At 68.6% G+C, this 48,848-nt stretch carries 43 protein-coding genes; 23 read left to right on the top strand and 20 right to left on the bottom strand.

The annotated features are described in order from the left end of the window. Window positions 1–246: 246 nt before the first annotated feature. Genes ACWDNU_RS28330 through nhaA form a run of 3 tightly spaced genes read right to left on the bottom strand, consistent with a single transcriptional unit; the run spans window position 247 to window position 2,926 of the window. Entirely contained in the window at window positions 247–1,167 is a 921-nt protein-coding gene (locus ACWDNU_RS28330) for an alpha/beta fold hydrolase (protein WP_449671128.1), read from the bottom strand. A 17-nt stretch (window positions 1,168–1,184) separates the two neighbouring features. Then, a complete protein-coding gene (locus ACWDNU_RS28325; protein WP_116204929.1) occupies window positions 1,185–1,682 on the bottom strand; it encodes a phage holin family protein in 498 nt (165 codons plus the stop codon). 59 nt (window positions 1,683–1,741) lie between these two features. Continuing rightward, a complete protein-coding gene (nhaA, locus tag ACWDNU_RS28320) occupies window positions 1,742–2,926 on the bottom strand; it encodes a Na+/H+ antiporter NhaA (RefSeq protein WP_449671127.1) in 1,185 nt (394 codons plus the stop codon). A gap of 287 nt (window positions 2,927–3,213) precedes the next feature. Between nhaA and ACWDNU_RS28315 the strand changes: the two genes are divergently transcribed. Beyond that, the gene (locus ACWDNU_RS28315) at window positions 3,214–4,671 is read left to right on the top strand and encodes a peptide MFS transporter (RefSeq protein ID WP_449671126.1); all 1,458 of its coding nucleotides are present in this window, start codon (window positions 3,214–3,216) and stop codon (window positions 4,669–4,671) included. Here the strand turns inward: ACWDNU_RS28315 and ACWDNU_RS28310 are convergent. Continuing rightward, window positions 4,668–5,390, bottom strand: a complete 723-nt coding sequence (locus ACWDNU_RS28310) for a VIT1/CCC1 transporter family protein (protein WP_449671125.1) — start codon at window positions 5,388–5,390, stop codon at window positions 4,668–4,670. The two genes, ACWDNU_RS28315 and ACWDNU_RS28310, sit on opposite strands and share 4 nt — an antisense overlap. A 121-nt stretch (window positions 5,391–5,511) precedes the next feature. On the opposite strand from ACWDNU_RS28310, the gene ACWDNU_RS28305 reads away from it, so the two are divergent. Further along, window positions 5,512–5,850, top strand: a complete 339-nt coding sequence (locus tag ACWDNU_RS28305) for a cupin domain-containing protein (protein ID WP_449671123.1) — start codon at window positions 5,512–5,514, stop codon at window positions 5,848–5,850. 62 nt (window positions 5,851–5,912) lie between these two features. Here the strand turns inward: ACWDNU_RS28305 and ACWDNU_RS28300 are convergent, their stop codons facing one another. From ACWDNU_RS28300 to ACWDNU_RS28290, 3 genes are all read right to left on the bottom strand, one after another. Further along, complete coding sequence (locus tag ACWDNU_RS28300) at window positions 5,913–6,425, bottom strand: DUF6319 family protein (protein ID WP_370933496.1); 513 nt, start codon at window positions 6,423–6,425, stop codon at window positions 5,913–5,915. A 137-nt stretch (window positions 6,426–6,562) separates the two neighbouring features. Beyond that, a complete protein-coding gene (gene acs / locus ACWDNU_RS28295) occupies window positions 6,563–8,542 on the bottom strand; it encodes an acetate--CoA ligase (protein ID WP_449671122.1) in 1,980 nt (659 codons plus the stop codon). Window positions 8,543–8,661: 119 nt separating this feature from the next. Beyond that, window positions 8,662–9,240: a GNAT family N-acetyltransferase gene (locus ACWDNU_RS28290; protein WP_370933500.1), complete on the bottom strand. Its 579-nt coding sequence runs from the start codon at window positions 9,238–9,240 to the stop codon at window positions 8,662–8,664. A gap of 114 nt (window positions 9,241–9,354) precedes the next feature. Between ACWDNU_RS28290 and ACWDNU_RS28285 the strand changes: the two genes are divergently transcribed. The 5 genes from ACWDNU_RS28285 (at window position 9,355) to ACWDNU_RS28265 (ending at window position 14,569) form a co-directional block, all read left to right on the top strand. Further along, window positions 9,355–9,852, top strand: coding sequence for a phosphoribosyltransferase (locus ACWDNU_RS28285; RefSeq protein WP_116204936.1), 498 nt, complete (start codon window positions 9,355–9,357; stop codon window positions 9,850–9,852). Then, window positions 9,849–10,571, top strand: coding sequence for a Fic family protein (locus ACWDNU_RS28280; protein WP_370933502.1), 723 nt, complete (start codon window positions 9,849–9,851; stop codon window positions 10,569–10,571). The genes ACWDNU_RS28285 and ACWDNU_RS28280 overlap by 4 nt, the downstream gene beginning before the upstream one ends. Before the next feature lie 89 nt (window positions 10,572–10,660). Next, complete coding sequence (locus ACWDNU_RS28275) at window positions 10,661–11,410, top strand: 3-hydroxybutyrate dehydrogenase (protein ID WP_370933504.1); 750 nt, start codon at window positions 10,661–10,663, stop codon at window positions 11,408–11,410. 34 nt (window positions 11,411–11,444) lie between these two features. Further along, entirely contained in the window at window positions 11,445–12,752 is a 1,308-nt protein-coding gene (locus ACWDNU_RS28270; RefSeq protein WP_449671121.1) for an MFS transporter, read from the top strand. Beyond that, window positions 12,749–14,569, top strand: coding sequence for a helix-turn-helix domain-containing protein (locus ACWDNU_RS28265; RefSeq protein ID WP_449671120.1), 1,821 nt, complete (start codon window positions 12,749–12,751; stop codon window positions 14,567–14,569). Before ACWDNU_RS28270 ends, ACWDNU_RS28265 begins: the two co-directional genes overlap by 4 nt. Here the strand turns inward: ACWDNU_RS28265 and ACWDNU_RS28260 are convergent. Further along, window positions 14,554–15,123, bottom strand: a complete 570-nt coding sequence (locus ACWDNU_RS28260; protein ID WP_449671119.1) for a TetR/AcrR family transcriptional regulator — start codon at window positions 15,121–15,123, stop codon at window positions 14,554–14,556. The genes ACWDNU_RS28265 and ACWDNU_RS28260 overlap by 16 nt on opposite strands. Window positions 15,124–15,211: 88 nt before the next feature. Here ACWDNU_RS28260 and ACWDNU_RS28255 point away from each other — a divergent pair, with 88 nt between their 5' ends. Then, window positions 15,212–16,087 carry an aldo/keto reductase gene (locus ACWDNU_RS28255; RefSeq protein WP_449671118.1) on the top strand — a complete coding sequence of 292 codons (876 nt, stop codon included), beginning with the start codon at window positions 15,212–15,214 and terminating at the stop codon, window positions 16,085–16,087. 2 nt (window positions 16,088–16,089) lie between these two features. On the opposite strand, the gene ACWDNU_RS28250 is transcribed toward ACWDNU_RS28255, so the two are convergent. Continuing rightward, entirely contained in the window at window positions 16,090–16,968 is an 879-nt protein-coding gene (locus ACWDNU_RS28250) for a sigma-70 family RNA polymerase sigma factor (protein ID WP_370933512.1), read from the bottom strand. 71 nt (window positions 16,969–17,039) lie between these two features. Here ACWDNU_RS28250 and ACWDNU_RS28245 point away from each other — a divergent pair, with 71 nt between their 5' ends. Continuing rightward, the gene (locus tag ACWDNU_RS28245; RefSeq protein WP_344265677.1) at window positions 17,040–17,492 is read left to right on the top strand and encodes a carboxymuconolactone decarboxylase family protein; all 453 of its coding nucleotides are present in this window, start codon (window positions 17,040–17,042) and stop codon (window positions 17,490–17,492) included. 61 nt (window positions 17,493–17,553) lie between these two features. Here the strand turns inward: ACWDNU_RS28245 and ACWDNU_RS28240 are convergent, their stop codons facing one another. The 8 genes from ACWDNU_RS28240 to ACWDNU_RS28205 form a co-directional block, all read right to left on the bottom strand. After that, window positions 17,554–18,132 (bottom strand): hypothetical protein, encoded by a 579-nt coding sequence (locus ACWDNU_RS28240; RefSeq protein ID WP_449671117.1) that lies wholly within the window; start codon window positions 18,130–18,132, stop codon window positions 17,554–17,556. Between the two features lie 16 nt (window positions 18,133–18,148). Beyond that, window positions 18,149–19,225: a HoxN/HupN/NixA family nickel/cobalt transporter gene (locus tag ACWDNU_RS28235; protein WP_449671116.1), complete on the bottom strand. Its 1,077-nt coding sequence runs from the start codon at window positions 19,223–19,225 to the stop codon at window positions 18,149–18,151. A 91-nt stretch (window positions 19,226–19,316) separates the two neighbouring features. After that, window positions 19,317–20,246 (bottom strand): N-acetylmuramic acid 6-phosphate etherase, encoded by a 930-nt coding sequence (locus ACWDNU_RS28230; protein ID WP_449671130.1) that lies wholly within the window; start codon window positions 20,244–20,246, stop codon window positions 19,317–19,319. A gap of 16 nt (window positions 20,247–20,262) precedes the next feature. After that, window positions 20,263–21,174, bottom strand: a complete 912-nt coding sequence (locus ACWDNU_RS28225) for a MurR/RpiR family transcriptional regulator (RefSeq protein WP_101437116.1) — start codon at window positions 21,172–21,174, stop codon at window positions 20,263–20,265. A gap of 301 nt (window positions 21,175–21,475) precedes the next feature. Further along, window positions 21,476–23,230, bottom strand: coding sequence for a serine hydrolase (locus ACWDNU_RS28220; RefSeq protein ID WP_370933520.1), 1,755 nt, complete (start codon window positions 23,228–23,230; stop codon window positions 21,476–21,478). Window positions 23,231–23,241: 11 nt separating this feature from the next. Beyond that, a complete protein-coding gene (locus ACWDNU_RS28215; RefSeq protein WP_449671115.1) occupies window positions 23,242–24,504 on the bottom strand; it encodes an exo-beta-N-acetylmuramidase NamZ family protein in 1,263 nt (420 codons plus the stop codon). After that, on the bottom strand, window positions 24,501–26,303 hold the full coding sequence (locus ACWDNU_RS28210) for a glycoside hydrolase family 3 protein (RefSeq protein WP_449671129.1): 1,803 nt from the start codon (window positions 26,301–26,303) through the stop codon (window positions 24,501–24,503). The genes ACWDNU_RS28215 and ACWDNU_RS28210 overlap by 4 nt, the downstream gene beginning before the upstream one ends. Window positions 26,304–26,968: 665 nt before the next feature. After that, entirely contained in the window at window positions 26,969–27,790 is an 822-nt protein-coding gene (locus ACWDNU_RS28205; RefSeq protein WP_370933524.1) for an HAD family hydrolase, read from the bottom strand. Between the two features lie 690 nt (window positions 27,791–28,480). Here ACWDNU_RS28205 and ssd point away from each other — a divergent pair. From ssd to ACWDNU_RS28165, 8 genes are all read left to right on the top strand, one after another. Continuing rightward, complete coding sequence (gene ssd / locus ACWDNU_RS28200; protein ID WP_370933526.1) at window positions 28,481–29,539, top strand: septum site-determining protein Ssd; 1,059 nt, start codon at window positions 28,481–28,483, stop codon at window positions 29,537–29,539. Continuing rightward, window positions 29,540–30,691, top strand: a complete 1,152-nt coding sequence (locus ACWDNU_RS28195) for a TadA family conjugal transfer-associated ATPase (protein ID WP_449671114.1) — start codon at window positions 29,540–29,542, stop codon at window positions 30,689–30,691. It begins immediately after the preceding gene. A 41-nt stretch (window positions 30,692–30,732) separates the two neighbouring features. Next, window positions 30,733–31,494, top strand: a complete 762-nt coding sequence (locus tag ACWDNU_RS28190) for a type II secretion system F family protein (protein ID WP_449671113.1) — start codon at window positions 30,733–30,735, stop codon at window positions 31,492–31,494. Then, a complete protein-coding gene (locus ACWDNU_RS28185) occupies window positions 31,482–32,177 on the top strand; it encodes a type II secretion system F family protein (RefSeq protein WP_449671112.1) in 696 nt (231 codons plus the stop codon). The genes ACWDNU_RS28190 and ACWDNU_RS28185 overlap by 13 nt, the downstream gene beginning before the upstream one ends. Window positions 32,178–32,206: 29 nt before the next feature. Next, window positions 32,207–32,371, top strand: a complete 165-nt coding sequence (locus ACWDNU_RS28180) for a DUF4244 domain-containing protein (RefSeq protein WP_449671111.1) — start codon at window positions 32,207–32,209, stop codon at window positions 32,369–32,371. After that, entirely contained in the window at window positions 32,371–32,709 is a 339-nt protein-coding gene (locus ACWDNU_RS28175; protein ID WP_370933560.1) for a TadE family type IV pilus minor pilin, read from the top strand. Before ACWDNU_RS28180 ends, ACWDNU_RS28175 begins: the two co-directional genes overlap by 1 nt. Further along, window positions 32,706–33,068 carry an Rv3654c family TadE-like protein gene (locus ACWDNU_RS28170; protein ID WP_449671110.1) on the top strand — a complete coding sequence of 121 codons (363 nt, stop codon included), beginning with the start codon at window positions 32,706–32,708 and terminating at the stop codon, window positions 33,066–33,068. The genes ACWDNU_RS28175 and ACWDNU_RS28170 overlap by 4 nt, the downstream gene beginning before the upstream one ends. Window positions 33,069–34,012: 944 nt before the next feature. Then, window positions 34,013–34,633 carry a bifunctional DNA primase/polymerase gene (locus ACWDNU_RS28165; RefSeq protein WP_449671109.1) on the top strand — a complete coding sequence of 207 codons (621 nt, stop codon included), beginning with the start codon at window positions 34,013–34,015 and terminating at the stop codon, window positions 34,631–34,633. A gap of 46 nt (window positions 34,634–34,679) precedes the next feature. Here ACWDNU_RS28165 and ACWDNU_RS28160 read toward each other — a convergent pair whose 3' ends face one another. Continuing rightward, window positions 34,680–37,508, bottom strand: coding sequence for a DEAD/DEAH box helicase (locus ACWDNU_RS28160; protein ID WP_449671108.1), 2,829 nt, complete (start codon window positions 37,506–37,508; stop codon window positions 34,680–34,682). A 276-nt stretch (window positions 37,509–37,784) separates the two neighbouring features. On the opposite strand from ACWDNU_RS28160, the gene ACWDNU_RS28155 reads away from it, so the two are divergent. Together ACWDNU_RS28155 and ACWDNU_RS28150 are read left to right on the top strand one after the other, a co-directional pair. Beyond that, window positions 37,785–40,046, top strand: a complete 2,262-nt coding sequence (locus ACWDNU_RS28155) for a sodium-translocating pyrophosphatase (protein WP_370933568.1) — start codon at window positions 37,785–37,787, stop codon at window positions 40,044–40,046. Window positions 40,047–40,183: 137 nt separating this feature from the next. Further along, window positions 40,184–40,768: a hypothetical protein gene (locus ACWDNU_RS28150; RefSeq protein ID WP_449671107.1), complete on the top strand. Its 585-nt coding sequence runs from the start codon at window positions 40,184–40,186 to the stop codon at window positions 40,766–40,768. Here ACWDNU_RS28150 and ACWDNU_RS28145 read toward each other — a convergent pair. Next, window positions 40,735–41,502 (bottom strand): nucleotidyltransferase domain-containing protein, encoded by a 768-nt coding sequence (locus ACWDNU_RS28145; RefSeq protein WP_449671106.1) that lies wholly within the window; start codon window positions 41,500–41,502, stop codon window positions 40,735–40,737. The genes ACWDNU_RS28150 and ACWDNU_RS28145 overlap by 34 nt on opposite strands. 117 nt (window positions 41,503–41,619) lie before the next feature. Between ACWDNU_RS28145 and ACWDNU_RS28140 the strand changes: the two genes are divergently transcribed. Then, window positions 41,620–42,321 carry a hypothetical protein gene (locus ACWDNU_RS28140; protein ID WP_449671105.1) on the top strand — a complete coding sequence of 234 codons (702 nt, stop codon included), beginning with the start codon at window positions 41,620–41,622 and terminating at the stop codon, window positions 42,319–42,321. A 67-nt stretch (window positions 42,322–42,388) separates the two neighbouring features. On the opposite strand, the gene ACWDNU_RS28135 is transcribed toward ACWDNU_RS28140, so the two are convergent. Beyond that, the gene (locus ACWDNU_RS28135; RefSeq protein ID WP_449671104.1) at window positions 42,389–43,204 is read right to left on the bottom strand and encodes a S1 family peptidase; all 816 of its coding nucleotides are present in this window, start codon (window positions 43,202–43,204) and stop codon (window positions 42,389–42,391) included. A gap of 306 nt (window positions 43,205–43,510) precedes the next feature. Between ACWDNU_RS28135 and topA the strand changes: the two genes are divergently transcribed. From topA to ACWDNU_RS28120, 3 genes are all read left to right on the top strand, one after another. Next, window positions 43,511–46,390: a type I DNA topoisomerase gene (topA, locus tag ACWDNU_RS28130; protein WP_449671103.1), complete on the top strand. Its 2,880-nt coding sequence runs from the start codon at window positions 43,511–43,513 to the stop codon at window positions 46,388–46,390. Between the two features lie 61 nt (window positions 46,391–46,451). Next, complete coding sequence (locus ACWDNU_RS28125; RefSeq protein WP_449671102.1) at window positions 46,452–47,600, top strand: MFS transporter; 1,149 nt, start codon at window positions 46,452–46,454, stop codon at window positions 47,598–47,600. A gap of 63 nt (window positions 47,601–47,663) precedes the next feature. Beyond that, window positions 47,664–48,512, top strand: coding sequence for an ESX secretion-associated protein EspG (locus ACWDNU_RS28120; RefSeq protein ID WP_354748312.1), 849 nt, complete (start codon window positions 47,664–47,666; stop codon window positions 48,510–48,512). Window positions 48,513–48,848: the final 336 nt, after the last annotated feature.

The raw sequence follows: 48,848 nt of genomic DNA, 5'->3' as shown, positions 1-48,848 counted from the left end.
GTTGCGGCAGCGCCGCGCCCGCTCCGGCGCCGACGAATCCCCCAACGACACCGAGATGCGTTCCCCGCGTGAGGTCGAGGGCTGTCAAGGCGGGAAAGATGCCTTGACAAGCCACCCCAGACCGCAGGAGAGCTTCATATCGGGGTGCGGGGGAGGGGCTGGGTGCACCGATTGTTGGGTGCATCGGCTGCGGTTTTAGGGACGTGAGGGGAACCCTGAGGGAATCTGGTTCCCTCAGGGTTCCCCTCATGTACTGATGAAGTCCACTACGGATTTCGTTACCCGGGTTGGGTCTTCCAGGTGGGGGAAGTGGCCGATGCCTGGCCAGATTTTGGGTTCGCTGTGCGGGCCTGCCCAGCGGACCGACGCCAGTGCGGTTTCCGGGAGGATGCAGGTGTCGTCCGCGCCGTGCAGTTGCAGTACGGGCGCTGCGATGCGTCCCTCGACGGCGTCGGTGAAGCGCCTGCCTTCGCCGCGGAACTGGGCGCGGAAGGCCCAGCGGTAGTACTCCAGGGCGGAGTGGGCGACGCCTGGGACCAGCATCGCTTGGCGGAAGGCGGGCATCGTCTCGGTGAAGTCCGAAGAGGACCGCCAAGGCTCGCCGGACCATTTGGCGAAGAGTTCTTCCACGGCCGCCGCGTTGTCGCGGACCAGCCATTTCTCTGGGGCCATCGGGACCTGGAAGCGGAAAAGGTGGCCGACTGCGCGGATTTGGCTGCTGGTGCGCTTCACCGCTGACTTGAACGCCAGGGGATGCGCAGCGCCGATGGCGGTTACTGAGGACACGAGACGCGGGTGCAGGGCGGCGACAGTCCAGGCGAGCATGCCGCCCCAGGCGTGGCCGACCAGGTGTGCCCGGCGGGCGCCTAGGGCCTTGATCAGGCCGCCGACATCACCCGCCAGGGTCCAGGCGTCGTAGCCGCGGGGAGGCTTATCTGAGTCGCCGTAGCCGCGCAGATCTACCGCTACCGCGCGGAAACCGGCGTCGGCCAGTGCGGGCAGTTGGTGCTGCCAGGTCCACCAGAAGCCGGCGAAGCCGTGCAGGAGCAGCACTAACGGGCCCTCGCCGCATTCGGCTACGTGCAGGCGGATGCCGTTGGCCGAGACGTCGCGATGCGTCCATGGGCCGTCGACCCGCACGCTCGACGGGTCCGGCGTCAGCTCCACCACCGCGAGGGCTGGCGTCAGCCCTGCGTCGAGGGCAGGTCGTCGTCTTCGGCGGGCTTGCGCTTGAACGCCTCAGCCGTCTCCTTGACGCTGCTGATGGTGCGCTCCGGCGCGCGCAGCTTCTTCACCTTGCGCCAGCCGAGGAACGCGGTCGCGCCCACGGTGACCAGCATCAGGCCGAACACCGTCGCGAACGCGGGCCAGCGGATGCCCCACCAGTCCGACAGACCCTCGGCGATCAGCAGGAACAGGAAGAAGGTGCTGTACAGAAAGACGGTGAGGGCGATCAGGAAGAAGACCGTCCCCTTGAGCGCCTTCTTCGCTTCCTGCGCCAGCTCGGCTTTCGCCAGCTCGATTTCGGCGCGGACCAGCGTCGACAGGTGCTGGGTGGCGTCGCCGACGAGCTTGCCGATGGACTGCTCGCTCGCCGCGGCTTCCTCGTCGCTGGACAGGGGCAGGTACGGCACGGCCCCCACGCCGTCGGGGCTGGTGCGCTCGTGTTTGGGGCTGCTCACTGGGTCATCGTGCCACGTGACCGTATGCGAGGCGCGACGGACCGGCGGGAGTGTCGGGATCAAGCCGCCTTCGCGTGTACTCGGCTGCGCCGCAAGAGCAGTACGGCGGCCGTCAGCGAGGCGATCGCCGAGGCGATCAAGACCGCAGCCTTGGCCACTTCGGCCGCTTCCGCGGGCAGCGCGAGTTCGGCGATCAGCAGGCTGACGGTGAACCCGACGCCGCCGAGAACGGACAGCGCCGCGACGTCTCGCCAGCTCATTCCGCTGGGCTTTTCCGCCACGTGCAGCTTCACCGCCAGCAGGCTCGCCCCGAAGATGCCGACGAACTTGCCGACGACCAGTCCGATGAGGACAGCCAGCGGCAACGCGGTGGTGAAGACCGTCGACAGCGCCTCGCCGTTCACCGAGATTCCCGCGGCGAACAAGGCGAACACCGGCACCGCGACGGCCGCTGACCACGGCTGCAGGCGGTGTTCGAGCCGGACCGCGGGCGCTTCCTCCTCGCCCTCGTCCTCGCGGACGCGAGTGAGCAGCCCGAGCGCGACGCCGGCGATCGTCGCGTGGATGCCCGCCGAGTGCACCGCGACCCACGTGATCAGCGCGAGCGGCACGTACAGCCACGGCGAGCGGACGCGTTTGTGCTGCAGGAAGGCGTAAAGCCCGAGCGCGGCCACCGCGACCGCCGCCGCGAGCAGGTTGAAACTGCTGGTGAAGAGGATCGCGATGACGAGAATCGCGCCGAGGTCGTCCACCACGGCAAGGGAAAGCAGGAACACCCGCGCGCTGCTGGGCAGGTTCGACGCGGTCAGCGCGAGCACGCCGAGCGCGAACGCGATGTCCGTGGCCACCGGAATCGCCCACGCCCGGTCGGCCTCCGGCGTGTTCCAGGCGATCGAGAGCGCGAGCACCGCGGGCACGACCATCCCGCCGACCGCGGCGATCACCGGCAGCACGGCTTGCCGCCACCGGGACAGCTCGCCGACCACGAGTTCTCGTTTGAGCTCAAGCCCGGCGACGAAGAAGAACAGCGCGAGCAGGCCGTCCTTCGCCCAGTCTCCGACGGTGAGATTCAGGTGCAGGAATTCCGGGCCGATCCGGAAGTCGCGCAGCGCCTCGTACGCCGGGGCGAGCGGGGAGTTGGCCCAGACCAGCGCGACCGCGGTGGCGGCGAGCAGGATGAGCCCGCCAGTGGTTTCCGTACGGAGGAAACGGGCGAATTCGGCGACGGCGCGGGCTGGGGTCACGAAAAACTCCTTGTGGGGACGGCGGATCTCCCGCCGACCAGACTTCCCGGCACACCGATGTCCAGTTTACCGTCCGCAGTCGCCGATTACCGGCCGTTGTGACGAACGGCAACCCATGGCTGCCCGATGACGCTCGCATCGCGCCGCCCTGAGCGCAAACGCAGGTCAGCCGGTCGCGTCGGCCAAGTTGTCTAGTCCATACTGACGCCGGTTTTTCGTTCACCTGTTCGCCTTCTAGCATGCGAGGAGAGAACGACAATGATGTTGAATACAGGGACGAGGCAGTAGTGAGCACCCCGATCGACGCCCAGGCCGATACCAGATTTTTCGGGCACCCGCGGGGGTTGGCGAACCTCTTCGGCGTGGAGATGTGGGAGCGCTTCTCCTTCTACGGGATGCAGGGCATCCTCGCCATTTACCTCTATTACCAGGCTGACAAGGGCGGCCTGGGGATCGACCAGAGCGCCGCGCTCGGCATCGTCGGCGCGTACGGCGGCACGGTCTACCTCGCCACGGTCGTCGGCGCGTGGATCGCCGACCGGCTGCTCGGCTCCGAACGCACGCTGTTCTACAGCGCCATCGTGGTGATGCTCGGGCACATCGCACTGGCCGTGCTGCCCGGGCTGACCGGCGTCGGCGTGGGTCTCGCGTGCGTCGCGCTCGGGTCCGGCGGGCTCAAGGGCAACGCGACCTCCGTGGTCGGCACGCTGTACGCCGAGGGCGACGAGCGGCGCGACGCCGGGTTCACGATCTTCTACATGGGCGTCAACATCGGCGGGTTCATCGGCCCGCTGCTGACCGGGCTCGCCCAGCAGAACGGCGGCTTCCACCTCGGCTTCGGGCTCGCCGCGGTCGGCATGGCGCTCGGCCTGATCCAGTACACGATCGGGCGGAAGAACCTCGGCGCGAAGGCGTCCGAGGTGCCGAACCCGCTGCCGTCGACCCAGCGCGCGCTCGTGATCGGCGTCGCCGTGGTGATCATCGCCGCGGTCGTCGCGCTGATCATGTCCGGCGTCGTCACCCCGGACAACCTCGCCGACGTCGTGGTCTACGTGGTCGTCGCGATCTCGGTGGTGTACTTCGTCGCGATTCTGACCAGTAAGAAGATCACCTCGGACGAGCGCAGCCGGGTGTTTTCGTTCATCCCGATGTACATCGCGAGCGCCGCGTTCTTCTCGCTGTACCAGCAGCAGGCGACGGTCGTCTCGGTCTACAGCGACCAGCGGCTCGACCGCGACCTGTTCGGCTGGACGATGCCGGTGTCGTGGGTGAACTCGATCAACCCGGTCTTCATCATCGTGTTCGCCCCGGTGATCGCGGCGATTTGGACGAAGCTCGGGCCGAAGCAGCCGTCGACGCCGATGAAGTTCGTGCTCGGCACCGTCCTGATGGGCGCGGCGTTCCTGTTGTTCCTGCCGATGGCGCACACCGGCCAGAACGGCAGCCCGCTGATCGCGCTGGCCGGCATCCTGCTGGTGTTCACCATCGCCGAGCTGATGCTGTCGCCGGTCGGGCTGTCGTTGTCGACGAAGCTCGCGCCGAAGGCGTTCCGCACGCAGATGGTGGCGCTGAACTTCCTTTCGGTGTCGCTGGGCACGGCGATGTCGGGCAAGCTCGCGCAGTCCTACGACCCGAAGGACGAGGTGCCGTACTTCAGCATCATCGGCGGCACCGCGATCGTGGTCGGCGTGGTGCTGCTCGCGCTGATTCCGCTGATTCGCAAGTTGATGCGCGGCGTGCACTAACCCACGGTGGTGCCGAATAGCACCCCGACGAAGTAAGTGACGAGCATGGTGAGGGCGCCGACGCCGACGTTGCGCGCGATCGCGCGCCCCACCTGCGCGTTGCCGAGCCTCGCGCTCACGAAACCGGTGAGCGTGAGGCCGACGACCACCGCCAGCGCGCACGCCCAGACGCGGACGCTGACCGACGTCCAGGCGATCGCCAGCAACGGCAGCAGCGCGCCGACGGAGAACGCCAGCAGCGACGCCCACGCGGCCTGCCACGGGCTGGTCAGGTTGTCCGGGTCGATGCCTAGCTCGGCCTCCGCGTGCGCCTGCAGCGGATCGTTTTCGGTCAGCTCGCGCGCGACCTGTTTCGCCAGCTCCGGCGAGAGGCCCTTGTCCTCGTAGATCTGTGCGAGTTCGCGTTCCTCGGCCTCCGGCATCGTTTTCAGTTCGTGCTTCTCGAGCCGCAGCAGCGCGCGTTCGGTGTCGCGCTGGGTGCTCACGCTCACGTATTCCCCGCCCGCCATGGAAAACGCGCCGGCGACGAGCCCGGCAATTCCGGCGGTGAGGATCGTGGTGCTGTCCGCGGTGGCTCCGGCCACGCCCACGACGATGCCCGCGACGGACACGATCCCGTCGTTCGCGCCGAGAACCCCGGCGCGCAGCCAGTTCAGCTTGCCGCCGACGTCCTCGTGCGGTTCGTGCGCGTGCACCGCGTCGCCCATCGTTTCGGTCACCGCTTCAGTGAATCACGGAAATTGTTTCCGCGCGACATTTTCCCATACTGCTGGAATGCGGTTAAGAAAGGCAATCCTCAATGAATTGTGCCTTGCCTGACCCGGCGAATAGGCTGCCGGGATGGAGCGGGAGTGGCGCACGCTGTCGGTGGTGGAGGGGCAGCCGTTGCGCGGCGGTGCCGGGCAGATCCGGGAGCGGGCGCGCGCCGAGCACGGCCTGGCGTACGAAATCCGTTATCCGGCAGGCGTCGCGTCGGCCGAGCACAGCCACGACCACGACAGCATCGTGCATGTCCTGGAAGGACAGCTGCGGGGGACGGTCGACGGAGTTTGGGCCGAACTCGGGCCGGGCGACGTCATCGTGCATCCGCGCGGCGTGCGGCATCACGTCGAAGCGCTGACGGACAGCCGGTGGATCGAGTTCAAAGCCCCGTTGCCGGGACGGCCGCCCGTGGGCTGAAACGACGAACGCCCGGGCCCGGCGCCACAGTGGACGCCGGACCCGGGCGAACCGGGTCTAGCTCAGTTGTCGAGTTCGGCCAGCGCCGCCTTCGCGGCTTCGAGCTCGGCCTCCAGCTGCGCGACCTTCGCGGCCTGCGCCTCGCGGGCGGCGTTGATGACCTCGTCGATCGGACCGGACAGCTCTTCGTGCAGCTCCTTGGCCGCACGCGAAACCGCCGCGGCCGGGACGGCCAGGCCCTTCGCGACCCACTTGGCGCCGTTCTTCAGCTCGGCCTGCCACTCGCCGTCCGCCGTGCCGGTGACGGTCAGCGTCAGCTCCACGGTGCGGGTCTTCTTCGCCGTCGACGCCGCGGCCTTCGGGCGGCCGCGCTTCGGCTTCGGCGAGTCGACGGCCGCGGTCTCCTCAGTGGACTCCGGCTTCGCGGCGTCCGCCGGGGCGGAGTCCGAAGCCGCCGGGGCGGCAGCGGGCTCGGCGACTTCCGGGGCCTCCGGGGTGCCGGCGGCCTGCGGCGATGACGCCGCTGCCGTCTCGGCCGCAGTGTCCTCGTCGTGCGTCAAGGCTTCCACGGACATTCGTGTCGTCTCCTTGCCCGGATCTGGGTTGGGTACGCGGGCATCTTAGAACATGCGTTCGATGCCCGCACTTTCAGGGGATCAATGCAGGAAGGGACCCTCCCAGCCGGGAGGGTCCCTTCCTGACGGTGAAGAACTTACTCCTCCTTGCCGGAGTTCAGTCCGGAGGAGATGAGGTCCATGACCGACGAGTCGGCGAGCGTGGTGACGTCGCCGATCTGCCGGTTCTCCGCGACGTCGCGCAGCAGCCGGCGCATGATCTTGCCGGAGCGGGTCTTCGGCAGCTCGGCCACGACCATGATCTGCCGCGGCTTCGCGATCGGCCCGATCTCCTTCGCGACGTGGTTGCGCAGCTCCTGCACCGCGTCATCGCCACCGTCGACCGCGTTGCCGCGCAGGATCACGAACGCGACGATGCCCTGTCCGGTGGTCGGGTCGGTCGCGCCGACGACCGCGGCCTCGGCGACCGTCGGGTGCGACACGAGCGCGGACTCGACCTCGGTGGTCGAGATCCGGTGCCCGGACACGTTCATCACGTCGTCCACGCGGCCGAGCAGCCAGATGTCGCCGTCGCCGTCGTACTTCGCGCCGTCGCCCGCGAAGTAGTAGCCCTGCTCGGAGAAGCGGGACCAGTAGGTGTCGCGGAAGCGCTCGTCGTCGCCCCACACGCCGCGCAGCATCGACGGCCAGGGCTTGTCCAGCACCAGGTATCCACCGCCGCCGTGCGGGACCTCGGCGCCGGTGTCGTCCACGACCTTCGCCGAGATGCCCGGCAGCGCGCGCTGCGCCGAACCCGGCTTGGCGGCGGTGACGCCGGGCAGCGGCGAGATCATGATCGCGCCGGTTTCGGTCTGCCACCAGGTGTCCACGACCGGCGTCTTGTTCGCGCCGATCTTTTCGCGGTACCAGATCCAGGCCTCGGGGTTGATCGGCTCGCCGACGCTTCCCAGCACCCGCAGCGAAGACAGGTCGTACTTCGCCGGGATGTCCTCGCCCCACTTCATGAAGGTGCGGATCAGCGTCGGCGCGGTGTAGTAGATCGAGACCTTGTACTTCTGGATGATTTCCCAGTGTCGGCCCTCGTGCGGCGTGTTCGGCGTGCCCTCGTAGACGACCTGGGTCACGCGGTTCGCCAGCGGCCCGTACACGATGTAGGAGTGCCCGGTGATCCAGCCGATGTCGGCGGTGCACCAATAGACGTCTTCGCCCGGCTTGTGGTCGAACACGACGTTGTGCGTGTACGCGGTCTGGGTCAGGTAGCCGCCGGAGGTGTGCAGAATGCCCTTCGGCTTACCCGTGGTTCCCGAGGTGTACAGGATGAACAGCGGGTGCTCGGAATCGAACGCTTCCGGCTTGTGCTCGGCGGACTGCCCGTCGACCAGTTCGTGCCACCACAGGTCGCGGCCCTCGGTCCACGGCGTCTCGCCCTCGAGGTCGCTGCCGGTGCGCTTGACGACGATGACCTTCTGCACGGTTTCCGCGCCCTGCAAGGCTTCGTCGACGTTCGCCTTCATCGGCGCGGCCTTGCCCCGGCGGTACTGGCCGTCCGAAGTGATCACGATCTTCGCCGCCGCGTCGTCCACCCGCGCGCGCAGCGCCGTCGGCGAGAAGCCGCCGAACACCACGCTGTGCAGGGCGCCGATCCGCGCGCACGCCAGCATCGCGAAAATCGCCTCGGGCACCATCTGCAGCTGGATCGCCACGACGTCCCCGGCCACGACACCCAGCGACGCCAGCGCGTTCGCGGCCTTCGAGACCTCGTCCTTCAGTTGCGCGTAGGTGATGTCGCGCGTGTCGCCCGGCTCGCCGACCCAGTGGATCGCGACCTGGTCCCCGTGGCCGGACTCGACGTGCCGGTCCACGCAGTTGTACGCGACGTTCAGTTTCCCGCCCACGAACCACTTCGCGAACGGCGCATTGGTCCAGTCCAATACCTGGGACCACTTGGTGTCCCACGACAACCGCTCCGCCTGCCCGGCCCAGAACTGCTCCCGGTCAGCGTCCGCCGTCGCATACAAATCGGCCTTCGCGTTCGCCTGACCAGCGAACTCGTCGCTGGGGGGAAACGTGCGGCTCTCCGTGAGCAGGTTGTCCAACGCTGGGGACTGCTCGGTCATGGTGCAAAGCCTCCTGTAGTGCGGACCCGCGGCTCAGGGAACGCTAGCGACGTTAGTCCGCCTACGACAAGGTTGCAGCCACGTTGCGCGCACAGCGCCAAGCGGAGTGCGGCGACGGCTCAGCCGAGGCGGGCGAGCAGCCGGGCACGGGCGCCCGGCCACTCGGCGTCCGTCATCGAGTAGAGCACCGTGTCGCGGGTCGTGCCGTCCGGACGGATCCGGTGCGCCCGCAGCACCCCTTCGCGCAACGCGCCGAGCCGTTCGATGGCGCGTTGCGAACGGAGGTTGCGGTTGTCGGTTTCCCACGCGACGCGCTGGGCTCCCCAGTCCTCGAAGGCGTTGCGCAGCAGGAGGAATTTGGCCTCGGTGTTGAGCGCGGTGCGCTGGAAATCCGCGCCGATCCAGGTGTGCCCGATCGACAGGATCCGGTGTTTCGCTACTACCTGGTAATAAGAAGTGGTGCCCGCGACGCGGCCGGACGCGACGTCGATCTGCGCCCACGGACGGCGGTCAGGGTCGGCGAGCGCGTCCTTCACCATCGTCTCGGCTTCGCCGAGGTCGGCGGGCTGGCGGACGCTCAGCCAGGCCCAGATGCCCGGGTCGCCTCCGGCCTCGAGCAGGCCGGGCGCGTGGTCGGGCGTGAGGGGTTCGAGCCGTACGTGGCGGCCGGACAGAATGGGGTGCTCGCTCCAGGTCACGCGATCACGCTACGGCGGCAAGTGGCAGTGTCGAAGTGCCATTTACCGGTCATTTCAGCAGTCCACTATTCGGCCGCTTATGCTCCCTGGACCACCCGGAGAAAGAGAGCGCGCATGGCCGAGGAGCGAGAAAACCTCACCTGGGAGTTGTTCGGTTCGGCGAGCCGGGAGCTGGCCCAGGAGGTGGCCGCGGACGGCTTCGTCCCCGACCTCATCCTGTCCATCGCGCGCGGCGGGCTGTTCGTCGCCGGCGCGCTCGGGTACGCGCTCGACGTGAAGAACCTGCACGTGATGAACGTCGAGTTCTACACCGGCGTCGACCAGCGGCTGGACCTGCCGGTCATGCTGCCGCCGGTGCCCAACGTGGTGGATCTCACACACAAGAAGGTGCTGGTGGCCGACGACGTCGCGGACACCGGCGCGACGCTCAAGCTGGTCCGCGACTTCTGCGCCGACCACGTCGCGGACGTGCGGTGCGCGGTGGTTTACGAGAAGCCCGCTTCGACGGTGAAGTGCGAGTACGTGTGGAAGCGGACTGACCGGTGGATCAACTTCCCGTGGTCGGTGCTGCCTCCGGTGGTCGAGCGCGCTGGGCAGGTGCTGGACGCATGAGCGACCCGCTGAAGCCGCTGCTGGAGCTGGACGGCGTTGCCGCGGCGGCCAAGGCAGCGCAGGACGCGATCTTCGCCGTGCACCGCTTGCCCGCGAACCTGCGCGGCGGGGCGGAGACCGCGGCTGAGGCTTCGGTTCGTGCCGCCCGGGCTTCGGCGGGGATCGACGGGGCTAATCCCGAGCTGCCAGAAGACGGTTCGGTGACCGATCCGCTGCTCGCCGGATCGTTGCGGGTGGCGGAAAAACTGGAGTCGTTGCTGCCGACGTGGCGACGGGCTCCGTTGCAGACGCTGGCTCGGCTGCATCTGCTGGCCGCGTCCGATGTGGTCTCCGATCCGGATCAGCTCGGCCGTCCGCAGCGCGGCGGCGAGCGGCTGGAGCTGCTGGCTCAGCTCGTCACCGGCGCGACTTCCGTGCCGGGGCCGGTGCTGACCGCGGTCGTGCACGGTGAACTTCTCGCGTTGGCCCCGTTCGGCTCGGCGGACGGAGTGGTCGCCCGGGCGGCGGCGCGGCTGTCGATGGTCGCGACCGGCCTTGACCCGAAGGCGTTGACGGTGCCGGAGGTCGCGTACTTCCGGCGCGTTCCGCGGTATGTCGAACTGGCGCAGGGGTTCGCCAGCGGGACGTCGGACGGCGTGCGCGAGTGGCTGCTCTTCTGCTGCGAGGCCTTCGAAACTGGGGCAAGCGAGGCGCGGAGCATCTCCTCGGCCGCTGGCTGACCAGTGTGGCCTGACCACATCGCCGAACGACATTCTATGGTGGTTTGACCCATGGTCGCCCTGGTCGGAGCGACTTACTGTTTCCGGCCATGACCAGTGACAGTTCCCTCGCCGGCCGCACCGTGCTGGTGACTGGCGGCGGCAGCGGCATCGGGCTGGCCTGCGTGCGGGCGTTCGGCGCGGCCGGGGCGAAGGTGCACGTGGTGGACGTCGCCGGGGCGGAGGCGGCGGCTGCCGAGGTCGGCGGGCAGGCGCACGCGGTGGACCTGACCGATTCGGCGGCGCTGGCGACCCTGCCCGCGGATGTCGATGTGCTTGTCAACAACGCGGGCGTGCAGCACGTCGCGCCGTTGCCGGAATTCCCGCCGGAGCGGTTCGCCTTCATTCAGTCGTTGATGGTGACTGCGCCGTTTCTGCTGATCCGCCAGTGCTTGCCCGCGATGTACGCGCGTGGCTGGGGACGGATCGTGAACATGTCCAGCGTTCATGGCGTGCGGGCGAGTCCGTACAAAGCCGCTTACGTCACGGCGAAACACGCGCTCGAGGGACTGTCCAAAGTGGCCGCTCTCGAAGGCGCTGAGCACGGCGTGACCAGCAATTGCGTGAATCCGGGCTACGTCCGTACGCCGCTTGTCACCGGGCAGATCGAAGCGCAGGCGGCCGAGCACGGGGTGCCGCCGGAAGAAGTCCTCGAACAGGTTTTGCTGCGCCGAGCCGCGATCAAGCGGTTGATCGAACCCTCCGACGTCGCCGATCTCGTGGTGTGGCTGTGCGGCGAGTCCGCCGGGCACGTGACCGGCGCGTCGCTTCCCGTTGACGGCGGCTGGACCGCTGGCTGAAATCCCCTTTCCCCACAACGGAGTGGAGTCCACTATGGACAAAAAGCTGCTGCGCGTCGTCGGAGCCGGGCTGATCGGAACCACCATCGAGTGGTACGACTTCTTCCTGTACACCTCCGCCGCCGCGCTGGTCTTCAACAAACTGTTCTTCCCGACCGCCGACCCGCTCACCGGCACCTTGCTGGCGTTGCTCACCTACGCCGTCGGATTCCTCGCGCGGCCGATCGGCGGGCTCGTGTTCGGTCACTTCGGCGACCGGATCGGCCGCAAGAAACTGCTGGTCGTGAGCCTGCTGATGATGGGCGGCTCGACGTTCGCGATGGGGCTGCTGCCCACGTACAGCGCGGTCGGCGTGCTCGCGCCGGTCCTGCTGACGCTGCTGCGGCTGATCCAGGGCTTCGCCCTCGGCGGCGAGTGGGGCGGCGCGGTGCTGCTGGTGTCCGAGCACGGCGACGACCGGCGGCGCGGGTTCTGGGCGTCCTGGCCGCAGACCGGCGTTCCGGCGGGAAACTTGCTGGCCACCGCGGTGCTCGCGATCCTGGCGTCCGCGCAGTCGGACGCGACTTTCCAGGCTTGGGGCTGGCGGGTTCCGTTCCTGCTGTCCGGGGTGCTGGTCGTGCTCGGCCTGTGGATCCGGCTGGCGGTTTCGGAATCGCCGGTGTTCATCGCGGCGAAGGCGGCTGCGGACGAGCGTGAGCAGGCACCGATTGTCGACGTCTTCCGCGGGCATTTCCGTGCGCTGGCAGTGACGTTTGGTGCGCGTATCGCGGAAAATGTGTCCTACTACGTGATCACCGCGTTCATTCTCGTCTACGTGACCACCGGGCTCGGGCTGCCGAAAGCGACTGGCCTGACCGCGGTGCTCGTCGCCTCGGCGGTGCATTTCGTGACGATTCCCTTGTGGGGCTTGCTGTCCGACAAGATCGGCCGGAAGCCGGTGTACCTGTTCGGCGTCGTCGGAATGGCTGCGTGGTCGTTCGGCTTCTTCTGGCTGCTCGACCTGCGCACGACCTGGTCGGTGATCGGTGCGGCCGTGGTCGGGCTAGTCGTGCACGGTGCGATGTACGGGCCGCAGGCGGCGTTCTTCGCCGAACAATTCCCGACGCGGGTGCGCTACACCGGGCTTTCCGTCGGCGGCCAGCTGTCGTCCATCGCTGCCGGGGCGGTCGCGCCGTTGATCGCGGTGGCGTTGTTCGAGGCGTACCACTCCACGGTGCCGGTTTCGGTCTACGTGGTCGCGATGTGCCTGTTGTCGCTGGTCGCGCTGCTCGCCGCCCGCGAGACGCGCGGCGCGTCGTTGCACGAGACGGCCGCCGAACGGCAGGCTTCAATGACAGCATGACGGGTGTGGATCCCACCGCCGAGGCGTATCGCCGGCTGCTCGAACTGCTCGCCGCCGGAGCGAGCAGCGAGCAGCTGGCGCACGTCGCCGCCCGGGGGTTGTCCGCGGAGCAGTCCGCCGCGATCGGTTCGGCGACCGAACTGGCGTTGCGGATCCGCGAGACGCTCAGCGAGCACCGGCGGCGGGAAGCCGAGCTGACCGCGTTGTTCGACACCGCGAGCGACCTCGCCCGGCTGCGCGACCCGGACGCGGTGCTGCGGTCGATCGTCCGCCGCGCGCGGACGCTGCTGGGCGTCGACGTCTCGTACCTCAGCCTGAACGACGAGGCGAACGGCGAGACGTACATCCGGGTCACGGATGGGTCAGTTTCCGCGCTGTTTCAACAAATTGTCCTCGGAATGGGCGAAGGCCTTGGCGGTCTCGTTGCACAGACCGCGCGTCCCTACGCGACTGCGGACTATTTCGAGGATGAGCGGTTCCGACACACGAACCCGATCGACGCGGGCGTCCGCGAGGAGGGCTTGAAGGCGATCCTCGGTGTGCCGCTGGCGATCGGCGGCAAGGTGCTGGGCGTGCTGTACGCGTCCGACCGCTCGTCACGGGCGTTCTCGACGGCGGAGGTCGCGCTGTTGTCTTCGTTGGCCGCGCACGCCGCGATCGCGTTGGACACCGCGCATCTGCTGGACGAAACTCGTTCGGCGGCCGCGGAACTGAACGCAGCCAACGCGACGATGCGCCGCGCCGACGACGCGCACGACCGGCTGATGGACCTCGTGCTCGGCGGTGCGGATCTGCCTGCGGTCGCAGCGGAAGTGGCCGGAGTGTTGCGTGGTTCGATCGCCGTGCACGACGAGGAAGGCGGGCTGCTGGCCGGTACCTCGGTCGCTTTTGACGCTGCTGCGGTGGCTTCGTCGCATGCCAATGGCCGCGCGGTGTCTACAAAGGATTTTTGGGTCTGTGCTGTGCGGGCGGGCCGGGAATTGCTCGGCAGTCTGACGTTATCTGGACGTCCGGAGCTGGCCGGAGACGATCGCCGACTCTTTGAGCGGGCCGCTGTCGTCACGGCGTTGTTGTTGCTGCTCCGTCGCTCTGTAGCGCAGGCCGAGGACCAGGTTCGCGGCGAGTTGCTGACCGATCTGCTCACCGCGCCAACCCGCAACCCGGGTTCTTTGATGGCTCGCGCCCGCCGGTTGGGCGTCGATTTGTCTTCGCCGCACACGGTTTTGGTCGCGCACGCTTCCGGCATTTCTCGACGCGGACTCGCTGCCGCCTGTGCACGGTACGGCGATTTGGTCGGTGTCCACGCGGAACAAGTCGTCGCGCTCGCACCGGATCAGCCTGCTGCCGCACGGATCGCGACTGAGCTGAAGTCTGTTGTGGACTGTCCGGTGACCGTCGGCGCAGCCGGTCCGGCGAATGGCCCGGAAGCGTTGGCGCAGGCGTACACTGAAGCTGTTCGATGCGTTAATGCACTGCTGGCTCTCGGCCGCGAAGGCGACGGCGCGGCGATGGCTGACCTCGGGTTCCTCGGCGTCCTGCTCGGCCGCCATTCCGACCTGTCCGGCTACGTCCAGGCAACGCTCGGCCCGGTCCTCGACTACGACGCCCGCCGCGGCACCGACCTCGTCGGCACGCTGCGCGCGTACTACGCGGCAGGCGGGAATTTGGCGCGAGCAAAGGAAACACTGCACGTCCATGTCAACACGGTCGCGCAGCGGATGGAACGCCTGGCCGCACTGCTGGGCGAGGACTGGCGTGAACCGGAGCGTTCGCTGGAGATCCAGCTAGCGTTGCGGGTGCATCAGCTCGGCGGTTGACGGACTCCGGCGAGAATCAGGTCGAGCATCCGGCCCAGTTGCTCCGGCCCGCCCGGCAGCGTCCGCATGCTGCACGCGCCGACCACAGTCACGACGACGTCTTGCGCGCGAACGTCAGCCCGAAGCGTTCCGTCTTCAACGCCCGCGTCCAGGATCAGTTGCACAGCCTCGGTCAACTCCGCGCGGACCTGCGTCATGTCGACAGTGCCCGCCTCGATGATCGCGCGCAGCGTGTCGGCCATGTCGTGCTTCGTGCTCGCGTACTCGGCGAAGCGGTCCATCCACCGACGCAGCGCGCGAAGCGGCTTCTCGGTCTCAAGCAACTTCGGCGCGCTCGCGACGACCTGCGCCAGCTCGTCCCGGTACAGCGCTTCGACGAGCGCTTCGCGGGTAGGGAAGTGGCGGTAGAGCGTGCCAATGCCGACACCCGCTTCGCGTGCGACGCTCTCCAGCGTGACGGGCTCGTCGCCTTCGCCGAACGCCTTGCGGGCAGCAGCGAGCAGGCGCAGACGGTTGCGTTCAGCGTCCGCGCGCGGTTTCTTCGGGCTCGACAAAGCGGAGGATCCTCCGGTTCTGCTACGGTGGTGATACGGAGGCGCCTCCGCATCAACTTCCACTATGCCACGGCAGGAGTCTTTCCTCATGACGGCAACCACCTCTCCAGGCGGCACCGCGAAGCTCGCCGGCCGCGAGGTCGCGCGAATCGGCTACGGCGTGATGCAACTCGGCCGCCCCGGCACCGACCGCGCTGACCAGGTAAAACTGCTCCGCGACGCGATTCAAGCAGGGGTGAACCACCTCGACACCGCCCAGTTCTACAGCGACGGCCGCTGCAACGACCTGATCCGCGAAGCGTTCTCGCCCTACCCGGACGACCTGGTCGTGGTGACCAAGGTCGGCGCCGAGGAATCCCCGCAAGGGCTCCGGCTCGCGCAACAACCGGAGCAGTTGCGGGCGCAGGTCGAGGCCAACCTGGCGTCGCTCGGGGTCGAACAACTCGACGTGGTCAACCTGCGCCGCGCCGACGCCGGACCCGGCCTGATCGCGGAAGGCGACCAGGTCGTCGACATCGACGACCAGCTGGCCGAGCTGATTTCCCTGCGCGACGCGGGAAAGATCGGCTCGCTCGGGCTCAGCAACGTGTCCGCGGACCAGCTCCGGCACGCGCTGCCGGTTGGGATCGTCTGCGTGCAGAACTCCTACAACGTGCTCGCCCGCGCCACCGAACCCGTGCTGGAGCTGTGCCGGGAACACGAGATCGCCTGGGTTCCGTACTTCCCGCTGGGCTCCGCGTTCGAACTGGGCCAGGACGTCGCCGGAAACCCGGTCGTCACCGGCATCGCGGCCGAACTCGGCGCTACCCCCGCGCAGGTCGCATTGGCCTGGCTCCTGCAGCGCTACGCGGGCACCTTGCTGATCGCGGGCACGGCGACTCCGGCGCACCTCGCCGAGAACCTCGCCGCCGGCCAGGTGCAGCTGCCCGCCGAAGCGGTAGCTGCCCTGGACCGGCTCGGCTGACCTCAGAAGTTCAGCGCCGCGATCCGCTCGACGTCGGCAAGGATGTTGATCTCGGTGATCAACCCGTCGGCCACGGTGAACGACAGCACCGAAACCGCCTTGCCGTCGCGCCGGGCGACGATGCCGGGGCCGCCGTTGACGGTCGCGTACTGCGACACCAACCCGACCGGACGGAACTGCGACGCGCTGCCCGCGACCTCGGCCGCGCCGCGCACGACCTTCGAGCCGAGCCCGCCAGTGTCGACGCGCAGCAGGGCGTCCGGGTGCAGGAGCGCGACCAACCCCTCGAAGTTGCCACCACGAGCGGCGGTGAGCCAGGCGTCCGCGATCTTGCGCTGCTGGGCACGATCCGCCGGACCGGCCGGCGTCACGCCCTGCACCCGGCGGCGCGCCCGACTCGCCAGCTGCCGGACCGCGGCGGTGTTCTTGTCGAGCATCGTCGCGATCTCGTCGAACGGCACGGCGAACATGTCGTGCAGGACGAAGGCGAGCCGCTCCGCCGGGTCGAGCGCCTCCAGCACCACCAGCAGCGCGAGCCCCACCGAGTCCGCGAGGACCTCCTGCTCCGCCGGATCGACGCCGTCCCCGGTCTCCACGACCGGGTCCGGCACCCGGATGTCCAGCGGGTCCTCGCGGCGGGTCGCGCGCGAGCGCAGCATGTTGAGGCATTGGCGCGACACGATCGTCGTCAGCCAGCTGCCGGTGTTGCGGATGTCCTCTCCCGATGACCGCGTGACCCGCAGCCAGGTCTCCTGGATGGCGTCGTCGGCCTCGGCGAACGAACCGAGCATCCGGTACGCCACCGCCCGCAACCTGGGCCGATGCTCCTCGAACTGAGCCGCCCAAAAATTCTCGTCCTGTTTTTCGTCCCGCACTGTCACATCTTCTCCTCGGGCCGGGTCATACCAGCAAGACCCGCCGAACACGGCGGACGTGACAGGAGGAGATCACCATGCAGGCTCGGATGACCCACCCGATCCAGGTGCAGCCGGACGCGATGAAGGCGCTGATGGCGCTGAGCAAGGCCACGAACGACAGCACCGTGCCCGCGACCACGCACCACCTGATCCACCTGCGGGTAAGCCAGATCAACGGCTGCAGCATGTGCGTCGACATGCACGCACGGGAGATGAAGCAGGCGGGCGAGAAGGACGAGCGGATCTGGGGCGTCGGCGCGTGGCGCGAATCGACCTACTTCACCGACGCCGAGCGCGCCGCGCTGGACCTGGCCGAACACGTGACCCGGCTGGCCGACCGGACGGACCCGGTCCCGGACGAGGTCTGGGACGCCGCCGCGGACATCTACGACGAGAAAGAGCTTTCCTCGCTGCTGCTGTCCATCGCCGGGATCAACGTGTGGAACCGGCTCAACGCCGCGATCCGCCAGCCGGTCGGCTCGTTCTGAACCGCACTGGGGGTGTTGCCGGGCGCGGCGGCGAGGGGATCCGTCGCCGCTTCCGGCAGCTTCACACGTTCGCGGGCAACTGGTCCCGGATCGCCGCGACGGCGGCTCGTGGATCATCGGCCCAGAGGTCGAGCTGAGTGATTTCGACGGTGCCCTTGCGGCCGAGATCGACCAGTCGCGGTTCGCGAAGGGTGACCGAGAGGTTGGTCGCCTGGTTGATTCCTACTGCCAGCACCCCGTCTTCGGGCACGCTGACGCCGCCTCGCGCCTTCAGCGATCGGCTCGCCTGCCGGACGGAATCAATGCTGGCCAACGGGATCCGATGGTCGAAGAAGGACAGATACCGCACCCGCAGCCCGTCCCGGCTGACCGAGTGCGGGTATTTGTAGAGGGTCGCGACGATCGCCAAGAACGCGAGCGCGCCCAGGATTTCCAGCACCAGCAACGCGATCCGCACCGGCACCGACTTCACCACGACCTCGACCATCACGATGTCGACCGGGTTCACCGCCAGCATCACCCAGAACATCGGGCGGATGGTGCGGCTGTAGTGGATCGCGACGCCGTCCGGCGGCACGTCGCTCTGGCGGCGGAGCACGAGCGCCAACGCCCGCGCCAGTATCAGCACTTGTCTCTTCACGGTGCCCCCTCCAGCGTCAGTCGGCGGTACCCAGCCGCGCGGCCCACTTCTCCTCTATTCTCCCGAATTTCCAGATCGCGAACGCGGCCAACCAGGTGACGATGAACAGCCCGACGATCGCGAAGCCCACGTAGTCCAGGTCAACCGAGGCGATCGCGGCGAGCGGACCGGACGTGATGCCGAGCTTCTCGGCGAGCAGCGTCACCAGCTCGATGGTCCCGATGCCGAGCGCGACCGCCACGGAAAGCGCGGTGACCGTGAGGTTGTAATAAATCTTCCGGATCGGCCGGGAAAACGCCCAGCCGTATGCGTAATTCATGAACACACCGTCGGCGGCGTCGAACAGGCTCATCCCGGCCGCGAACAGGATCGGCAGCACGAGAATCGCGTACCAGGGCAAGGCAAACGCGGCCGCGCCCGCCGCGAGCACGAGCAATCCGATTTCCGTCGCGGTGTCGAAACCGAGTCCGAAAAGGACTCCCACCGGATAGATGTGCCACGGCTTCCGCACCGCTTTGGTGGCCCCGCGCAACAACCGGTTCATCAGGCCGCGATTGTCGAGATGGCGTTCCAGCTCGGCTTCGTCCAGCTCGCCGCGGCGCATCCGGGCGAACACGCGCGCGATCCCGACGAGTACGACGAGGTTCATGATCGCGATCAGGTACAGGAAAATCCCGGACACCGAAGTGCCGATCAGGCCGGTCGTCTCGTGCAGCGCGGAACCGCCGTCCTCCAGTTGCCCGGCGATCGCGCGGACGCCCGTCGACAGCAGCAGGCACAGCGCGAAGACGATCGTCGAATGCCCGAGGGAGAACCAGAATCCGACCGACAGCGGACGCTGCCCGTCGGACATCAGCTTGCGCGTGGTGTTGTCGATGGCGGCGATGTGGTCGGCGTCGAAGGCGTGCCGCATGCCGAGCGTGAACGCGGTGACCCCGAGGCCGATCCCGAACGTGCCGCCCGCGCCGAGCGCGTAGTGCTGCGGCGCGACGACCAGCACAAGCAGTCCCCAGCCGACGAGGTTGAGCAGCAGGATCACGGCCGCCATGCCGCCGATCGACCATCGGTCGCCGCGAGTGAGCCGCTGCGTCATCGCCGTCCTCTCGCGTGCCGGAAAGCCGTGAAGGGCTCCTTGCGGGAATTAGATTCCCTCAAGGAGCCCTTCACGGACAATCGGGTAAAGCTCAGCCGGCGCGCAGGTGCAACGTGTCGAGCGCCTTGCGCACGTGCCCGCCTGCCGCGGTCAGCGCCTCGGCGGAACGGGTGACGTCGCTGCCGGACAGCAGGTGCACGAGCGCGACCTTGAGGTCGCCGCTGGCTTCGGTGAGCGCGTCCGAGCAGTCGGCCATCGTCATGCCGGTGGCTTCCTGCAGGATCCGGATGTTGCGGCCGCGCAGCTTCGCGTTCGTCGCGCGCATGCTCACCATCAGGTTCGAGTACGTCTTGCCCAGCTTGATCATCGTCGCGCTGGAGAACGCGGTGAGGATCAGCTTCTGCGCCGTGCCCGCCTTCATCCGGGTCGAGCCCGCGATGGCCTCGGGTCCGGTCGCGACGGCGATCAGCACGTCCACGCCCGGCGGTTGCGCGGCGCGCGGGTTGGCCGAGACGAGCCCGGTGCGCGCGCCGATCCGGCTGGCCTCGGCGAGCGCGCCGAGCACGTACGGCGTGCGCCCGGAGGCGGCGAGACCGAGCACGAAGTCGCCAGGCCGCACCGAGTGCGCGATTTCCGCCGCGCCGGCGTCCGCGTCGTCCTCGGCGTTCTCGACGGCCTGCCGCAGCGCCTTCTCACCGCCCGCGTGGTGCGCGATGAACAAGTCGCCGGGCACATTGAACGTCGGCACGAGTTCCGCCGCGTCCAGCGTCGCCAGGCGGCCCGAGGTGCCCGCGCCGACGTAATGCACGCGCCCCCCGCCGCGCAGCGCCTCGACGGCGTAGTCGACCGCACGGGCCAGCTGCGGCAGCACCGCGGCCACCGCGTCCGGCACCCGGCGGTCCTCGGCGTTGATCGCGCCGAGGATCCCCATGGTGGACATCAGATCGATGTCCACCGTGCGCGGGTTTCGTTGTTCGGTGGGCGAATCGACGTGCACCGTCTGGCAAGGGACGGACATCAGATCCTCGCTTCTTGGTTCATTTGCCGGTTTCCCGCGGACGACGACGACCGTCGGGTCTGACCCCGAGCCGGTGCGAGCCGACCGCGTCCCTCGTGGCGTCCAACGCGCTGACCGACGCCTCCATGTGGCGCTGTGCGACGCCGATGAAGAGGCAATCGATCACGGTCAGCTGGGCGATCCGGCTCGCGGTGGCTCCGGACCGGAAGGTGGTTTCGCGGGCCGCCGTGGTGAGCACGTGGTCGGCGACCTCGGTGATCGGCGAGCGCGGGAAGTTCGTGACCGCGACGGTCACCGCTCCGTGCTCGCGCGCGACCCGCAGCGCCTCGACGGTGTCCGTGGTCGCGCCGGTGTGCGAGACGCCGATCGCGACGTCGCCCGGCTTCAGCACGGCGGCCGAGGTCAGCATGATGTGCGTGTCCGACCAGGAGAAGCTCACGCGGCCGATCCGGTGCAGCTTCTGCTGCAGGTCAGCGGCGACGAAAGCGCTTGCGCCCACGCCGTACACGTCGACCCGGCCGGCTTCGGCGACGAGGTCGATGACGCTCTGCAGCGAGGCGACGTCGAGCTGGTCGGCGGTCTCTTCGACCGCGCGCGCGTCGGCGAAGCTGACCTTGCCGATGACGGACGCCAGGTCGTCGCCGGGGCCGATCTCGCCGCCGAGGTTGCGCGAGGTGCGCGCTTCGGTACGGGCGGTGTCCGCGGCCAACGCGATGCGCAGCTGCGGGTAGCCGCCGACGCCGACGGCCTTGCAGAACCGCGTAACGGTGGTCTCGGAGGTGTTCGCGGCCAGCGCGACCTCGGTGATGCTGCGGCGCGCGACGGCGGCCGGGTCCTCGAGGACAACCTTCGCGACGCGCTGCTCGGCGCGGGCGAGTCCGGGCAGCAGGGAGCGGATGCGAACCAACGGGCTCGCATCCGCGTCGCGCACCGCGGTCTGACCTGCGAAGTGCTCAGAGGGTGCGCTGCTGACTACGGAATCGGTATCATCCGCCGTCGGAAAGTTACTAACCGTTGGCATTTGCGACAAGGCTACCCACATCCTTCGGCAGAACCACAACCCGTCCGTGTCTGCGGACTTCGGTTTGCGATTAATCGTTGTCAAGAAAGTCGCCAACCGAGTCCACGGTGTTAACGACCTCAAGCTAACGACTTGGCAACTAAGTGTGTCTAGCGAAGGAGTCTTGTTCCACTGAGTGGGGACACGAAGGTGGCAATGCGCGGCGGAGTGCCTACCGAGTGCTCAATTTCCACCCCGAAGAGGCCAGCTCCGAGGGGTTTCGCTCACCATCGAGAACGACCTGGCCGCGTTGGGTGACTTTCACACTATCGAGGGAAACTCCCCGACCCGTGTAATTCGGATCGGTGCTGTAACGCCACCGAAGCGAGGTAGCGGCGGACGCGGGCACCTCCGCGGACACCTGCCACCAGGAGCGGTGCCCGTGCCCGCCGAGCGCGAGCGTCTCCTCGCCGGGCGCTCCCGGGCCACAGGCCCGCAGCGGAACAGGTTGCCAATTAACCCCGTCGGTGCTCGATTCCAGCTGTAACGGGTCGCTCGGGCCCTCTGTGTCGACGAAAGCGGCGAAGGACACGCTAAGTGGCGCACCCGCTGGAAGCGGTTGTGTGCTGAGCGTAGCGACGCCGTTGTTTCCCAGGCTCGCGTACCAAGCGTCGGGACCTTCGACCGGCCGTACGGCCATCGCTTTCGCGAGCGAGGTCGCCCAGACCTGGCGGGCGGGGTTGATGGAACCCCAGGTGCGCGTGGGGTGCACGCGGTTGGTGAGCAGCAACGCGAACGACCGCGATTCCGGGTCGATGACCAGCGTGGTGCCGGTGAAGCCGGTGTGGCCCGCGCTGATCGGCGACGCCAGCGCGCCCATGTACCAGGGCTGGTCCAGCTCGAAGCCGAGCCCGTGCTCGTCGCCGGGGAAGCGCTGGTTGTAGTTCGTGAGCATCTTCATGACGGTGTCCGGGCGCAGGATCCGGTGCCCGCGGTAACTGCCGCCGTTGAGGATGGTCTGGGCGAGCACGGCCATGTCGCCTGCCGTCGAGAACACGCCCGCGTGCCCGGCGACGCCGCCGAGCGACCAGGCGTTCTCGTCGTGCACCTGTCCGCGCACGAGGCCGCGCGGCGGGGTCGTCTCGTACTCGGTCGCGGCGACCCGGTTCAGCTTTGACGCGGGCGGGTTGTAGCCGGTGTCGACCATTCCGAGCGGCGCGGTGATCCGGTCGTGCACGACCTGGTCCAGCGGCTTGCCGGACAGCTTCTCGATCAGCAGGCCGAGGGTGAGCATGTTCAGGTCGGAGTACAGGTACGTGCTTCCCGGCGCGTTCTTGAGCGGGCTGTCGAGGATCGCCTTGCGCCGCGACGGGATGTCCGGATAGCCCTGCCAGAGCGACGGTGACGGGTCGGCGTCGAAGCCGGAGGTGTGCGTGAGCAGCTGCAGCACGGTGACGTCCTGCTTGCCGTTGACGCCGAACTCCGGCAGATAGCGCACGACCGGCGCGTTGACGTCCAGCTTGCGCTGCTCGATCAGCTGCAGCGCGGCGATCGACGTGAAGAGCTTCGAGATCGACGCCATGTCGAAAATGGTGTCGTTGCGCATCGGAACCTGCTGCTCCGGCGGCAGTTCGGTGCCCTTGGCGTCCGCGTACCGGAGCGCGCCGCCGACGGCGTAGCGGTCCACGACCACGCCGTCGTGCGCGAGCAGGCCGACCGCGCCGGAGAAGTGCGGATGCCCGCTGGCGTCCGGCTGCGTCCAGCTCTTCAGGAACTGTTCGGCGTCGCGGATCGGCTGCGGGTCGAGGTTGACCTCGCCCGGGCTGCCGTCGCGCAGCTTCGTGCTCGCCGGAGCGAACCCGTGCTGCGGACGGTCGAAGCGCCCGGCGAAGCCGCCGTGTCGGTTGTCGATCGTCGCTGCTCCCGCGGTCGTCGTGGCCGCGACCAATACGGCCAACGTCGCGACGAGCACTTTCCTAGCACGCATGGCCGCTCTCCTCAGCGATAGATCAGGTGGGGACGGCGTCTGCGGGCGAAGTCGGCGAGCTCGGCGCGCCACGCGCCGGTGATCTCGTCGACCCCGGCGCCGGCGTCGACCATGGTGCGCAGCCGCGCGGATCCGGACAGCTTGTCGATCATGAGGTCCGGCCGCCAGCCGAATTTGTCGGGCGCGACGCGTTTGGCCGTCACGAACATCGAGACGGTGGTGCTGATCGCGTCGAAGGCCCGCGGATCGGTGACGGTGACTTGTACGCCGCCGCAAGGCTGGTTCACGAACTTGCCGAAGGTGGGTACGAAGTAGATCTCGCGGAACGCAGCGCCCGGCAGACGGAGCTTTTCGAGTTCCTCGCGCCAATGCCAGTCGAGGCCAGGCGCGCCAATGATTTCGAACGGCCTTGTCGTGCCGCGTCCTTCGGAGAACACAGTGCCCTCGAACATGCCTGTGCCCGGGTACACGAGCGCTGTGTCCGGTGTCGGCATGTTCGGGCTTGGCAGGATCCAACGGAGACCGGTGTCGGCGAAGAAGCTGTCGCGCCGCCAGCCGCGTACCTGGACGACTTCGAGCTTCGCCAGCTTCACGCCTTCGCCGGGCAGGAACTCCGCAGCGAAGAAGCGGGCCAGCTCGCCGACGGTCATGCCGTGTTGCTGTGCGATCGGCTTCAGCCCGACGCCGGACGAGAACTTCGGGTCGAGCACTGGGCCGGACAGTCGTCCGCCGATGGGGTTTGGCCGGTCTAGGACGACGAAGGCCGCGTTGACCTTCGCTGCCGCGACCATCGCCGTGTACAGCGACCAGATGTAGGTGTAGAAGCGCGCGCCGACGTCAGCGATGTCGAAGACGACAGTGTCGAGTCCGGCCTTCTGGAACAGCGAAGCGAGCTTCGTCGCGTTGGCGCCGTACGCGTCGTACACGGGGATGCCGGTGCGCGGATCGGTGTAGTCGCCTTCGGAACCGCCGGCTTGCGCGCTGCCGCGAAAGCCGTGTTCGGGCCCGAAGGCCGCGACGGGCCGTACACCCGCCGCGACCATCGAGTCGACGATGTGGTCCCCGTTGGCGAGCACGCCCGTCGGGTTGGACAGCACGCCGAGCTTGCGTCCGGCGAGCGGACGCCAGCCCTGCGCGGCGAGCTGTTCGGCACCGGTGCGGACCCGGCCGGTTTGCGTTGCTTCGGGTGCCGCCTGTGCCGCCGCCGAGCCGCTCGCCAGTAGTGGGACGGCGAGCGCCGGAACGGCCAGGAAATTCCTGCGGTTGAGAGTCACCAGGTCAGCCCGTGTCCGAAGGGGTACTTGACGGTGTGCACGTCCGCCCCGGCCGGGACGTCGACCGGCAGCTTTCCGCTGGGCTTCGTCTCGCCGAGCACGACCTTCGCCAGCGCTTCGAGCGACGGCGTGATGTAGCCGTAGGTGGCGAGCCAGGTCGGCACCGGGTTCGCGTACCCGGCGTCGTACGGGATCTGCGCGGCGACCGCGACCACCGGCTTGCCGGTGTCCATCAACGACTGAAGAAGCTTGCCCTGCAAGGGGAATCCGCCGAGGTTGTTGGTCAGCACCACGACGACGCCGTTCTGCTTCGCGGCATTGGCGGCTTCGGCGATCTGCGCGTCGGTCGGCGTCTGTCCGGTCGCCAGCGCGGTCGCCTTCGTGCCGTGCGCGGTGAAGCGGGCGGCAAGCGTTTGCGTCGTGGTCGCGCCCCAGCCGGTGACCAGCACGGTCGACGGCTTCTGCTTGAGCGGCAGCACTCCGGCGTCGTTGGCGATCGCGGTGACCGACCGGTCGGCGATACCCTGCGCGGTCGCCAGGTGCTCCGGCGTGCCGACCTTCTTCATGACCTGCGAAGGGTTGTTGAACGGCGAGTACAGGATGCCGCGCTTGAGCTTGAGCTTCAGCACCCGCAGCACGCTCTGGTCGATCCGCTGCATCGGCAGGTCGCCGGACTTCACGGCGGCGAGCACGGCGTTGATCGCGACGTCCAGGTGCACCGGCATGAGCAGCTGGTCCACGCCCGCTTTCAGGGCGAGGACGGGGATTTCGGCGTCGCTGTGCATCTCCCGCACGCCCTGCATCTCGAGCGAATCGGTGATCACGACGCCGTTGTAGCCGAGTTCGCCGCGCAGCTTGCCGGTGATGATCGGCTTCGACAGCGTCGCCGGCTCGCCGGACGGGTCGAGGCTCGGGAACTGGATGTGCGCGCTCATGATCGAGTCGATGCCCGCGGCGATCGCGGCCTTGAACGGCGGCACGTCGATCGCCCGCCACTGTTCTTCGGTGCGGTTGATCTTCGGCAACCCGGTGTGACTGTCGGTCGCCGCGTCGCCGTGGCCGGGGAAGTGCTTCGCGGTGGACGAGACGGTCTGGCTCGCCGGCCCGGAGTTCTGGTAGCCCTTGACCTCCGCGGTCACGAAACTGCTGGCCAGGTCCGGTCGTCCGGAGAACGACCGGACGCCGATCACCGGGTTGGCCGGGTTGGAGTTGACGTCCGCGTCCGGCGCGTAGTCCTGGTTGATGCCGACCGCGCGCAGCTCGTGGCCGAGGATCGTGGCGGCCTTGGTCGCGCTGCCGGTGTCGCGGCCGGCGGCGATGGCCATCGAGTTGGGGAATTCGGTGGCCGGCGCGCCCATCCGCGTGACCGTGCCGCCTTCCTGGTCGGTGCCGATCTGCAGCGGGATGTGCGCGCCGCTGGAGATCGCGGCGCGCTGCAGGCCGTTGGACAGCTTCGCGACCTGCGTGGGGCTCTCGAAGTTGTCGCGGCTGGTGTTGTGGAAGTAGATGACGCCGCCGAGGTGGTACTTCTGCACGGCCTGCGCGGCGGTGTCGACGCCGAAGTCGGTCTGGTTCTTCGGGTTGACCTCGTCCGCGGACTTGCCGTTCACCCACGTGACGAACAGCTGCCCCACTTTTTCTTCCAGGCTCATGCCGCGCAACGCCTGTGCCGCGGCGGCGTCGAGCTGCGCCGCCTGCTGCTGGGGTGTCTGCTGCTGCTGTTTCGGCGCCGCGAACGCCGAGGAACTCAACCCCCCGACGGCGAGCACCCCCGCAAGGGGAACGGCGAACACCTGCATCCTCCGCGTGCGCGCGAGTCGGTTCGTCACGAATTGCCTCCCAGTGTCGCGTGCCGCCGCGGGTGCGGACGCGAGTCGTGAAGCGTCCACCGGGCAGCACCGGTATCGGGAAGCTACTCACCGCGATACGGGGTTGTCCATCGGCCGAGCGCAGGAACGGGAGGGTTCACCTGGGAGGACGGCGCCTGGCGCGGGTCCCGGGTGCGCGCGGATTTCTTCGAGCGTGGCTCGGTCCGCTGCGCTTGCTCCGGAAGTACCTGCGCCTGCCGTGGACATAACACTGGCGGCGCCCGTCAGCCGAGGCCAACGGGCGCCGCCAGTCAGCGCGAACATCTCGGGCGACCAAGCGTGCAACTCTGGTCGTACCTTCATGGACTCGGCGTCCGGCGTCCCGGTACGCAGTCCCTAGACGACGAGCCTCCCGCGGCGTGCTGCGCGTGGGTACCCGGAGTCCGCGCACGGAGGTTGCCCGGGGTGACAGAGGCTTCTCTTCTACCTCTGTCCTGGCCGAATCAACGTCCGCACCTACTTTCTACGCCGTGAGCGCGGTCACTTCAAGTGCGCGTACGGGTGCACCGGTACAGAGGCTCGATCCGGTGACAACACCACCCTCAGCAACGGACCTAGCTGCGGAAACCGGAGTTTTGGTACCGCCACGCGGGTACTCAGCCGTCCGCGCCGCGAGACCGGCGGCGCCGGCTCAGGCTGTACCAGGTCGCGCCCGCCGCGACCGCGCCCACGCCGAGCGCGACCATCCCCGCGGACTTGGCCGGGATGCGCGTGCGCAGCGACATCGGCCGTTCGAACGCGAGGACCGGCCACTCGTGCTCGTCCGCGGTGCGGCGCAGCAGCTTGTCCGGGTTCACCGCGTGCGGGTGACCCACCACCTCCAGCAGGGGGATGTCGGTGCTGGAATCGGTGTAGGCGAAGCAGTCGGCGAGGTCGTAGCCGTAGGCGGCGGCTTGCTGTTTCGCGGCGACGGCTTTGTTCTCGCCGTAGCAATAGAAATCGACCTCGCCGGAGTAGCGGCCGCCGACGATCTCCATGCGAGTGGCGACGCACCGGGTCGCGCCGAGCATCTCGGCGACGGGCGCGGCGACCTCCTCGCCGGTCGCGGAAAGCACGATCACGTCGTGGCCGTCGGCGAGGTGCTGCGCGATGAGGTCGGTCGCCTCTACGTAGACGAGCGGATCGACTACGTCGTGCAATGTTTCGCGCACGATGGCGGAAACCTGCGCGACATCCCAGCCCGCGCACAGCGCGGAAACCTCGGCGCGCATCCGCTCGGTCTTGTCCGCGTCCGCGCCGGCGAGCGAGAAAACCAGTTGCGCGTAAGCACTTCGCAGCGCCGCGCGACGGTTGATCAGTCCCTCGCGCAGCAGCGGCTTGCTGAACGCGAGCGCGCTGGACGACGCGATGATCGTCTTGTCGAGATCGAAGAAGGCGGCTACGCGCCGGGGTGCTTCGTCGCTGCGGGGTTCGGCCACGTGATCAGGATAGGCGTACCGCGCCGTGTTGTTGGCAGCACACCGGTCGTGGCGGCGGCCGGAAAATCGATGACATCGGCTCGCTTACGGCCTCGGGTGCCGTTATCGAATCGTATGTGTCACTCACACAGCCAACTCATAGCTAACGGAGTTACAGTGAACGGACCCGGTCGTGAACCGGGCTGGTTCAGTCCGACCCCCCGGGGCTGAACCCCTGGCGGCCCTCGTCCCTCCCCCCTGGCGAGGGCCGCCTTCTATTCTCCCCCTTTCCGCATCGGCGAACAATTTTCAGGTCTGTCCCGAAACCATTGCGCGGCCTGCGCTTCTGGCCCTGACCTGGGCTGTCACGGTCGTTCACTGCGCGCCTCGCGAGCAAGATCAATTAACCGCGCGCTTACCTATTCCGCGTTTCCTCCTGTCGTTGTGCCTGTTACTCGTCTCAGTACGGCAAATTTCTTCTTTTCACTTGATTTTCCGGAGGTTCTCCGCGGCAATCGTTTTCTCGTCCGAATGCGCGGGCTCGCGCATTGTCCAGAGCGGGCCGACACTCCGGCGGTTCTGGATCGATTTCGCCCGTCCGGTTGTCCACAACCCCCCGGTTATCCACAGGACGGAAAAACGGGCATTGCCGGCCGCTCCGGTGGCGAGCGACGGTGGAAGTCCGGCCCGCGAAACCCAGGGGAGGGGCACATGGCCACCGCACAACCGCTCGTCGTCTCCGGCGAGGGAACCGTCTTCGAAGAGATCCGCCGCGTCGCCGCCGTAGTCGGCTGCGAGTTCGACCACGCACCAGACCTAGCCACCGCACGCGGACGATGGACGCGCGCCCCGCTTGTAGTGCTGGACGAGGACATCGCCGCTGACAGCCCGCCAATGCCACCACGCGACAGCGTCGTCCTCGTCTGCAAAGGCACACCCAGCCTGGAAACCTGGCGCCGCGCCGCCGCACTAGGCGCACGCCGCGTCTTCAGCCTGCCCGACGACGAAGCGGGCCTGACCGGCGCGTTCGCCGATGTCACCGATGCCCCAGCCGAATCCCCAGGCCCAGTAGTAGCTTTCGTCGGCGGCCGAGGCGGTTCCGGCACCTCCGTACTGGCCGCCGCAGTCGCCGTCGAAGCCGCCCGCACCGGCCCCGCGCTGCTAGTCGACTGCGATCCTTTGGGCGGCGGACTAGATCTCCCGCTGGGCCTAGAACACACGAAAGGCCTGCGCTGGCCGGAAGTTCGCCTGTCCGGCCGAGTCTCCGTCCCGTCCCTGCTCGCTTCACTCCCAAGCCGCGGCAAGCTGCCCGTGCTCTCCTGCGGCCGCTCCGGCGATGGCCCGACCCCAAGAGCCTTGTCCGCCGTGGTCGCCGCAGGAAGCCGCGCCGGCCGCACCGTCGTCTGCGATCTACCCCGCCATTTCGACGACGGCACAATCACTGTCGCTTCCACGGCCGACCTAGTCGTGCTGGTGGTCCCCGTCGAATTCCGCGCTTGCATGGCAGCGAAACAGGTCCTGAACCACCTCCGCCCGCACACTGAACGTTTCGCGATAGTCGCAAGTGGACACCCCATCGACGGCGTCACGGCTTCACAAACCGCAGGCATGCTAGGCCCGCCCGTGCTCGCTGCCGTACCCCCAGAACGCCGAGTAGCCACCACCTTGGAATCCGGCGAGTTCGACCTGCCCCCGAAGGGCGCACTGGCCACCGCCGCCCGCGCGGTACTGGCCGACCTGCGTCCCCTTCCCCTTGCACAGGCGGCATAAATGACAACCGACCTAGTAGAACGCGTCCGCCACCGCCTGGCAGGCGAAAGCCGAGGCACCGACCCCATCGCCCTAGCCGAAGCCGTCCGCGCAGAAGCCGGCGGCGCCTTGAGTCACGACGCAGTGCTAGCCGCCGTCCGCCAAGCCAGAGACGAGTTCGTAGGCGCAGGCCCCCTGGCCCCTTTGCTGGAAGACGACACCATCACCGACGTCCTAGTAACCGCCCCCGACGAGGTATGGACCGACGGACCCCATGGCCTTACTCACACAACAATCCGCTTCCCCAACGAGGACGCCGTCCGCCGCCTAGCGCAACGCCTGGCCCTAGCCGCAGGCCGCCGCCTAGACGACGCCCAGCCATACGTAGACGGCTGGCTCCCCGCCCGCCAAGGTCGAATCCGCGTCCACGCCGTACTGCCGCCCATCGCCGCCAACGGCACCTGCCTGTCGCTGCGCGTCCTGCGCCCGGTGACCCACGACCTGGCCGCACTCCAAGCACACGGTTCCATCGACACAACCGCCCTGAGCATCCTCCGCGCAATCCTGAAGCACCGCCTAGCCTTCCTCATCACCGGAGGCACCGGTGCCGGAAAAACGACCCTCCTGAGCGCCCTGCTAAGCGCGGTAGCCCCGACCGAACGAATCGTCTGCGTAGAAGACGCCGGCGAACTACGCCCGACCCATCCCCAGTTCGTAAGCCTCGTCGCCCGCCCCGCCAACGTCGAAGGTGCGGGCGCGGTGGAACTCCCAGAGCTGGTCCGCCAAGCCCTGCGAATGCGCCCAGACCGCCTGATCGTCGGAGAAGTCCGAGGCGCAGAAGTGTGCTCCCTGCTGAACGCCATGAACACCGGCCACGACGGCGGTGCCTGCACCCTGCACGCGAACTCCCCCGCAGAAGCCCCCGCCCGCCTGGAAGCACTGGCCGCCCTAGGCGGTCTCCCACGCGACGCCCTGCACAGTCAACTAGCCGCAGCAGTCCGCGTAATCCTCCACATGCGCCGAACACCCACGGGTCGCCGCCTGACGGAAGTCGCAGTACTCCAGCGCTACCACGGAGAAGTAAAAACCCGTCCCGTCTGGCGCGACGGCCACTGGACGAGCCGACGTTCCCTCTTCACCGCCCTGACCACTCCCGAATCCGCCAGCGACTAACCCTTTCGCTATCTGACCGCCCCAGCATCGAGGTGCCCCCGTTGATCTCCGCATGGCCGTTCCTCTGCGCAGGCACCGGAATCCTGTGCTGGCCAACCACCCCCAACCGCCTCCTCGCGGCACCCCGCATCCACCTACGCCTCCCCATCCCGCCCCGCCAATCCCTCTGGCTCGCCCCAGCCGTCATCGCCCTGCCACTGGGCGGAATCGGCGCAGCGATAGCCACCGCCCTGCTCACGCTCGCCGTCCGCCAGGAATGGCGCAGCAGAAAGGAAACCGCCGAGACCCTGACCCGCGCCGAACGCACCTCGACCGTCCTCCGCACGATGGTCTCCGAACTCCGCGCCGGTGCTCACCCCGTAACCGCCGCCGAAGCGGCCGCCGACGCCGTCCCCGAACTAGCCGCGGAACTGCACAACCTCTCCACCGCCGCCCGCCTGGACGGAACCGTCGACTCGCCCGCGCTCCCCGCGCTCGCCCAATCCTGGAACCTCGCCCGCCGCCACGGCTTGCCCATCGCCGACGCCCTAGACGCCACCCGCCGAGACGTCGACGCCGAAGCCGCCTTCGCCCGCCGCCTGCACGCGAAAATGGCCGGACCGCGGATGAGCGCGGTAGTCCTGACCGTGTTACCCGTCGGCTGCCTGGCCATGGGCCAGCTAATCGGAGCCAACCCACTGGCCGTCCTCACCGAAACCCTTATCGGACAAGCATTCCTGGTCGCCGGAGCAGCATTGCTATGGGCAGGCACCGCCTGGTCTAGAGCCCTAACGAACCGCAAGGCCGCCCCATGGCCGCCCTGAGCCTCGCCCTCACCGCCACCGCACTACTGCTATGGCCCAGTTCCGCCCCACCCCGACACCTAGCCCAGCCCAACCGCCCCCACCGCGCCCCACGACCAGAGCTGTGGCACCCCGCCGCCGCAATCGTCATAGGCCTGTCCGTAACCGTCGTGGCCGGAATCCCCATAGGACTAGCCGCCGGTGCAGGCGCCTGGTGGCTCCTGCACCGATCCCGCCACCCCAAAAAACCAGACGGCACCACGGAACGACTCCGCTCAGCATCCGTCCTAGACATGCTCGCCGCCTGCCTACGCGCCGGAATGCCAGTCCCCACCGCCCTGGAAGCCGTAGCGCCCGGCGCACCACCGCGCACCGAAAATGCCCTGCACGCAACAGCAAACCTGCTAGCCCTAGGCGCGGACCCAATCCCCTCATGGGCACCGACCCGAACCAGGCCAGGCTTCGCCGAGTTGGCCGTCGCAGCCAGCCGTACCGCACGGTCTGGGGCAGCACTCGCCCAGACCGCAGCCGACCTAGCCCGCCGCATCCGCGACGGACTGGGCGTCGAAGCCGAAGAACGCGCCGAACGAGCCGGAGTCGCCCTGGCCCTGCCAGTCGGTCTGTGCTTCCTGCCAGCGTTCTTCGCCCTCGGCGTGCTGCCGGTCGTACTCGGCCTCGCCGGACGAATCGGCGGCCTGCTGTGACCCATCCCCGACAGAAAGGAAATCGGACCATGTGGTTCCTGCCCGGAGACGAAGGCACCACCACCGCCGAATACGCCATCGGCACGGTAGCCGCCGCAGCGTTCGCCGTGGCGCTCTACGTGCTTCTCAGCGGAGACTCGGTCTCCGCGGCGTTGGCCGGACTGATGCAAAAAGCCCTGACGGTGGCCACCTGATGGCCAGCCGTCGCCGGGACGGCGGATTCGTCACGGTAGAAGCCGCTCTGTCCTTGGGCGCGCTGACCGCCGTGCTGGCGCTGCTGCTCGCGGGCACCAGTGCAATCGCCGGACACCTCCGATGCCTGGACGCCGCCCGCGAAGCCGCCCGCCTCACCGCGTCCGGGCAACCAGGAGCCGCCGACGCAGTGGTCCAAACCATTGCCCCGCACGGCGCGCACCTCACCATCCACCGAACCGGCGACGGCCTCACCGCCGAAGTAACCACTGACGCATTGGCGGCCCTCCACCTAAGCGCCACCGCCTACGCCATCCTCGAACCAGGCCCGGCCTCATGACCCAAGAAAGCTCGCCCGACTCTGGCGTCGCCACAATCTGGACCGCCCTAGCCGCAGCCACCCTGATCACCCTGACAGTCCTGGTGTGGTGGCTAGCCACGGCCATCACCGCCCGCCACCGCACCGAAGCCGCCGCCGACCTGGGCGCACTGGCCGCGGCCGCCCACGCCGCCGCCGGACCGACCACCGCCTGCGCCCGCGCCCAGGAAGTCGCGGACCACGAACGCGCCGTGATGACCAGCTGCCGCTGGCACAACCGCGACGCTTACATCGAAGTCCGCGCCACCACCGCCCCAATCCCCGGTCTGCCCGCTCCAACCGCCAAAGCCCGCGCTGGGCCCGTAGACGAACCTCCTTGACCGGCCAACTGCTCCGGGTCGGCCAGGCTGGACATCCGCTGGTCCAGTGGGCACGTCTCCGTAGTCGAGCAACCGCTTGAGGCCTGCTCGAAGTAGGCCGGTGGTTGCTTGGCCTCGGGGCCGCCATCCTCGGCTGGTGGCCCCGCGGTCCTCGGCGCAGGGTCGGCAGGCTCATGCGTGCGCCTCCGGACTGGCGGCGAAACACTCGGCCAGTCCGGCATCTGGCCTGCCAATGCCGTGGCTGGCCGCAGCCATCAGCCGCCGCGGCCTCGAACCAAACCTGGTGCTCAGCCGGGCAGCAAATCCGCCCCGAACTCGCCCGATTTGCCGACACCATCCCGGTTGCGCGGCTGCCTCAGCGACCAACCACCAGCCCGCCGACCAGCCGCGCGAACCACCACCGCACCGCCCTCACTCACCCCAGCCGAGAGGAGTTGCAACCTGCCACCCGCCCCCCGCGTGCCCCTGTCGCCCTGCCCCGCGCACCGCGGCCAGCGGCGCTCCGGCCACCCGCCGGAACCGCTCATCGGCGGCGGGTCCGGACCGGTGACCAGTCCCCGGATCACCCCGCCCGTCCGGACTTTTCCGGCACTGGCGACGAGTGGCGTACGCCACGAGCAGCGGTCGCTGGCGGACGCCGAACGGTTAAATCCCCAGGTCAGCGCACTGCTAGACCGGATGCCTCAGCACGCGCGCGGAATGGCGAGAAAGTGTCGAATCCCGTGGTGGGCCTGTTCTCGCGGGGCCGGCGGCGGGGTCAGCGGCCGGTGATCGGCTCGTTGTTATCGGCCGGACAGTGGGCTACTGGGCGTTCATCGCTCGGTAACGGCCGGTTGTCGCGCGGAGTCTTCCCCGCAATGTGCAACTTGCCGTTTAGTGAGACATGCGCCACCACGGCCCCGACCCGGACGGCGCGAAAACCGGACCTCGAAGGCAGGAAAGCAATGTTGGACGCGAATTGGCCGGACAGCTGGCGGAACGCCTTCCGCATCGAACTGCGTGCGGAGGCGATCGGCCTCGCCTGGCGCGGCTGGCCGGTGCTTCCGGGGGCGACCCCGGAGGAGATCACCGCGGAGGGGGACGACCTGACCTGGCGCCGGCCGGTGCCGGTGCGCGACGACTGGCGTGAGCTGGTCGGCTCGCACGCCCACGAGGTCGCCAGCTGGTTCAGCGACCGCACGCACAGCCTGCTCGTGGCGACCGGCACCGTGCTCGACGCGGTCGAGGTCGACCAGGAGTTGGGCAAGCGCGCCGCGCGGCTGCTGCGGTCGATCGGGCACCCGGCCCCGATCGTCGCGATGCCGAACGGCCGGTGGCTGTTCCTCACCACGCCCGCCGAGCAGCTGCCGGCCGAACTCGCCGACGAGATTTCCGTGCAGTGGCACGGCAAGGACAGCTACATCCCGCTGCCGCCGTCGCCGTTCCAGCACGGTGTCGTGCACTGGCGCGTGAAGCCGGAGGTGTGCGGCTGGCAGCTGCCGCCCGCCGCCGAGGTGCAGGACGTGCTGGTCCGCGCCCTCGCCGACGAGCACGCCCCGATGCTGGTCGAGAGCACCGCCGCCTGATCCGGTTCGACCCCGGCAGGCAGCACGCGACAACCGAAGACAGTCTTCACGTTCCACCGTGGCCGCACTGTTCCCCGTGCTGACGCAACGCCCCGAGCACGGCTCCCAGTACGGCCACCGCCCCTGCCTTGTCCAGCGGATCGTTGCCGTTCCCGCACTTCGGCGACTGGACGCAGGACGGGCAGCCCGTCGGGCACTCGCAGGAGACGATCGCCTCCCGCGTAGCGGCCAGCCACGGGACAATCGCGGCATAACCGCGGTCGGCAAACCCCGCACCCCCGGGATGCCCATCGTGCACGAACACCGTCGCCTCCCCGGTGTCCTCGTGCCACGCGGTAGACACCCCGCCGATGTCCCAGCGGTCGCACGTAGCGAACAGCGGTAGCAGGCCGATCGCCGCGTGCTCGGCGGCATGCAGGGCACCGGGGACGCGCGCCGGAAGCAAACCGGCGCCCCCCGGTGCTCTGCCAGCACCCCCGGTCCCCACCGGTCCCACCGCAACACCGATCTCGACCCCGGCACCGGGCCCCCGCCCAGCCGCCGGATCGCCCGAAACTTCGCCGGTTACCCCGACAACCGACGAGGCGCCCCCGGTCCCCACCGGTTCTCCAGCCGCCCGGCTGGCCGCCGCCCCCGCAGCGGACTCGCCGATTCCCGCGGCGGCTGGCTCCGCGTTTCCGGTCCCCACTGGTTCGCCAACGGCACCGCTGGTCGCCGAAGCCGAGGCGGTCCCGGTGATCTCCGCGGAGGTTGGCGACACGCTTCCGGTCCCCACCGGTTCGCCAACCGCGCCGCTGATCGATGGTGCCGCAGCGGTCTTGCCGATTTCCAAGGAGTCAGGCGAACTTCCGGTCCCCGCTGGCTCTCCAACTCCCTCGCCGCTCGTTGACCCCGCTCCGATTCGGCCGGGATTCCCCGCGCTTGGCGACGCAACTCCTGCCGGAGACTCCAGCAGTTCACCCGAAACCGTGTACCAAACCGCTCTCGTGTGGAGGCTCTGTTCCGGCAGGTCGAGCGGCGTGTGGTCCAGCACCTCACCCGACGGTCGCCTCCGCAGATACCCCACCACCTGCGACGTCACCGCCACCTCGCCCAGGCACACGGTCACCCCGCCGTGGCGGCATTGTTCTTCCGCCGACAGCACCGAAATGTCCACGATCTCGCGCGGCGAAGTCGTCCAGTCCGGATCCTCCGCGTGCACCAACGCGAGACCTGTCTCCAAGTCCAGTTCATCGACGACATACGACGACCCCTGATGCAAATACACCGCACCGGGGTGCACCGAGTAACAAGCCGAGCCGGGGTCGACGGTGCCCAGCATTCGGCCCGAGTCTGCTTCCACTACCGCGATCTGGTCGCCGCCTGAACCGCGGATGCCGACGTCCGCGTGTGGGCGGTCGCGCGAAGTCCAGTACCAACCGCTGGAACGACGGCGCAGCAGCTTCTCCGCGGCCAGATCCGCCAGCACTGCCCGGGCCGCGTCGCCGCCGAAGGTTTCCAGTTCTGGTTCGGTGAGGGGCAACTCCGCGACGGCGCACGCGAGCTGCGGGCCCAGCACGTAAGGGTTCGTCGGGTCCAGCACCGCCGTTTCCACCGGGCGTTCCAGCAACGCGGCCGGATGGTGCACCAGGTAGGTGTCGAGCGGATCGTCTCGCGCGACGAACACCACCAGCGCCTCATCGCCCGAACGGCCAGCGCGGCCGGATTGCTGCCAGAAAGACGCGAGGGTGCCGGGATAGCCCGCCAAAACCACCGCGTCCAGGCCTGCGATGTCGACGCCCAGCTCCAGGGCGTTCGTGGTCGCGACGCCAAGCAGGCGACCAGAAAGCACGGCTTGTTCCAGGGCCCGACGCTCTTCAGGGAGATAGCCGGACCGGTAAGCGGCAACGGTATCCGCCAGCCGAGGGTCCACTTCGGACAGAAGGCGGCGCGCACCGAGCGCGGTCAGCTCGGCACCGCGACGGGAGCGGACGAAAGCCAGCGATCGTGCGCCTTCGACGACCAACTCAGTGAGAATCCGCGCGGTTTCGACGCCAGCCGGGCGGCGGACGGGCGCGCCGTTCTCGCCAGTCAGTTCGTCGAGCAGCGGCGGCTCCCACAGCGCGACCGTGCGCGCCCCGCGCGGAGACGCGTCGTCGGTGACCGCGGAGCACTCCACTCCGGTGAGGCGTGTGGCGAAAGAGGCAGGCGAAGCGGTGGTCGCCGAAGCCAGTACGAACACCGGTGAAGCGCCGTAGTGCTCCGCCACCCGGCGCAGGCGGCGTAGCAACAGCGCGACGTGCGAGCCGAAGACGCCGCGATAGCTGTGGCATTCGTCGACCACGACATACCGCAGCCGGCGGAAGAACTGCGTCCATCGGGAGTGCGCCGAGAGGATGCCGCGGTGCAGCATGTCGGGGTTGCTGAACACCCAGTTGGCATGCGCGCGGACCCAGTCGCGCTCTGTCATCGGGGTGTCGCCGTCGAACGCCGCCGCGCGTACCCCGGCGACGTCCAAAGAGGACACCGCACGCAGCTGATCAGCGCCGAGCGCCTTCGTCGGCGAGAGGTACAGCGCGGTCGCCCGGGTGTCCGCGGTCAGCGCGCTGAGCACCGGCAGCTGATACGCCAGCGACTTCCCCGACGCGGTGCCGGTGGACACCACGACGTGCGCGCCCGAATGCGCCAGCGAAGCCGCCTCGGCCTGGTGCCGCCACGGTTTTTCCACTCCGGCCGCGCGGAACGCGGCCACCACCGCCGGCTCCGCCCACTCCGGCCACGGCTCGTGCCGGGCCGCGCGTTCCGGCAGCCGGGACACGTGCGTCACCGGGTTCTCGTGCGCCGGGATCCCCGCTGTGACCCGGTCCAGCAGCCTCCGTCCTCGCTCTCCCACCACGGGCCGAAGCTTCGCACAGGGCACCGACAAAACTTGGCCGAGATCGATCCAGTGACCAATCACACAAGGTTACCGAACGTGCTGTGACCGGGACGCATTGCGGACGCGCAGATCAATACCAATACACTCCCTCGATCCACACCCACTGTGGCGAGCGTCATGTGAGACGTGCATTGCTTGCACGGCTAGCGTGTCCTTCGGCACAGATCCCCGCCAGTGCAGGCGCGCCGGGTACGACGGGCCCGCGCTGGCCAGACGGCGTTCCCAGGAGGACGAATGTCCCGGCAGTTCCTCGCGGAGGGCGGCATCACGCTCACCGGGGGTGGCTACACCATCGTCGGTGTGGTCGCCGTGGTCGCCCTTGTCGCACTGGCTATCGGTTACGTGCTGCTCAAGGAGGTGCTGGCCGCGGGCCAGGGCACCGCCAAGATGCAGGACATCGCGAAGGCAGTGCAGGAAGGTGCGGCCGCATACCTGAAGCGGCAGCGCAACACCCTCGCCATCTTCGGCGTGATCGTGTTCCTGCTCCTGTTCGCGCTCCCCGCGGACGACTGGAGCGAACGGATCGGCCGCTCGATCTTCTTCCTCGTCGGGGCGGTGTTCTCGTTCACCATCGGCTACCTCGGCATGTGGCTGGCCACGCAGGCGAACCTGCGGGTGGCGGCCGCGTCGCGCGAGGAAGGCGGCCGCGAGAAGGCGATGCGCGTGGCGTTCCGCACCGGCGGCGTGGTCGGCATGATCACCGTCGGGCTCGGCCTTTTCGGCGCGGCGATCGTGGTGCTCGTCTACACCGGCCAGGCACCGAAGGTGTTGGAGGGCTTCGGTTTCGGCGCGGCGCTGATCGCCATGTTCATGCGTGTCGGCGGCGGCATCTTCACGAAGGCCGCTGACGTCGGCGCCGACCTGGTCGGCAAGGTCGAGCAGGGCATCCCCGAGGACGACCCGCGCAACGCCGCGACGATCGCGGACAACGTCGGCGACAACGTGGGCGACTGCGCGGGCATGGCCGCGGACCTCTTCGAGTCCTACGCGGTGATGCTCGTGGCCGCGCTGATCCTGGGCAGCTCCGCGTTCGGCGCGCACGGCCTGATCTTCCCGCTGATCGTGCCCGCCATCGGCGTGATCACCGCGGTGATCGGCGTCTACATCACGAAGGCGCGCGCGGGCGAGGGCGGCCTGGTCACGATCAACCGCTCGTTCTACATCTCCGCGGTCATTTCCGCGGTGCTGTCGGCCGTCGCCGCGTTCATCTACCTGCCGAGCAGCTTCGCCGACTTCGGCGAGGGCTTCGCGCACAACACCGGCAACCCGGCGGTGATCGCGACGGTCGCGGTGATCATCGGCATCGTGCTCGCCGCGCTGATCCTGCGCATCACCGGCTACTACACCGGCACCGAGCACAAGCCGGTGAAGGACGTCGGCAAGACGTCGGAAACCGGTGCGGCGACGGTGATCCTGTCCGGCATCTCGGTCGGTTTCGAGTCCGCCGTGTACACCGCGCTGGTGATCGCCGCCGCGGTGTTCGGCGCGTTCCTGCTCGGCGGCGGCGTCGCGCTGTTCGCGGTGGCGCTGGCCGGTACCGGCCTGCTGACCACCGTCGGCGTCATCGTCGCGATGGACACCTTCGGCCCGGTTTCGGACAACGCGCAGGGCATCGCCGAGATGTCCGGCGACGTGGACGAGAAGGCCGCGCAGATCCTCACCGAGTTGGACGCGGTCGGCAACACCACCAAGGCCATCACCAAGGGCATCGCGATCGCCACCGCGGTGCTCGCGGCGACCGCGCTGTTCGGGTCCTACTCGGACGCGATCTCGAAGGCTGTCGGCAGCACGGGTTCGTTCGTCGCGAACATCGTCAGCCCGGAGACTCTGGTCGGCGTGATCGTCGGCGCGGCCGTGGTGTTCCTCTTCTCCGGTCTCGCGGTCAACGCGGTTTCGCGTGCCGCGGGTGCGGTGGTGTACGAGGTGCGCCGCCAGTTCCGCGAGATCCCCGGGATCATGGAGGGCACCACGCGGCCCGAGTACGGCAAGGTCGTCGACATCGTCACCCGCGATTCGCTGCGGGAGCTGGCGACGCCGGGTCTGCTGGCCGTTTTCGCGCCGATCGCGGTCGGTTTCGGCCTCGGCACCGGTGCGCTCGCCGGGTATCTGGCCGGCGCGATCGCGACCGGCACGCTGATGGCGATCTTCCTCGCCAACTCCGGTGGCGCGTGGGACAACGCCAAGAAGCTCGTCGAGGACGGCAACCACGGCGGCAAGGGTTCCGACGCGCACGAGGCGACGATCATCGGCGACACCGTCGGCGACCCGTTCAAGGACACCGCCGGTCCCGCGATCAACCCGCTGATCAAGGTCATGAACCTGGTCTCGGTGCTGATCGCGCCCGCGGTGGTCACGCTGACGCTCGGCGGCGGCGCGGACACCACGTGGCGGATCGTGATCGCGGTGGTCGCGGTCGCGGTGATCGTCGCGGCGATCGTCGTGTCCAAGCGGCGCGGCAGTGTCATGGCGGAGACTCCGGCGGAGGCGAAAGCCTGACGCGTTGCTCCATTCGGGCCCGGTACGCCTTGTGCGTGCCGGGCCCGTTCGCGTCCACCACCCGGGGCGAGTTGCGGACTACTGGCGGGTCGGTACCGTGCGGAGGACACGGATTTCGAGGGACAGGAGTGGTGCGAGTGCGGCCGCGGTGGACCGGTTTAGCCGCGCTGGCAACAGGAATCGGCATCGGGCTGACGGGATGCGGGCAACCGCCGCCTGCCGAGCAGGTCTCCTCCGGCGGGCACGCGGAGTCGGCGAGCCAAGCCGATCCGGCCGCGAAATGGGCCGACGGATACTGCGGCGCGGTCACGCATCTGGTTCGGGCGCTGGCGAATCTGCCCTCGATCGACCCGAGTTCGTCGGCGCAGGCGACCCGCACGTCCAGTGATCTGCTGGCTTCGGTCGCCACCGGCATCGACCAGACCGTCTCCGGACTGCACCGGGTCGGCCCCGCGCCGCTGCCCGGCGGCGAACCGGCGCGCACCGCTTTGCTCGGCCAGTTCACTTCGGTGCGGCAACAGGCCGACGAGGTGCGCGGGAAACTCGACGCGGCCGCCAATCCCGACGCGGTGAAAGCGGCGCTGGACGACGCGAAGTCGGCTATCGACCAGATTTCCCGGCTCGACGTCCTCAAGGGCTTGGACGCGACGCCAGCCCTGTCCGCGGCGGGCAAGCGTGCGGCGGGCTGTCAGCAATTGGTGGTGCCGCCCGCGCCGCGCTGATCGGGATCGAGCGCCCGCCGCAGGGCGACGGCCCGCTCCGCATCATGGTGTTGGACCGCCGCCAGATAGTGCTGAAGCAGCACCTGCCGAGACCGTTCGAGCTCGGTCAAGCTGACCGACGTCCCCCGGCCGTCCCGCAACGTCTCCAGCACTGGTGCGGGCAGCTGGTCGACTTCGCGTCCGTGCCAAGGATTCAAGCCGTGCCGCAGGCATTCCAACGCGATGATCTGGGCGCGAAGGTCGTCGAGCATCAGGACGGCCTGCCACGTCCGCCCGCGGGCGATGGCCGAGCGGGCATGCAACGCGTACAGCCACGCCATGCCGATCACCTGCTCGCTGCCCGGTTTCGGGGCGCTGGTCGGTTCGTTGGCCTGACCGAAAACGAGCTGGAAGCCGTCTTCGGTGGCGCGGAAGAGCTCGTGCGGCCAGAACGACACATCGACCTGGAGCGAGGAGTCGAGGAGGAAGACCCGGTAGCGGACTCCCTCGCGCGAGGTCACGTCGAGAGTGTCGGCGACTCCGAATTTCTCGGCGAGCGATTGAGTCCAGCGTGCGACTACCGCGGCTTCGTTCGCGTTCTCCGCGAGCTGGAGGACGAGATCGATGTCCGACCATCGGTCCTCGGTTCCGCGCGCGGCTGATCCGACCAGCGCCGCACCCGCGATGTCCGCATCTTGCCGAGCCGCGGCGATCAGCTTGTCGCGCACTCGGACGCGTTCGGCGACTTCGAACAATTCCCGCCTCCTCGGTATTTATATACCGGTATTACTGTACCGGCAACACTGTGTGCCCAAGAAAAACCTCGGCGTGACGCTCGCGTTCAATCGAACTTGTGTTCTATCATCGGCGGCGTGGATCGGACGATCTCGCTGTTCTCGGCGGAGGCGACCGGCCCGGGCCTGCCAGACCTGGCCGGGCTGTTGTGCTGCCAAGGGCAGATCACCGGGTTCGGCCGCACGGCGGCGCGGCTGTCGGTGCTGGTCGAGGAGCCGTGGCGGGCTCGGGTGCTGGCGCGGGAATGCCGCAGCCGGGGCGCGGACGCGCAGGTCGCGGTGGCCGAATGCGGCAGTCCGCAGGTGCGTACGTCGTTCCGGGTCGATCTGCTCGGGTTTGCCGAAGAATGGCTGCGGCCGGGGCACACCGGTCCGGCGGAGGACGATTCGGGCAAGGCGGTGCCCGGCGGATTCCGGCTGAGCGGAGCGATGCTGCGGATGTGGGCGCTGGCGGCAGGCCGTCCCGAACCCGGCGGCTACCTGCTGGGTGTCGATCCGCTGGCCCCGGGGACGCACGAGGAGCTGCTGACCGTGCTCGCGTCGCTGGGCGTCCAGGCGCGGCTGCTCGGGCCCAAGGCGGAGCAGCCCGCGGTGCGGGTCACCGGGCGGCGCAAGCTGGCCGGTCTGCTGGAGCTGATCGGCGAACCGCCCGCTGGAGCGGAGTCGGTCTGGCCGGAGCTGCCGCCTGCCGGGGAACGCCGCGAACGGACGCCGGGGGAGCCGCGTCGCGGGGCTCCGGCGGAGAGTCCTTCACAGTATTTACTGGAGGCTGTCGGGTAGCTGCGCAAAAGAAAAAGGTCCCCCATCGCCGAGCGAGGCGACGAGGGACCTTTCCGGTGGGGAAGTCTTACGGTTTCGGCAGCGTGCAGCCCTGCTGGTTGAGGTCGATCTCGTTGGCCGGGGTCAGGCAGGCCGGGATGCCGTAGGTTTCCTGGCCGTACTTGTAGTTCGGCCGCACGGTCGTGTTGCCGGCTTCGTCGACCTCGCACGGGTTGTTCAGCGTGCAGCTCTCGCCGTTGTCGTTGGACGTGTTGTTCACGCCGATGACCTTGCCGGTGTTGCGGTCGACGACCGGCGAACCCGACGTGCCGCCGATGGTCGCGCAGCCCGGCACGTAGCGGATCGAGTCCTTCCAGACCCAGTTGTTCTCGTGCAGTTCGTGCACGAAGCCGTCGATCGAGCAGGAGTAGATCTGCTTCCAGTACCCGGACACCACGTCGATCGGCGTGCCCGCCTGCGGATGGCTGTTGACCAGTTCGAGCGGCGGCACGTTGTACTTCTGCTGGATGTCGGCGTAGGTGTCGGACAGCTGGTACAGCGAGATGTCGGTGTCGGTCATCGTCGCGTAGACGACCTTGGTCGCGGTCACGGTGCCCACCGAGCTCTGCCCGTCCGGCGACAGCAGATCGAACGAGCGGTTCGAGGCCTGGCCGACGATCACCTGACCCGGATCGGGCATGCCTTCCTCGAGGCAGTGCCCGTTCGACAGCACCATCGCGGGCGCGTCCATCGGCGTGGCGGCCGGTTTCACGACCGAACCAGAGCAGTTGGACAGCGCGACGGCACCGGTGAACGTGGTGGTCGCCGCGCTTGCTTCGGGGGCGGTGACCAGCGCGAATGTCGCCGCGACGGCGATCGCGGTGCCAACCAGTCGGCGGATCATGGTGGGTTCCTTTCGGCTGGGGGGAGGAATAAGTGAACCGTCGCCGTACTTGGACCCGCCACCGTCTAACGGAGGGTATCGGTGCTATGACCGGTTACCCTGCACGGCACGTGTCCGACATCACGTGCTAGGTGTGGAGGAGAAACATCGCCGAGGTCAGCGGCGATCCGACGGGCAGGGGCCCAGCGGCTCGTCAGGGCACCTCGGCGCTGCGCGGACACCGGGGACGTGCACACTGACAGGTCGAGACGCGGGCGCAGTACCCCTCTGGTGCAGGGGTGAGAGCGCCGCCGCGGCGGCGCGGAGATGAGTGGAGAGCAGGGCAGCGTGGCAGGAACACGGACCAAGAAGAGCGGTACCGGGGGCAACGGTGCCGATCGACGGCGGCTGGTGATCGTCGAGTCGCCAACCAAGGCCCGCAAGATCGCCCCCTATCTCGGCGGCAACTACGTCGTCGAGTCCTCCGTCGGGCACATCCGGGACCTGCCCCGCGGCGCCGCCGACGTCCCCGCGCAGTACAAGGGCGAGTCGTGGGCGCGGCTCGGGGTCGACATCGACAACGACTTCAAGCCGTTGTACATCGTCACCCCGGACAAGAAGTCCAAGGTCACCGAGCTGAAGGGGCTGCTGAAGGACGTCGACGAGCTCTACCTCGCGACGGACCCCGACCGCGAGGGCGAGGCCATCGCGTGGCACCTGCTGGAGACCTTGAAGCCCAAGGTCCCGGTGCGCCGGATGGTCTTCCACGAGGTGACCGAGCAGGCCATTCAGGCGGCCGCCGCGGCCACCCGTGAGCTGGACGCCGACCTCGTCGACGCGCAGGAAACCCGCCGCATCCTCGACCGCCTGTACGGCTACGAGGTCTCGCCGGTGCTGTGGAAGAAGGTCATGCCGAAGCTCTCGGCGGGCCGTGTGCAGTCCGTGGCGACGCGGATCGTCGTGGAGCGCGAGCGCGAGCGGATGCGCTTCACCTCGGCGTCGTACTGGGACATCTCGGCGACCATGGACGCCGGTGCGGACGCTTCGCCGCGTACGTTCCCCTCGCGGCTCGTCGCGGTCGACGGTTCGCGCCTCGCGACGGGTCGCGACTTCGACTCCAACGGCCAGCTCAAGGGCAACGCGGCCGACATCCGCGTGCTCGGCGAGTCCGACGCGCGGGCGCTGGCTCAGGCGTTGAACGAGCGTGACTTCAAGGTCGCGAGCGTCGAGGAGAAGCCGTACACGCGGAAGCCGTACGCGCCGTTCATGACGTCGACGCTGCAGCAGGAGGCGGGCCGCAAGCTGCGCTTCACCTCCGAGCGCACGATGCGCGTCGCGCAGAAGCTGTACGAGAACGGTTACATCACCTATATGCGTACCGACTCCACGACGCTGTCGGAGTCGGCGATCACGGCCGCGCGCAGTCAGGCAACGCAGCTGTACGGCAAGGAGTACGTCTCGCCGTCGCCGCGCCAGTACACGCGCAAGGTGAAGAACGCGCAGGAAGCACACGAGGCGATCCGGCCGTCGGGCGAGGTCTTCCGTACGCCGGGTCAGGTCGCGAAAGAGCTGGACACCGACGAGTTCCGGCTCTACGAGATGATCTGGCAGCGCACCATCGCGTCGCAGATGGCGGACGCGAAGGGCACCACGATGTCGGTGCGCATCGTCGGCACCGCCGCGACCGGCGAGGAGTGCACCTTCGCCTCTTCGGGCCGCACGATCACCTTCGCGGGCTTCCTGAAGGCGTACGTCGAGGCAGTCGACAGCGAGGCCGGCGGCGAGGCCGACGACAAGCAGAGCCGGCTTCCGGTGCTGGTCAAGGACCAGGGCCTGACCGCGCCCGAGCTGTCCGCGGACGGCCACTCCACGTCGCCGCCCGCGCGCTACTCCGAGCCGAGCCTGGTCAGCAAGCTGGAAGAGCTGGGCATCGGCCGCCCGTCGACGTACGCGTCGATCATCAAGACCATCCAGGACCGCGGCTACGTCTGGAAGAAGGGCTCCGCGCTCGTCCCGTCGTGGGTCGCGTTCGCGGTGATCGGCTTGCTGGAGCGGCACTTCGAACGGCTGGTGGACTACAACTTCACCGCCGGTCTCGAGGACGAGCTGGACCGCATCGCCAGCGGCGACGAGCACCGCGTCGAATGGCTGTCGAAGTTCTACTTCGGCGGCGACTTCGGCGTCGAGGGCTCGGTCGGCCGCCTCGGCGGGCTGAAGAAGCTGGTCGACGGCAGTGTCGAGGGCATCGACGCGCGCGAGATCAACTCGATCCCGATGTTCAGCGACGCCGAGGGCCACCAGGTCGTGGTGCGCGTCGGCCGGTACGGGCCGTACCTGGAGCGCGAGGTCAACGGCGAGTCGCAGCGCGCGAACCTGCCCGAAGACCTGCCGCCGGACGAGCTGACCGCGGAGATCGCGGAAAAGCTCTTCGCGACGCCGCAGGAAGGCCGCGTCCTGGGCACCGACCCGGTCAGCGGGCACGAGATCGTGGCGAAGGAAGGCCGCTTCGGCCCGTACGTCACCGAGCTGCTGCCTGAGCCGGAGCTGCCCGAAGACGCCACTGCGGCGCAGAAGAAGGCCGCGAAGGCGAAGCTGCCGAAGCCGCGTACGGGCTCGCTGTTCAAGTCGATGTCGATCGAGACAATCACGCTCGACGACGCGCTGAAGCTGCTGTCGCTGCCGCGCGTGGTGGGCAAGGACCCGGAGTCGGGCGACGAGATCACCGCGCAGAACGGGCGCTACGGGCCGTATCTGAAGAAGGGCACGGACTCGCGGTCGATCCAGACCGAGGACCAGCTGTTCTCGATCACGCTGGAAGAGGCGCTGAAGATCTATTCGGAGCCGAAGCAGCGCGGCCGGTCGGCCACCGCGCGTCCGCCGCTGAAGGAACTCGGCGACGACCCGGTGTCAGGCAAGCCGATGGTGGTCAAGGACGGCCGCTTCGGTCCGTACGTGACCGACGGCGAGTACAACGCGACGCTGCGAAAGTCCGACAGCATCGAGGAGCTCACCGCGGAGCGCGGAGCTGAACTGCTGGCGGAGAAGCGCGCGAAGGGTCCGGCTCCGAAGAAGCGGACCACGACGCGCAAGGCTCCGGCGAAGTCCGCTGCGGCCAAGTCGACCACGACTAAGTCCGCGGCGGCGAAGTCGACCACTGCGAAGAAGGCTCCGGCCAAGCGGAGCAGTACGGCGACGAAGTCGAAGTAACGAGGATCCGAAGGGCCACCTGGAAAACTCCGGGTGGCCCTTTCTCGTGTCAGGGGGACGGATGGGGGAGACACAGCGCGCTCGCGCCGCGGTTTCCGTGGTTTTCGCGGTGTGTGGTGCGGCATTCGCTTCGTGGGCGGCTCGAGTGCCCGCAGTGCAAGCGAAACTCGGCCTCAGCGCCGGAGAACTCGGGATCGGGCTGTTCGGCCTCGCCGCCGGTTCGGTCGTCGCGTTGCTGGGCGCGGGACCGTTGATCACGAAAATCGGCAGCCGGCGCGGGGTGCTGTGCGGGGCCGCGGTGTTGTGCGGAGGACTGCCGCTCGTCGCCTTCGCGCCGGACCTGCCGTTGTTCGTCGCGGCGCTCGTGGTGCTCGGGGTCGGCAACAGCCTGCTGGACGTCTCGATGAACGCGCACGCTGCACGCGTCGAAGAGGCTTACGGTCGGCCGATTTTCGCTGGATTCCACGCTTTCTGGAACATCGGCGGGCTGGCTGGCTCGGGCGTCGCGGCGCTGATGGAGATCTGGCGGGTGCCGATCGAAGCGCACTTCACCGCTGCTGGCACGGTGCTCTTGGTGCTCGCGATTTTCGCTGCTTCGCAGTTCTTGCCGGGTGCTGACCGCGGACAGGGCGAGGCGGCGTTTGCCTTGCCCGGCAAGGCATTGATCCCGTTGGGCGTGATCGCGTTCTGCGGTTTTGTCGCGGAAGGCACGGTGAACGACTGGAGCGCGGTCTACCTCCGGGAGGTCGCCACAGCGAGCGCGGCTGTCGCGTCGCTGGGCTACTTCGCGTTCTCGATCACGATGATCGCGGTGCGCACAGTGGCCGACCGGGTCGTCGAACGCGTGGGTGCGGTGCTGTTCATGCGGGTCGCGACGGCCGTGACGGTCGCCGGATTCGTGCTGGTGGTCGCGGTTCCGGTGCCAGCGGTCGCGGTGGTCGGATTCGCCGTGGTCGGGCTCGGGGTGTCCGGGATCGTGCCGCTCGCGTGGAGCGCGGCCGGGCGCAAACAGCCGGACGCGCCGGGCCGGGCGATCGCTGCTGTCGCGGCGTGCGGGTATCTCGGGTTCCTGGCCGGCCCGGTGCTGGTCAGCGGCCTGAGCGGCGGGATCGGCCTGCACTGGGCGCTCGCCGTGGTCGGCGCTCTCGTGGTGACGGTCGGGTTCCTCGCCCCGACGATGCGGGTCGGCGATCCGGTTTCGCGACGCTGACCGACCGCTCGGCGCACGGATGGGTCGACTCGAACAAAAGTTCGAGAAATTGTCGGTACCAGGGTGTTCAATGACGGGGTGAGCAGTTCAGCACCCGTCGTCTTCGACGTCATCGACGAGGTCATCGGACCGCTGCGGGCCGAGATGCCGCAGCGGCCTTCGGTGATGGAGTTCTACGACCCGCATTTCGAGGTGCCGCCCGTGCTGGCCGAGGAGGAGCCCGCCGGAGCGGCTTCGGGACTGAGCCTCGCCGAGGAGGTCCGGCAGTCGTTCGGGCCGATGCTCGGCGCCGGGCTGGCCGAGGAGGTGGAGCAGTACACGCGGTTCGTCGCGGGGATGGCCGCGCTCGGGCTCGCCACCGACGGCGAGGTGACCGCCGAGGCGGTCGAGTTGTACCGAGTGCTGCGCGGAGGGTTCATCCGGGGAGTGGTCACCGGAGTGTTCCCGGCGAGCGAGGAGCCGTGGGAGGTGCGGTTCTTCGGCGACGAGGACTTCACCACCGTGATGAGCAAACTGGGCCGCCGGGCGCGGCTGCGGTCCGGAATGCTGAGCGCACTGCCGGGGTGGGTGTTCGACGGCCTGCCGGACCGGCCGCCTGGTCCTGGCCCTGCGGTGCGGATTGAGACGGATGACAGCGGCCTGATTCCGCGGGCGGCTTGGGGGGACTTGGACGTCATCCGGGCCGCCGTTGCCCGGCCTCGGCAGGGGACGGTGCTGGTGGATCTGGCTGTGCGGGATGCGGTGCTGGCGGAGTATCCGCATGGGGCGTTCGGGCTGGTGGACAACGACCAGGGGAGGTATCAGTTCCGGGCTGCGCCGAAGGGAGGGGGTGGATGGGTGGTGACGTGGTCACCGGCTACTCGGGGGACTGCGGAGGCTTGGATCGTGGAGGCGGTGCGGAGTTGTATTTGACGGGGGTGGGTTAGCCAGGGCTGGGGTTGGCCGGGTTGGGGTTGGTGTGGCTGGGTTGGCCGTGGCCGTGGCCGTGGCCTTGGCGTGGCTGGGGTGGGTGTGGTTGGCCGTGGCTGGGTTAGCGGGGGTTGGGTTGGCCGGGGCTGGGTAAGCGGGGGTTGGGTTGGCCTGGGTTGGGGTTGACGTGGCTGGGTTAGTCGGGGCTGGGTTTGCGGGGCTGCTCGGCAAACTGTGTTTTTGGCGTCGGCTCCGCCGCCGCGGCGGGATCGCCTTTAAGTCGGCGTGGTGGGTGGGGAGGTGGCGGCGGCGGGGGGGGCGGCTCGGCCCGGCGCCCCA

Source organism: Amycolatopsis sp. NPDC003676 (assembly GCF_053587275.1).
This window is presented reverse-complemented; position numbering and strand designations above follow the sequence as displayed.

Excerpts from the sequence above, each read along its gene's own strand:
- ACWDNU_RS28245 (WP_344265677.1), top strand. The coding sequence starts at position 17,040 with ATGCAGGCTCGGATGACCCACCCGATCCAGGTGCAGCCGGACGCGATG.
- ACWDNU_RS28170 (WP_449671110.1), top strand. The coding sequence starts at position 32,706 with ATGACCCAAGAAAGCTCGCCCGACTCTGGCGTCGCCACAATCTGGACC.
- ACWDNU_RS28280 (WP_370933502.1), top strand. The coding sequence starts at position 9,849 with ATGAGCGACCCGCTGAAGCCGCTGCTGGAGCTGGACGGCGTTGCCGCG.
- ACWDNU_RS28155 (WP_370933568.1), top strand. The coding sequence starts at position 37,785 with ATGTCCCGGCAGTTCCTCGCGGAGGGCGGCATCACGCTCACCGGGGGT.
- ACWDNU_RS28235 (WP_449671116.1), bottom strand. The coding sequence starts at position 19,225 with ATGACGCAGCGGCTCACTCGCGGCGACCGATGGTCGATCGGCGGCATG.
- ACWDNU_RS28175 (WP_370933560.1), top strand. The coding sequence starts at position 32,371 with ATGGCCAGCCGTCGCCGGGACGGCGGATTCGTCACGGTAGAAGCCGCT.
- ssd (WP_370933526.1), top strand. The coding sequence starts at position 28,481 with ATGGCCACCGCACAACCGCTCGTCGTCTCCGGCGAGGGAACCGTCTTC.
- ACWDNU_RS28185 (WP_449671112.1), top strand. The coding sequence starts at position 31,482 with ATGGCCGCCCTGAGCCTCGCCCTCACCGCCACCGCACTACTGCTATGG.
- acs (WP_449671122.1), bottom strand. The coding sequence starts at position 8,542 with ATGACCGAGCAGTCCCCAGCGTTGGACAACCTGCTCACGGAGAGCCGC.
- ACWDNU_RS28255 (WP_449671118.1), top strand. The coding sequence starts at position 15,212 with ATGACGGCAACCACCTCTCCAGGCGGCACCGCGAAGCTCGCCGGCCGC.
- ACWDNU_RS28165 (WP_449671109.1), top strand. The coding sequence starts at position 34,013 with ATGTTGGACGCGAATTGGCCGGACAGCTGGCGGAACGCCTTCCGCATC.
- ACWDNU_RS28265 (WP_449671120.1), top strand. The coding sequence starts at position 12,749 with ATGACGGGTGTGGATCCCACCGCCGAGGCGTATCGCCGGCTGCTCGAA.
- ACWDNU_RS28285 (WP_116204936.1), top strand. The coding sequence starts at position 9,355 with ATGGCCGAGGAGCGAGAAAACCTCACCTGGGAGTTGTTCGGTTCGGCG.
- ACWDNU_RS28195 (WP_449671114.1), top strand. The coding sequence starts at position 29,540 with ATGACAACCGACCTAGTAGAACGCGTCCGCCACCGCCTGGCAGGCGAA.
- ACWDNU_RS28135 (WP_449671104.1), bottom strand. The coding sequence starts at position 43,204 with ATGATCCGCCGACTGGTTGGCACCGCGATCGCCGTCGCGGCGACATTC.
- ACWDNU_RS28210 (WP_449671129.1), bottom strand. The coding sequence starts at position 26,303 with ATGCAGGTGTTCGCCGTTCCCCTTGCGGGGGTGCTCGCCGTCGGGGGG.
- ACWDNU_RS28300 (WP_370933496.1), bottom strand. The coding sequence starts at position 6,425 with ATGTCCGTGGAAGCCTTGACGCACGACGAGGACACTGCGGCCGAGACG.
- topA (WP_449671103.1), top strand. The coding sequence starts at position 43,511 with ATGAGTGGAGAGCAGGGCAGCGTGGCAGGAACACGGACCAAGAAGAGC.
- ACWDNU_RS28180 (WP_449671111.1), top strand. The coding sequence starts at position 32,207 with ATGTGGTTCCTGCCCGGAGACGAAGGCACCACCACCGCCGAATACGCC.
- ACWDNU_RS28220 (WP_370933520.1), bottom strand. The coding sequence starts at position 23,230 with ATGCGTGCTAGGAAAGTGCTCGTCGCGACGTTGGCCGTATTGGTCGCG.
- ACWDNU_RS28270 (WP_449671121.1), top strand. The coding sequence starts at position 11,445 with ATGGACAAAAAGCTGCTGCGCGTCGTCGGAGCCGGGCTGATCGGAACC.
- ACWDNU_RS28305 (WP_449671123.1), top strand. The coding sequence starts at position 5,512 with ATGGAGCGGGAGTGGCGCACGCTGTCGGTGGTGGAGGGGCAGCCGTTG.
- ACWDNU_RS28275 (WP_370933504.1), top strand. The coding sequence starts at position 10,661 with ATGACCAGTGACAGTTCCCTCGCCGGCCGCACCGTGCTGGTGACTGGC.
- ACWDNU_RS28125 (WP_449671102.1), top strand. The coding sequence starts at position 46,452 with ATGGGGGAGACACAGCGCGCTCGCGCCGCGGTTTCCGTGGTTTTCGCG.